Raw genomic sequence first — 52613 nt, 5'->3', positions numbered from 1 at the left:
CGCGACTTCATCGGCCAGCGCAAGGATGACCGCATCGGCTTGATCGTCTTCGGCACCGGCGCTTTCGCGCAATCGCCGCCGACCCAGGACCACGTCAGCCTGCTGATGCTGCTGGACGAAGTGGGCATAGGCATGGCCGGGCCCAACACCGCCCTGGGCGATGCCATCGGGCTGACCCTGAAGCTGCTGGAAAAGGCGCCGGAGCAGCAGAAGGTGCTGATCCTGCTCACCGACGGCAACGACACCGGTAGTGCCATCACGCCGAGCCACGCCGCGGCCATGGCTCACGAGCGCGGTGTGGTGGTGCACACCATCGGCATCGGCGACCCCGAGGCCAGCGGCGAGTCGAAGGTGGACCTGCAGACCCTGCGCGATATCGCCCATACCACCGGCGGACGGTTCTTCCGCGCGGGCGACCGCGAGGCGTTGCAGGAAGTCTACGCGACGCTGGACCAGATCACCCCGCACCAGGTGAAAACCCTCAGCCACCAACCCAAGCGCGACCTGTTCTGGCTGCCGCTGGGCGCTGCCTTGCTGTTGCTGCTGGTGGCGCATGTGCTGGCGGCCATTGCCGGGCGGCTGGCCGTTCCGCGTGCGGCGCAGGTCGGCCAGGAAACGGAGGGCTGATGGATATCGATCTCAGCGCTTTCCATTTCCTCCGCCCGGTATGGCTGCTGCTTCTGCTGCCGGGCATCCTCCTGCCGCTGCTCTGGAGTCGCCGCCACGACCTGGCGCGTCGCCTCGACGGGATCATCGCGCCCCACCTGCTGCAGCACCTGGTGATCACGCCGGTCGACCAGCACCGCGTGCGACCGGTGCAGCTGCTGGGTGCGCTGCTGGTGGTTGGCGGCGTGGCCGCTTCCGGTCCGACCTGGGAGCAGGATCGCCCGGCCTTCATGGCGAACCGCGCGCCGCTGATCCTGGCGCTGGACCTGTCGCCCTCGATGGCCGCCAATGATGTCCCGCCTTCACGCATCGAGGCGGCCAAGCATAAGTTGCACGACCTCATCGCTCGCCGGCCGGGCAGTTCCACGGCGCTGATCGCCTATGCCGGCAGCGCGCACTTGGTGCTGCCCGCGACCCAGGACGCGGCGCTGCTCGATAGTTTCCTGCAGGCGCTTTCGCCCGGCCTGATCCAGAGCGAAGGCAAGGATGCGCTGGGCGCCATCGAGAAGGCCGTGCAACTGCTGGCCGCCGAGCAGTCGCCGGGCACGCTGGTGTTGCTGACCGATGGCGCCGACAAGCAACAGTTCGACGCCATCGACAAGGCGCTGCGCGGGAGCGATCTGCAGGTGTTGGTGCTGGCAGTCGGCAGCCAGGATGGCGGCCTGCTCGCCGGTGGCCAGCAGGACTCCGCGGGCCGTCCCTTGCTCGCCACTTTCGACGCTGAAGGACTGAAGGGCCTGGCGGACGCCGCGGACGCACCGCTGGGCAGCCTGACCCTCAACGACGACGACCTGGACTGGATCGAACTGCACGCCCAGCAGCATTTCCAGGCTGCCCAGGGTGATGAGCGGCAACTACACTGGAAGGACGCCGGCTACTGGTTGTGCTGGCCCTTGCTGCTGCTCGTGCTGTTGAGTGTACGCAAGGGCTGGAAGGTGCACTGGCTGAGCGCGCTGCTGCTCGCCGCCAGCCTGGGCGGACTGCCGCAGCCGGCGCGCGCCGGCGTGCTCGCCGATGCCTTCTTCACTGCCGATCAGCAGGGGCGCTGGGCGTTCGAGCACGGGCACTACCCGCAGGCGGCGGCGCGGTTCCGTGATCCTTTCTGGAAAGGCCTGGCCGCTTACCATGCGGCGGACTACCCGCTGGCGCTGGCCAGCTTCGCCCGGCTGGACACGGCGCAGGCGTACTTCTACCTGGGCAACACCTACGTGCGCCTGTCGAAGTTCGACCAGGCCATCGGCGCTTATCGCCAGGCGCTGGCGCGTCAGGCGGTGTTCCCGCAGGCCACGGCGAACCTGGCATTGGCGCTTGCCTTGCAGAAGGATCGTGAGGACCAGCAGGAGGCCGGGCCACCCGACGAGAAGCCCGACCAGGAGGTTTTCGACAATACGGCTGACAAGGGCAAGAACGTGGTGCTCAAGAAAGGCGCGGCCGAGTCGGACGAGCAGTGGCTGAACAACCTGAGCACCTCGCCGGCACAGTTCCTGCGCCGCAAGTTCATGCTGCAGGACGCGGCGGCGGGGGCGGGCTCATGACGCGCGTGTTGGCAACCCTGCTGCTGTGCCTGCCGTTGCTCGGCTTCGCCGCAGAACCCGAGGTAAAGGTCCGCGCCCAACTGTTGCCGGGGGATTCGGTGATGGTGGGCGGCACGCTCAACCTACAGGTCGACCTGCTGGTGGACACCTGGTTCAGCCAGCCACCGAAGTTGCCGCCGCTCAAGCTGGCCGGCACGGTGGTCTCCGAGCCGGCCAGCGAAGCCACGCACCTCACCGAGAAGATCGGCGGCAAGACCTTCTTTGGTCTGCGCTTCCATTACCAGATCACTCCACAGTCGGCGCGCGCTTTCGCTATCCCGCCGCTGGATATTCAGGTGCAGCCGGGGCAGGGCAGTGGTCCGGTGCAGGTGCACAGCCAGGCGCTGCACTTCACGGCACGCCAGCCCGCCGGCGCAGGTAGCGAATCGGCGCAGCGCCTGGTGGCGAGCCGGGTGACCATCAGCCAGGAACTCACGAAGTCCCATGAACCGCTGCGCGTGGGCGACAGCGTGACGCGCAAGGTGCATGTCCGCGCCGAGGGCGCACAGGCGATGCTGATTCCCGCACCGGCATTCACCGAGGTCGACGGCCTGCGCCGCTATCTGCAAGCGCCGACCGTGCAGCCCCTGAGCGATGGGCGTGGCGGAGTGCTGGGCGGCGAACGAATGGACGCGGTGACCTATGTGGTCACCCGCGCCAGCGACTTCCAGCTTCCTGCGATCGAGTTGCCCTGGTGGTCGGCGGACAGCGGCGAAGAACATTCGGCCTCCGCCCCCGCATTGAAGCTGTCGGCCAACGGGTCGGCTGTCTATGAAGCGCCTTTCTCGATCAGTGACGATCTGCGCGAACTGGGCCGCCGGGCGCAGGTACGTATCGCCAGCCATTGGCTGGCACTGGCCGTCGCGCTGGTGCTACTGGCGGCGTTTGCCTATGTGCTGCGCACCTGGGGTGGGCCGTTGCGGGTAGCCGTGCTGGGCGCTGTCGAACGCCGCCGCCAGGCCTGGTGGGAGTCGCCTGCATACGCTTGGCGACAGGTCCGCCAGCAGCTCGATGGCGACCCGCCACAGGTGGGGGCGCTGTATCTGTGGCTTCGTCGGACGAACGGTTGTCGTGAAATGAGTGCAGCGATTCCTGAACGCTCCGTCAAATCCGTCAATCCTTTGCTAGCGTTTCTCAGGGGCCGTTATGGGCGCCCGGGCGCGCAGCCCGGCGCGGAGCCGGGGCAACTGATCCAGGCCTTGCCGGACATCCGCCGGGAGCTGGGCACGAGCGAGCCGACGAGCTTGCCGGCCCATGCCCTCAAACCTTTGAATCCGTGATCCAAGGATGTGACATGCATTCGACACTCGCTCAACCGCTGGCCCGCTGGATGCTCCTGCTGCTCCTGGGCATGCCGCTCCTGGTCCGCGCGGCAGACGCATTGCCGGCATGGAACGACGGCCCCTCGCGAGAGGCCATCGTCGCCTTTGTCGAAGCGGTGACCCAGCAGGGCGGCAAGGACTTCGTGCCGCCGGCCGAGCGCATCGCCGTGTTCGACAATGACGGCACGCTGTGGAGCGAGCAGCCGATGTATTTCCAGGTGCTCTTCGCCCTGGACGAAGTGAAACGGCAGGCGCCGCAACACCCGGAATGGAAAGAGAAACAGCCGTTCAAGGCAGTGATCGAGGGGGACCACAAGGCCCTGGCCGACAGCGGCATGCAGGGCATCCTGGAGATAGTCGCCGCCACCCATGCAGGCGTCAGCACCGAGGAGTTCATTGCCAATGCCCGCCGCTGGCTGGCCAGCGCCCGGCATCCGCGCAGCCACAAGCCCTACACCGAGATGGTGTTCCAGCCGATGCTGGAGCTGCTGGGTTACCTGCGTGCCAATGGCTTCAAGACCTACATCGTTTCCGGCGGCGAGGTGGCATTCATGCGCGCCTTCGCCGAAGAGGTCTACGGCATTCCGCCCGAACAGGTGATCGGCACCACGCTGGGCAGTCGCTTCGAGGATCGAGACGGTCAGCTTTCCATCCAGCGCCTGCCCAAGCTGGTGCACAACGACGACGGCCCCGGCAAGCCGGAGAGCATCGACAGCATCGTTGGCCGTCGGCCGATCCTGGCCTTCGGCAACTCCGACGGCGACCTGCAGATGCTGCAATGGACCACCGCGGGCAAAGGGCTGCGCTTTGCCGGCCTGGTGCACCATACCGATGAAAAACGCGAGTGGGCCTACGATCGGCAGAGCAAGGTCGGGCGCCTGGACAAGGCGCTCGACATGGCCAAGAGCAAGGACTGGGTAGTAGTGGACATGGCAAGGGAGTGGAAGCGGATCTATCCGTTCGACCAATAGCAAGCCAGCAAGCTAAACCGCAGGGACACGGGGATTTCCAGCCAGGTAGTCGGCATCTCCAGTGAACGCAGTCGTGGCAAACGACCAGTAACTGGAATGGAGAAACACCAATGAAGCGCACGGGAAGATGGATATCGCGGTTCGCCCTGGCGGCGACGGCGATAATGGGATGCTCGGTTGCCAGTGCGGCGGACAAGCCGAACATCCTGGTGATATTCGGCGACGATATCGGCCAGACCAACATCAGTGCCTACGCCTTCGGCGTGGTCGGCTACCAGACGCCGAACATCGACCGCATCGCCAAGGAAGGCATGATGTTCACCGACTACTACGCGGAGAACAGTTGCACCGCCGGCCGCTCCACCTTCATCACCGGCCAGTCGATCCTCCGCACCGGCTTGTCGAAGGTAGGCATGCCGGGCGTTCCGGTTGGCCTGCAGGACCGCGACGTCACCATCGCGCAGGCGCTCAAGGCTCACGGTTATGCCACCGGGCAGTTCGGCAAGAACCACCTGGGCGACAAGGACGAGTACTTGCCGACCAAGCATGGCTTCGACGAGTTCTTCGGCAACCTGTATCACCTCAACGCCGAGGAAGAGCCCGAGCGCCCGTACTGGCCCAAGGATGACCCGGACTTCGTCAAGGCTGCCTCACCGCGCGGGGTTATCCACTCCACCGCCGATGGCAAGATCGAGGACACCGGCGCCCTGACCAGCAAGCGCATGGAAACCATTGACGACGACACCACCCAGGCCGCGATCAACTTCATGGACAAGCAGGTGAAGGCGGACAAGCCGTTCTTCGTCTGGATGAACACCACTCGCATGCACGCCTTCACCCACGTCCGCGAGTCCATGCAGGGGCAGAGCGGCATGCCGGGCAACGACTACGCCGACGGCATGCTCGAGCACGACGGCGACGTCGGCAAGCTGCTCAAGGCGGTGGATGACCTGAAGATCGCCGACAACACCATCGTCGTCTACACCACCGATAACGGGCCGAACCAGTGGTCCTGGCCGGATGCGGCAACCACCCCGTTCCGTAACGAGAAGAACTCCAACTGGGAGGGCGCCTACCGGGTGCCGGCGATGATCCGCTGGCCGAACCACATCAAGCCGGGCAGCGTCTCCACGCAGATGTTCTCCGGGCTGGACTGGTTCCCCACCCTGCTGGCTGCGATTGGCGACACCGACATCAAGGAGCGTCTGCTCAAGGGTGCCGACGTAGGTGGCAAGAGCTACAAGGTGCACCTGGACGGCTACAACCAGCTCGATTACCTGACCGGCAAGACCGACAAGAGCGCGCGCAAGGAGTTCTACTACTTCAACGACGAGGCCGAGCTGGTGGGCATGCGCTTCGACAACTGGAAGATCGTCTGGTGCGAGCAGCGCGCCCCTGGCGGCCTGCAGGTCTGGAGCGAGCCCTTCACCTGCCTGCGCGTACCCAAGCTGTTCAACCTGCGCATGGACCCCTACGAGCGGGCGGACGTGGTCTCCGATCAGTACTACGACTGGCTGACCAAGAACGACTACCTGCTGTTCCAGGGCACACGCAAGGCGGCGGCCTTCCTGCAGACCTTTGTCGATTATCCGCCGAGCCAACGCCCGGCCAGCTTCAGCATCGACCAGATCCGCAAGGATGTGGATGCGAAGATCGACGCGAAGATGAAGCAGGGCGCCAAGTAGTGAGTGGTAGCCGGGGCGCCTGTAGCGAGGCGCCTCTCCCGTCCCCCGCGACAGCCTGGCTGTCGCGGGGGCTTTACTGTCAGACAAGGTTGTTTCGATGCCCTCAGCGGTCAGCTCGTCCCCGATGAACACCCGTCGCGTCAAACCGACGCAGTTGCGTTCGCAGCCAGGACTCGCAGCCTGGGTGCCGGCACTGCTGCTGTTCGCTTCGGGCGGGTCGGCGTTGATCTTTCAGGTGTTGTGGGTCAAGCAGCTCTCCCTGGTGGTGGGGGTGGAGGTGTATGCCGTCACCACCGCAATCAGTGCCTTCTTCGCCGGGATGGCCCTGGGCGGGTTGGCTTTCGGCCGTCTCGCGGATCACCTGGAGCGACCACTGCGGCTGTACGCCGGTCTCGAGTTCCTGGTGGCGCTGCTGGCCGTAGCCGCCACCGTCGCGCTGGCCAATGCCGCCAGCGCCTTTGCTTTCCTGGAAGACGCCTTCGGCGCCCTGGCCTGGGCGTTGCCGTTCGTTCTGGTCGGCGTGCCGGCGTTCTTCATGGGCGGCACGCTACCGGTGCTGGTGCGCGCGCTGGAACCCGCCGAAGGCCAGATGGGCCGCACCGGCGGTGGCCTGTATGCGGCCAACACCGCGGGCGCGATCGCCGGCACACTGCTGGCTGCCTTCGTGCTGTTGCCCTGGCTGGGTGTGCTGGGCAGCGCCTGTGCGGCGGGTGTGTTCAACCTGTTCGCCGCCACCGGTGCGCTGCTCATCCGCCAGCCTGCGGCGCGGACCACTGAGCATGACGCGCCGGCCACCGGTCCGCGTAGCCGCGCCGCACGCCTGGCCATAGCGCTTTACTGCGTCGCTGGTGGCGTGGCGCTGGGATACGAGGTGATCTGGACACAGTCCATCGTCCAGTTCATGAGCACCCGCACTTTTGCCTTCGCCGTGGTCCTGGCCACCTACCTCTGCGGGCTGGTACTGGGCAGCGCCCTGTATGCCCGGCGCGCCGACCGCATCCGTGACCCCTGGGGCCTGTTCGGTCTGCTCATCGCCGCGGCGGGGCTGCTGGCCATTGCGCAGATCGCTGGTCTCGGAACCTGGCTGATCGGCCTGCAGACCCGAGTCGAATGGCTGGTGATGCAAGTCGGCGGCAGCGAGCTGGCGGGGATGTGCGCGCGCTTCGCGGTAGCGGCGTTGTGTGTGGTGTTCCTGCCGACGACCCTGCTGGGCGCCGCTTTCCCCATCGCCCTCCGGCTGTCGGTTGATCGAAACCATGTGGGCCGCGATGTTGGCGTCGTGGTGGCGCTCAACACCCTGGGCGGCATCGTTGGGGTCATCCTGACCGGCTTCGTTCTCGTCCCTGGGCTGGGGCTGGTGCGCACGCTGGCGGTGCTCGGGACGCTGGCCGCCGCCATCGGCCTGCTGGCCGTCTGGCGCGGCGAAGGTGTGAGCAGGAGGCTGCGCATTGGCGTCGTCGCCGTGGCGGTGCTTGCCGTGGCAATCGGGGCCCTGACGCCGCCGCGGCACCTGGCCGAGCTGATGCCGGGGGCACGCAATGGGCGGATCGGCTTCTATGCCGAAGGCCGCGGCGGCACTGTGGCGGTCATCGAGCAGGGCAGGGGCGACAACCGCTTCAATCGCCTCTACATCCAGGGCGTCTCCAACACAGGCGATGCCATGCCATCTCTGCGCTACATGCGCCTGCAGGCGCTGTTGCCGCTGCTGATTCACAATGGCGAGCCGCGCTCGGCGCTGGTGATCGGCTTCGGCACCGGCATCACTGCCGGCGCCATGCTGCGCTACCGCGACCTTCAGCATCCGGTGGTGGCCGAGTTGCTGCCCGAAGTGCTGGCCGCGGCGCCGAGCTTCAAGGGTAACTTCGACGCCATCCACGATCCGCGCCTGGACATCCGACTGCGCGATGGTCGCCGTGAGCTGCTGCGCAGCGCCGAGCGTTACGACATGGTCACCCTGGAGCCGCCGCCGCCTTCGGCTGCGGGAGTGGTCAACCTGTATTCCCGTGATTTCTACCAGCTCGCCGCCTCGCGGCTGGAGGAGGGCGGCGTGGTCGCCCAATGGCTGCCGTTGCCGACGCAGAACGATGAAGAAAGCCGTTCGCTGGTGCGCAGCTTCATCGATGTCTTCCCCTACGCGACGCTGTGGACTACCGAGTTCCACGAGATGCTGCTGGTGGGCTCGCCGCAGCCGCTGCACCTGGACGTGACGACCATCCGCCAGCGCTTTGAACAGCCGGAAGTTGCCGCTGCACTGGGGGAGGTCGGGGTCGACTCGGTCGAAGGGCTGCTGGCCACCTGGGTCACCGACCGGGCGGGACTGGAGCGCTACGCGGGCGATGCGCTGCCGGTGACGGACGATCACCCGCGCATCGAATACGCGCCCTGGGTTCGTCCGAAGGAGATTGCCCGCGTGCTGCCGACCCTGCTCGCCCTGCGCACGGCGCCCCCGCTTGAGAACGCCCTGCCATCGGTCCGGGCATCGGTCAACGATGGCTGGCGGAGGCTGCGACAGTTCTACGACCTCAGTCTGCACGCCTACCGAGGCGACCGTGAGGCCTGGGCGCGCGATGCTCGGCAGGTGGCTCTGGAGGATGGCGACAACCCCTACTATCGGTGGTTCCTGGGCGCTCCCTGAGTGCCTGAAACCTGCGGGTCACAACCCCGCCGCCGCAGGGGCGCGAGCGGGCCATCGGACATGCCCTGGGCGAAATCCGGTTACCCTAGGCGACACCTGCGCCCGTCACTGGCGCCGGTCGATGCGTTACAGGAGATAACATTCGATGGAGACTTCTTCCCGCCCCCGCAGCACCCTCAATCCACCGGTTTTCTATACCAGTGCCGTCCTGATCTTCATTCTGGTGCTCTACGCCGTGGCCTTCCAGGAGCAGGCCCAGGCGCAGTTCGAGAGGGTCCAGCAATGGATAGTTGTCAACGCCAGCTGGTTCTACATCCTCGCCGTGGCGCTGATCCTGATCAGCGTGGTGTTCCTCGCGATCAGCCGCTATGGCGATATCAAGCTCGGCCCCGACCACAGCGAGCCGGAGTACCGCAGCAGTAGCTGGTTCGCCATGCTGTTTTCCGCCGGCATGGGCATCGGCCTGATGTTCTTCGGTGTCGCCGAGCCGGTCATGCACTTCACCAGCCCGCCGGTGGGTGAGGCGGGTACCGTTGCTGCCGCGCGCGAGGCGATGAAGATCACGTTCTTTCACTGGGGGCTGCACGCCTGGGCGATATACGCCATCGTCGGCCTGATCCTGGCGTACTTCAGCTTCCGCAAGGGGTTGCCGCTGACCCTGCGTTCGGCGCTCTACCCGTTGATTGGTGAGCGCATCTATGGGCCTATCGGCCACGCCGTGGACGTCTTCGCCATCATTGGCACCGTGTTCGGTGTCGCCACGTCGCTAGGCTACGGGGTGTTGCAGATCAACAGTGGTTTCCACCACCTGTTCGGCCTGCCGGTGAACTCCACCGTGCAAATCATCCTCATCACGGTTACCTGTGGCCTGGCCACGCTCTCGGTCGCCAGCGGCCTGGACAAGGGCATCCGCATCCTCTCCGAGCTGAACCTGGCGCTGGCCGTGATCCTCATGCTCTTCGTGCTGCTGCTCGGGCCGACCGTCTTCCTGCTGCAGACCTACGTGCAGAACACTGGCGCCTACCTGTCGGACATCGTCAACAAGACCTTCAACCTCTACGCCTATCAGCCGACCGACTGGATTGGTGGCTGGACCTTGCTCTACTGGGGCTGGTGGCTCTCCTGGTCGCCTTTCGTGGGCCTGTTCATCGCGCGCATCTCGCGCGGCAGGACAATCCGCGAATTCGTCTGCGGCGTGCTCTTCGTTCCGGCCGGCTTCACCCTGCTGTGGATGACGGTGTTCGGCGATTCCGCCATCCACATGATCCTCAATGAAGGCGTGCGCGACCTAGCGACCGTCGTCGACCAGGATAGCTCGCTGGCTCTCTTCGCCTTCCTGGAGCACTTCCCGCTGTCGGGGGTGATTTCCCTGGTGGCGGTGCTGATGGTGATAGTGTTCTTCGTGACATCCGCCGACTCCGGCGCACTGGTGGTGGATATGCTGGCCTCCTCGGGCCATTCGCATTCACCGCTGTGGCAACGTATTTTCTGGTCGGTGAGCATCGGTGTGGTCGCCGTGGCGCTGCTGCTGGCCAACGGCCTCAAAGCTTTGCAGACGGCGACCATCGCCAGCGCGCTCCCGTTCTCTGTCATCCTGCTGGCATCGATCTGGGGATTGTTCCGCGCGCTGAATCTGGACGCCACGCGACGCGGCCTGCGCAACCAGGCTTTGCCTGCACCGCGCCATGCACCCCATCACGAAGGCGGCTGGCAGCGCCGTCTGCGCAGCATCGCCATGAAGCCACGTCGCTCCCATGTCACCCGCTTCATCAGCGAAGTGGTCCGCCCGGCCTGCGAGGAAGTGGCGGCAGAACTGCGCAAGCAGGGTCAAGATGTCACCGTAGTGGAGTTGGATGATGGCCGTGTCAGCCTCGATCTCTCACCTTCAGGTGAGGCGCACTTCCGCTATGAGGTTCGCCCGCGAGCCTTTACCAGCCCGAGCTTCGTGATGCTCGACGACAGCGATGGCGGCGAGGCCCGCAAGTACTTCCGCGCCGAGGTGCACCTGCGCGAGGGTGGCCAGGATTACGACATCATGGGCTGGAGCCGGGACGACGTGATTGCCGACATCCTGGATCAGTACGAGCGGCATTTGCATTATCTGCATGTTGTGCGTTGACTCTTGTTTCCAGCCAGTGGCTACCGCAATGATTATTGCGCCGCAGACCGCCCTTATGTCTGTGCCCACTCAGTACGGGCCAGACCATAAGGCGCTGCTTTCCTCTTACGCATCGAACCCATGGAAATTGCGTTGCGCAAGTTGAACGGTGTCAGAAAAGACGGTAATCCCGATAGATGATTCTGTAGGACGTTGATCCGCTCGGTTAAACTTCAAGTCCCTCTATCCGGAAAACCCTGAATGAACCAAGTCGAAGATCTCGAGCGGCAGATGCGCGAAGCGCTGGGCGTGGCTCCGAAGAAAGTGAAAACCACTCGAGAAGCCAGTAACCCCATGCGGGGCTATCTGATTGTCCTCAGCGTGCGCGCAGAAAGTGGGCCCGCGTTTCGTTTCGAGCATCGTTCGCGTTCGCTGAGCCGCACCGAGGCGATCCTCGAAGCAGAGAAGGCAGCGCGCGGCGCAGGCTACAAGCCGTGGGCCCTGCTGGATGCAGTCGAAGCGTGAATTCCACCTGTATTAGTCGATCCTCCCTGGCAGAGAACTCCCCGGTACGGCCGTCCTAGACGGCCCGGCAGGCATCTGTCAGCATCTATCCCGCCTGCGCTGCATTTCTCTGGCGCTTGCATTTTGGCGAACCGCTTCCAAGCTAGGTCGTAGAGCCGCTTTCTGTTAAGGTTCGACAATTGTTCGGAGTCTCTTTTCGGGGGCTCGCCATTCCATTCTGCTCAAGGGGTGCTGCGTGATTAAGGTGCTGGTGGTCGATGATCACGATCTGGTGCGCACCGGAATTACCCGCATGCTGGCTGATATCGACGGCCTGCAGGTCGTCGGGCAGGCCGACTCCGGTGAGCGTGGATTGCAGTTGGCGCGCGAGCTCAAGCCCGATGTTGTGCTGATGGACGTGAAGATGCCCGGCATCGGCGGCCTGGAAGCCACCCGAAAACTGCTGCGCAGCCAGCCCGACGTGCGCGTCGTGGTGGTGACGGTGTGCGAAGAAGATCCGTTCCCGACTCGCCTGATGCAGGCTGGCGCGGCCGGCTATCTCACCAAGGGAGCGGCCTTGGACGAGATGGTCCAGGCGATTCGCCAGGTGTTCGCCGGCCAGCGTTATATCAGCCCGCAGATCGCCCAGAACCTTGCGCTGAAATCCTTCGAACCGGAAAGAAACGCATCACCGTTCGACATGCTATCCGAGCGCGAGATCCAGATCGCGCTGATGATTGCCAACTGCCACAAGGTGCAGAGCATCTCGGACAAGCTGTGCCTCTCGCCCAAGACCGTGAATACCTACCGCTACCGCATCTTCGAGAAGCTCTCGATCACCAGTGACGTCGAACTGGCGTTGCTGGCTGTCCGGCACGGCATGGTCGACGCCAGCAACTGATCATGGCGCAATTGTTCGATTCGGCGGCTTTCCTGGCCACCTGCAGTGGGCGGCCGGGCGTTTATCGCATGTTCGACGCCGAGGCCAAGTTGCTGTACGTCGGCAAGGCGAAGGATCTCAAGAAGCGCCTCTCCAGTTATTTCCGCAAGTCCGGCCTGGCCCCGAAGACGGCTGCCCTGGTGGCGAAGATCGCCCAGGTCGAAACGACCATCACCGCCAACGAGACCGAGGCGCTGCTGCTCGAGCAGACGTTAATCAAGGAATGGCGGCCGCCCTACAACATCCTGCTGCGCGACGATAAGTCGTATCCCTACGTCTTCCTGTCAAGCGAGGACCCTTTCCCGCGCCTGACCATCCATCGTGGTGCAAAGAAGGCCAAGGGGCGTTACTTCGGTCCGTACCCGAGCGCTGGCGCCATTCGCGAAAGCCTTGCGCTGCTGCAGAAGGCCTTCTTCGTGCGTCAGTGCGAGGACAGCTACTACCGCAATCGCACGCGTCCTTGTCTGCAGTACCAGATCAAACGCTGCAAGGCGCCTTGTGTCGGGCTGGTGAGCGAGGAGGAATACGCCGAAGACGTGCGCCACTCGATCATGTTCCTCGACGGGCGCAGCAATGTACTGGCGAAAGAGTTGTCCACCAGTATGGAGCAGGCGGCGATGCGCCTGGACTTCGAGAAGGCCGCGGAGCTGCGTGACCAGGTTCAGATCCTGCGCCGCGTGCAGGATCAGCAGAGCATGGAGTTCGGCACGGGCAACGTCGATGTTGTAGCAGCCATCGTCACTCCAGGTGGCGCCTGCGTGCACCTGATCAGCGTGCGCGGCGGGCGGGTCCTGGGCAGCAAGAACTTCTTCCCGCAGGTGGCGATCGAGGAGGAGGTAGGCGACGTTCTGCTGGCCTTCCTCGGGCAGTACTACCTCAGCCATCACGAGCGCGATCTCCCGAACGAGTTGATCGTCAACGCTGTGCACGAAGACTTCCCGATCCTGGCTTCGGCCATCGAGGAGTCCCGTGGCCGTCTGCTGGAAATCACCCCACGGGTCCGTGGCACTCGTGCGCGCTGGCAACAGCTGGCAGTGACCAACGCCGAGCAGGCGCTGGCCGCCCGCCTCGCGAACCGCCAGCACATGGCCGCGCGCTTCGAGGCGCTGGGAGAGGCACTGGATCTTCCCGAGCCGCCGCAGCGGCTCGAATGCTTCGACATCAGTCACTCCAGTGGCGAAGCGACTGTGGCCTCCTGCGTGGTCTTCGGCCCGGAAGGTGCGCTGAAGTCGGACTATCGCCGCTTTAATATCGAAGGCATCACCGGTGGTGACGATTACGCCGCGATGCACCAGGCGCTGACCCGCCGCTTCAGCCGCTTGAAGGAAGGCGAGGGCAAGATGCCTGACATTCTTCTGGTGGATGGCGGCAAAGGACAGCTGGCGATGGCCCAGGAAGTGCTTCAGGAACTGGCAGTGGTCGGGTTGACTTTGCTTGGCGTCGCCAAGGGTGTCACTCGCAAGCCTGGTCTGGAGACGCTGTACCTGAATGACGCCGAACATGAATTCACCTTGCCCGCTGACTCGCCCGCGCTGCACCTGATCCAGCAGATCCGCGACGAGGCACACCGTTTTGCGATCACTGGCCACCGTGCTCGGCGCGGCAAGGCTCGTCGCACCTCGACATTAGAAGACGTCGCTGGCGTCGGTCCCAAGCGCCGCCGTGACCTGCTCAAGCATTTCGGCGGGTTGCAGGAGCTGGGCAGAGCCAGTATCGATGAAATTGCCAAAGCCCCCGGTATCAGCAAAAAGCTGGCAGAGCAGATTTATGCTGCACTGCACAGCGAGTAGAATGCCGGCTCAACTCGCAGACCCTCCGACCCGATGAATATCCCGAACCTGCTCACACTGCTCCGCGTTCTGCTCATTCCGATCTTCATCCTGCTGTTCTATCTCCCGTTCCCGGCCAGCCACCTGGCTGCGAGCGCCGTGTTCGCCCTTGCCGCCGCCACTGACTGGCTGGATGGCTACCTGGCGCGTCGGCTGGGGCAGAGCACGCCCTTCGGCGCCTTCCTCGACCCGGTGGCTGACAAGCTGATGGTCGCCACTGCGCTGGTGCTGCTGGTGGAAGAGCACGCGAACCTCTGGCTGACGCTGCCGGCCGCCATCATCATTGGTCGCGAGATCGTGGTCTCGGCGCTGCGTGAGTGGATGGCGGAGATTGGGGCGAGGGCACATGTCGCCGTGTCCAGCCTGGGCAAGTGGAAGACCGCGGCCCAGATGGTGGCGCTGGTGATTCTCCTGGCCAACCCGCCGCTGATGACTTTCTGGGTACTGGTTGGCTATGCACTGCTGATTGTTGCCGCCATCCTCACCCTGTGGTCGATGCTGCACTATCTGGTAGCGGCCTGGCCTCACCTGAACACGACCCCAAAAGAGAAATAAGTATTTTTGAATCAAGGAGTTGACAGGCATTTCCAAATCGTTAGAATGGCGCCCGTCAATACGACAACGCGGGAATAGCTCAGTTGGTAGAGCACGACCTTGCCAAGGTCGGGGTCGCGAGTTCGAGTCTCGTTTCCCGCTCCAGATTTTGATGATTCGCTTTGAGTCATCCGTGTCATGGCTGAGTAGCAGAGTGGTTATGCACCGGATTGCAAATCCGTGAACGCCGGTTCGATTCCGACCTCAGCCTCCAAACAGAAAGCCCCGTAGATCATGCATCTACGGGGCTTTTTGCTTTTCGTCCCTCCCGAATCATTTCCGTTATTTCGGGATCGTTTCCGAAACTCCTCCTTCTGCCGCCGGGTCACCGAGTCGGTTTGACTACTTCGCCGACGCGGCGGTACACCTTCTTCGTGATCTCTTCTTTGGTGTGCCCCAGCAGCTTGCTGGCGTCGCCGATGTCCTCGATCTCGCTCGCAGCTTTCGGCCGTATGTCGCTGAACACGAACGCCTTGATCCTCGCTGCCAGCGGCTGGTCGCCGGCTTCTTTAGCGGCTTTTATCGCTGCGTCACGGGCATCGTTCCAGCGGTTGTTCAGCATGCGATAGCTCAAGCGCAGGCCTCCGGGGTTGGTGATTAGCGTCGAGCTGGAGATGCCGGCGAGCTTGCGGCGCTCCAGCAGGTCATCAACGAATCGGCCGAGGCCGGTGCGCTCGCCGTCGATGTGAAGGCGTATCCGCAGTTTCTTTGTGGTCTTGCCCTGGGCAACGAGCAGGTAGTCGTCGGTCAGGTCGCCTTTCGACACTTTCAGTGTGTCGGCAGGCCGTTGGCCCGCCAAATAGGCCATATCCATGCTGTCACGCAGTTCCTGGCAGGCGTACGCGTATACGGCTGACCAAACATCGTTGCCCGCATAAAAGCTCCGCGGGCGCTCTTTATTACGACGTACCCCGGCGCAGGGGTTGGCGCCGTCGTAGTAGCCCCATTCCCGAGCCATGGTGAAGATGTGGGAAAGGAGGGCAATCTCGCGATTGCCGCGTGTTTTTGCCGTCCGTGCGTCTCGATACTGGGCGATCACCTGGGGGGTGATGGCGTCGATCGGTGCATTGTCGAAGGATTTGCGCAGCTGCTTCAGCTCGGCCCAGTTGTCGCTCTGCGTGCGCGGCGCCTTGGTGGGGATGATTTCCCGTTCGTACCGGTCGAACAGCTCCGACATGTATCTGATGACCTTCGGCGCGGTCGAGCGGGAAAGGCGGGCCCACTCCTGCAGGGCCTCGCCGTAGTCGGTGCCGAGGGGAATTTCCTTGCGCTTCCCCTCGTCGTTGCGCCCGAGGAAGTAATAACCGATCCATTCCTTACCTGATTTCAACGTGCGGACACGCTTGAGCATACGGTAGGGGAGTTCGCGGTTCTCCGGCTTGCGTGGGCGGCCCATCAGCTGACCTTACTCAGGTCGAGCTGCCACGGCTCCTGTACAGCGGCCGAGCTGGTGGGCTTTACGCCGGCCAGCTTCATTCGGGCATAGATCCGGCCGACGACGGGTCGGCCGGCAGCGTTGATCTCGTAGATCCAGTGGTGATCCTTCAGCCACTTGATCTGCAGGCCTTTGAGTTCCCGGCCGACCAAAGCTTTCAGCTCTGCCTCTGTCAGGAACTCCGAAACGGGCTCGCGGGTGGATTGGGTGTTCATGGCGCGTCCTGCCGCTTGTGCTTAATCCTGGGGTTGGCTCGGTCCGGTACGTTTGTCATGGCTCGCTCCCTGGAATGCCGAGGCGAGCTGATGCGGCTGCAAAGATGTCCTGCAGCAGGTCGCGCGGTAGCGCTCCTGCTGCTATGGCGGCGGGGATGTCGGCGGGGTGATAGAGCGGGCCGGCGGGCAGTTGGGTCAGGGTGATTCGGTCCGAGCTGTCGAAGGTGCAGATGAAGCGCTGGGCTATGAGCAGTTCCCGTGCGGTGGCATGCGCCAATTCCTGGTCGGTGCATTGGCGGGCGGATGCGCTGGGTGGTTCCACGATAGTTACGAGCGTTGTCATGACTTGTTCCGTTGTTGTCATTGTCTGGATGCCGTCGAGGGGCTCAGCAATGCAACTGCCACGCGAATTGCGCGAGGTTGGGGAGGTCGCGACAGAGAAATTCAATACGACGCGCATCAGTAGCAGGCATTGCAGATGTCCGACTCTGAGCGCGACAGCAAGTACAAGCTCGCCCGATTTCTCGGAAATCGCGGTCATAGTTATCTGTTTCTGCACCAAGCAGAATGCGAGGAGGATCATGTCAGTTCGTTCTCCAAATCCTGGGCCAGCAGCTGGTCGCGGGTTTCGCGTTTGAGCTGGTGAAGGGTGGGTGCGTCGATGTGTTGGAGTAACCGCGCCTCCATGGCGCGGTCGAAGCGTTGCAAGTCGGCTAGCTGGCGGGTTGCTGCCTGGTAGTGGTGTTGCAGCAGGCCGGCATCCTCGGGGCTGAGTCGCACGGGCCGGACGCGGGTCACGCGGCCTGCCTTGGCGAGGGCTCCTCGCTCTGCTGCTGGATTGGTTGTAGGCGGGCGATCAGGTCCAGCAGGTAGGTGGCGGCAAGGTCGGCGTGGTTGGTTTTCTGCGAACCGGTGCGGCGGAACTGTGCAGCCTGCTGGCCGAGCTGGCGGGCGGCGTGTTGCAGTTGGGGGAGGTCGGCGACCCTTAGCGAGCGAGCTTCGGCGATGTTGAGCAGGGCGGCAGTCTCTTCGAGTGCGGCTGCGGCTGAAGCGTTGTCGCGGCTGAAATCGGCGAGTTGTTCGGCCTGGCAGTTCAGCGCCTGTTCCATGTCATCGACCTGGCCGCGCTCGGCTGCGAGAGATGCCTGAAGGCGCTCATTCTCGTCGTCCAGTTCCCGGCGCCGCCGCTCTGATTCCGCCAGCTGGTCGGCAGCTGTGCCGGCGTCTACGGCTAGGCGCTGTAGTTGCGCGCGGTGTTGCTCGGCTGTGAGCTCCAACTGCTCGCAGGCGTTCTGTTCGCGCTCCAGTTCAGCCTCCAGTGCCAATAGCTTGTCAGCGAAAATGGCTGCCTTGACGTTGCCGCGGCGTTCGCCTTCGTGGCAGCCGTTGAAGTAGGCGATCAGGCCGACGATGACGACGCCGGCAATGATCACGAGCAGGGCGACTATCTGGTGGTGTGCCATGGGGTGTGTTACTCCTTTTTGGTGGGCTCGGTGGTGGCGAGCCGGCGGGCCAGTTCGTCGTCTGCTACGTGCGTGCGTAGGTCGATGAAGACGGCCAGTTGGTGAATTTCGATGTACTGCAGGCCCTTGCGGGAAGGGTCCAGCGTGGTGATCGGTAGGGCTATCCGGCCGCTGGCCAGCGCCTTCTCGAAGCTCTCGCCGTTGAGGTTGCGGAAGTAGTGGACCCGCACCTGCTCCGCCGGTACGAGCACGTCGCCGAACACACGGAACAGCAGTTCCACGAGGTTGGGGCGTGGTGTTGGCAGGAGGCGCAGGTTCGGCTGTTGTCCGCCGGGCTTGGCCGGCGGGGCGGATGGTGGAAATTCCGGGCGCTGGCGGGCGGTAGTCATGGGTCACCTGCCAGTCGCCGGTCGGGTTGTGCCTCAGGCATGGGCAGCTGGCGGCCGATCTTCTCGGCGAGCCAGCGCAGGGAGCTGGCTTTCACACGGGTGCTGTAGCTGGATCGAGTGCCGGTGTAAGGCGTGCTGTAGGTGCCCTGGTGCGTATAGAGGTGGGCGCCGTCGCGTTCGGGGCGTAGCGGGTAGTCGTGGTGATCGAGCAGGCCAGCGCGACGCATCGCGCTGACCAGCTCGCCGCGGCGCATGCCGAGGCGGTGGGCTGCCATCTGCAGAGTCAGGCCGGCCATGGTCAGAATCCTGCAGCGGTTGCCAGCTCGACATCGCCCGCAAGGCGCACGCCCTGGACGAACTGAGAGGCCGTCTCGAACAGTCGCGAATAGGCCCGGCGGCGGTCCAGCTGCAGGCGGAAATGCACGGTCGCGCCGTGGCCGTCCAGCTTGCAGTCGAAGCCGAGCCGGCTGCGGCGCAGCGACAGGGCAATATCAAGGTCATCGACGGGCAGGTAGTGCGTGCCGCGTCCGAGCTGCAGGGCGTGGCGCAGGGTGCTTTCCATGCTGCTGACCAGTTCGTCTTCGCCGATTTCCGGTACGCCGGATGGCGTGAAGCCGTTGGCTTCGGCAGTAATGAAACGCTCGATCCGGTGGTGGTTGTCGCGGGTCCGGTTGTCGAGCGTGACGCTGCAGTTGCGGTCGCCGATGGTGATGTTGACCTCTGCGGCGCGCTCGCATTGTTCGATCGTGACCACGGCTTGGATCGCCAGGCCGGCGCCGTTTGACAGGAGGTGATGGAAAACACCGGAAAGCCCGGCCTGTTGCTGCAGCCGCTCGCGAGACAGGCGGGTAAGGGCGAGATAGGGGGTCATGCTGCGGCCTCCTCGGGGGTAACGGTGAGGAATCCGCGCAGCCAATCGGCTAGTGCTTGAAGTCTTTCAGAGGATTTTCCGTCGTCTGTCGCAGCAAGTACCACGCCGCGATGATTCGGTGAGGGCCACTGCCTGACGGGAAGCTCAAAGTCCGTGTGTGCCGGATACAGCGACACGTGAACGCTCTGGTCGTTGAATGCGACGAAATCGACACTTGCGCGCCATGTTCCTTGGAGGTTGATCTGCAGCGCGGTGCTGACGATTTGTAGGGCGAGTGCCAGGGTTTCGGGGTTCATGCTGCACCCCCGGTGAACGGGCTGGGCGCGGTGGTGGGCGCGCTGGGTGCGGTCTTGCGATTAGGGATGAATTGACAGCCGGCGGCTTGGGCGAGGCGGCGGATCTCGAAAATCCGGTTGGTGTTCCGCGCCGTGGGCAGCAGGTGGATGGTGGCGATAGACATTGTGGTGCTCCTGTTCGTGGTGTGAACAGGAATTAAGATACATCCACAATAATTTTATGCAATACAAATCATATTATGAAGAGGCTTCCCCATTTCCGGTAGGAGAATTCACACAGCTAGAGGCGCCCGCTCTGCCAGACGACACGGCCGAGAATGTCGAGATTCTCAAGGGCAGCCGCAGAGATTAGTTCGTCCGGAAACATCAGTTTTTCAGTGCTGTCGCAACGAATCATCCACCCTTGAGTCAAGGTGCGTACGAGTCGCCGACAAACGATTCTGTCGTCATGGCGAAACGCGTAAACACCGTTGGATTCGACCGATGTTTGCGACGTGTCGATTAGGAATCTGTTTCCCTGCGGCAGAGTCGCTCCCATGCCTCCATCGTCGCAGATATGCCCACGTAGAGCAGTTTCCACGAGGCCCATCTCGGCTAACTCGTCGCGGCTGATGTAGACCGTTGCGCCGTTTGGTTGAAGCGGCGGGATGCGCGCGCCATCGTCCGCTTCGGCTTCAGGGTCGTCTCCGATGAGTTGCGCCCTGGTTGTGCGAAGTGCAGCAGCAAGGGTTTCAAGATCACTGAGACTCGGTCGAGTGCGGTTGCGCTCGTAGCTGCTAATCCGCACCTGGCCGTTATTGTTCCAGCCGCATAGTGCCGCGAGCTGCTTCTGATCCAGATCGAGCTGTTTGCGGAGGATTCGAATGCGGTCGCCGAGTGTATTCATTGGAAAATATTCAAATCCCATATTTGAACGTTATGTAATTTGTTGTATGGTTGCCTCGAAGCGCCCGCCACGGCGCTACAGATCAACCTGAGGATTGTTTCCCCATGAACCGGATTACCGAATTCCGAGCTAGGCGGCGAATCATGCAGAAGACGCTGACGCTGGATTTGGGCTGGGAAGCTACGCGGCTCTGTCGCATCGAGACGGGTCGTACACCGCCAACTCTTGCCGATTGCCGGGCGATCGTTGCTGCCCTTAACGCTCGCGGTGTTGCGTGTTCGCTCGATGATGTGTTCCCCCCGGACGCCGCGCAGCAGGACAACGCCGCCGCTTGACGGTGAAGCAACACCGTCAGCCACCACCACGGGCTGACGGAACTGGGAAGGGCGACCGCCACCACGCGTGTCGCCCCTCCCTCCGACCGACGCCACGGATGGCGCCGGGTCGCCGGGTTCTCACCACAAGAACCTCGGCTGTCATGGCTGGGGAGGCCTGGAGGCTCCCCCAGTCACAACAATCGTCAGCGGGTAATTCACCACGAACAGGCCGCTGACGGTGACTAGGGTCAGCCAGTCACGGGCGCACTTTATCCCATAAATTGCGCGTGTGGCGGCAATATATGGGTTAAGTTGCCATGTCAAAATGCCACGATACTATAGCTCTATACCGTGCATTACATGCGGTTGCGAGAAATCCGGCGCACTGTCGGAATGGGATTTCCGGGTTCGCCCGAGCTACGGGGCGCAATGCCTCGACGCTGGCCCACAAGTTCAACCCTCACGACTCTCCCGCGCTGAATCTCCCTGAACTGCTCGACTTCCTGGACTACGTGTCGCCGGAGGGGCGGCGCATTGTGCTGGACGCGCTGCACGGGACATTGGGCGATTCGTTTGCTGTGTATGTGGGCGATGCTAAGGCGCCGCCATTGTTGGCGAGTTTGGCTGAGCTGCTGCACGGTGCGGCTGCGCTGGCGGCCTATGCGGGAATGCCGATGCGGCGCATTGGGCGGCAGTTGCCTGAGCAGACGCCGCAGGCGGTGGCGGCGCGGTTGATCCGTGCGGCGCTGGATGTGTGGCGTGCGGTGTGCGGTGGGCGCCAGGCTCTGCCGGGCGATCTGCAGGGAGGCCTGATCCATGGTTGACGCTGCTGACCGTGCGCTGGCGGATGAGCTGGTCTATCAGGAGATTGCGCAGAACAACCGACTGCAACGTATAGAGGAAATTGCGGTGTCAATTTCCTACGAATGTTGTGGTGACTGTGGGGTACCGATTCCCGAGGCCCGCCGGGAAGCTGTGCGGGGTTGTACACGGTGCATCGACTGTCAGTCCATTAAGGAGCTGGTGGAGGTGCGGAAGTGCGCCTGACGCCAATCGCTGAGGCGGCATGCCGGTATATACGTGACTTCGGGCTGGCCCCGGTGATGATTCCACCGGGCAACAAGGGGCCGACCGGGTACGGCTGGAACAAGCCGGGCGGGTATTTCACCGATGCAGAGGCGGCGGGGCAGTTCTGGACCGAGCACCCGACGCATAACCTAGGTGTGGTGTTGGCGCCGTCTGGGGTGTGCTCCCTGGACGTGGACGACGTGCCGGCAGCGCGACAGGTGCTGTGGGAGGTGCTGGGCGTTGACCTCGATGCGCTGCAGTTGCATTTCCCGACTGTGGTTGGCAACCCGGCGCGCTGCCGGCTGATGTTCCGTGTACCTGAGGGCGTGGAGCTGGGGGCGCATAAGCTGACCTGGCCGAACCGCGAGGATCCGGACGGCTCGAAGTTCAGGGCGGCGAATCAGCGGAAGGCGTCGGCGAAGAAGCGCGCGGAGGTGGCGCGGAAGACGAGCGACGGGCCAGCGGAATCCGAGGCGCTGGCTGAGATGGAGGCGGCGCAGGCCGAGGTGAAGGCGGTCGCGCCGTTTACGGTGCTGGAGCTGCGCGCGGGGGATGTGCAGGACGTGTTGCCGCCTTCGATCCACCCGGATACGGGCCAGCCGTATACCTGGCGCACGCCGCTGCCGGAGGTTGGGCCGATCCCGGAGCTGCCGGTGGATCTGCTGCGGGGGTGGCAGAACTGGGACATCGTGAAGCGCGACGGGTTGGCGTGCTGCGAGTGGGCGGTGAAGCCGTCGGCGCCGATGAAGGCGAAGCCGGTGAAGCGGCCGAAGCCAGCAGCAGGCGAGGGCGAGTCCCCGGTTGATGCGTTCAATCGTGCGCACGACGTGGAGCAGCTGCTGGAGGCACGCGGGTACGAACGTAAGGGGATGAAGTGGCTTTGCCCTGGTAGTACGTCGGGGATTGCCGGCATCACGATTGTGGAGGGCACTGTGTTTTCGCACCACGGCAGTGACCCTCTGTGCAACGGTCACCGTAATGACGCCTTCGATGTGTTCCGGATCCTCGATCACGGCGGTGACCACAATGCGGCGGTGAGGGCGGCGGCGCGGTTGTTGGGGATAGCTCGGCCTGGTCGGGAGCGACCGCCGCCGGAGCCGGGGACGAATGCGTCCCGACCTGGTGCGCCGCCGGCTCCTCCTCCCGATGCCCCTCCGCCTGTGAGCGCGCCGCCTGACGATGATGGCGGCTCTGCACACCCACTCGGGGGCGTGGGGGGCTTTCGCATCACTGAGCAGGAGCTGATTGAGGACTTCGTGGTCATCTACGGCTCGGATGTGGCGTGGGACGCGAAGCGTTCGAAGATGATCAAGTTGACGGCGATCCGCGAGGCGGTAGGGCGTACGCGCTACAAGTGGTGGCAGGAGAACGAGCTTCGACGCATGGCGCAGGATGTGGTGTTTGATCCGACGCGACGCTGTGGGGAGCTGGTGCTGAACCTGTTCGATGGCTTCCAGATGGAGCCAGACGCGCGTGGGGAGGAGGGCTGTAAGTTGATCCGCAGTCACCTTTACATGCTCTGCGGTGAGCGGGCCGAGGAGTATTGGTTTTTGCTCAAGTGGATTGCGTACCCGCTGCAGTTTCCTGGCGCGAAGATGGATACGGCGGTGGTGATGTTCGGCGAGGAGGGGCCGGGTAAGAGTGTGATTTGGGAGAAGGTGGTTCGGCGGATCTATGGGAAGTACGCGACGGTTATCGGGCAGGCGCAGCTTGAGAGCCAGTTCACGGGGTGGCAGAGCCAGAAGCTTTTCGCGCTGGCCGAGGAGGTGGTGAGCCGTGAGGAGATGCGCCACTACAAGGGGGTTTTGAAGCACCTGGTGACGGGCGAGACGTTGCAGGTGAACGAGAAGAACATGCCGGTTCGGGAGGAGAGCAATCACCTGAATTTCGTGTTCCTGTCGAACTCGACGGTGCCGCTGGCCTTGGACAACGGGGATCGGCGTTATCTGGTGCTGTATGTGGACCGTGTGCTGCCGCCGGACTACTTCCGCGAACTGTTCGTGGAGATCGGGAGCGGTGGGGTCGAGGCGTTCTATCAGTACCTGATGGACCTGGATCTGACTGGGTTTGATCCGCACGTGAAGCCTCCTCTGAACGAGGAGAAGCAGGGCCTCATCGATGGGAGCTTGGCCGCGCCTCGGTACTTCGTGCGGCGCTGGTTGGCTGGTGAAACCGACTTCCCGCTGACGGGTGCGGTGACGCAGGCGGATCTGTGGCAAGCCTTCACGCGATGGTGTGAGGGGGCGAATGAGTTCAAGCGACGAGAACGGGACTTCCATCAGGAGGTGGCGCGCGATCTTGCGCGCGACCGGCACGATATCCGCTATCCCTCGGACAAGGATGAGTGCCGTACGACGCGGATGTATGTGACGAAGGAGTTCGCTGCCCGCAGGAAGGAGCTGGGGAAGAGGTTTGCGTCGCATGCGGGGCTTGAGTGCCGCAAGTTCGGGGCGCACTTCGAGCGGCGTACTTTGCCGCCCGCGGGAGCCTTCGCCTGATGTTCCGACAGTCCGACAGACTTCCGACGCTCGTCCGACAGCCTGCACGCCTAGTGCGGTGTGTGTTCCGTCGTTCCGACAGACTTTCCGACTAGTTCCCACGTGCGGGCGTGCATATACACGCAAGATTTTATGATTTTACCTGTCGGATAGTCGGAAATAGGTATTAACCATCTGTTTTATAAAGAAAAAGCTGTTCCGACAGCTTTCCGACTGAAGTCCGACAGTATTGATTTTGAGCAGGAGTGAAACGAAATGGCAGTTTACGAAGTGAAACAGGCCGAGCTGGTTCGCGTTGCTGAGCAGATCGATGAGGTTTTTCACGCTGATTGGGATAAGTGCGGGTCGGTTGAGAACGCGCTGCTGAAGGCGGGGTTCATTCCGCATGATGAAGTCTCTAGCGCATACATTGTTTTCCGGCGCCTTGGCCCGGGCTTGCGCGAGCGCAAGGATCTCCCAGGCACTGCATACGTTTGGGTTCTGGATGAGCTTTGCTCGATGGACATCGTGCTGGCGGGTGACAGCCTTCCGGACTATCTGATGATGATGCGATTGCTGGAGCCGGTAGTTCGCAGGGCCAAGGCTCTGGAGAAGGAGCTGGAGGCTGTGCGCCGTAACCGGGAGTACGCGTAATGATCCGAGCCATGGACGAATTGCTGCAGGTCTGGGCGTATGAGTTCCATGGTCCTGGGCTGTATCGCCCGGAATCTGCGGGCGGTGGGAATGTGATTGCGCTGCTGATGGATACGGGCGGGGAGCTGATCCGTGGTGCTGGTCGCGGGAGTAGCGTGCTGGTGGGGCAGGCGGCGGAAATCGAGATGATCATGAACCGCCATCTGTTGCCGCATAAGCTGGAGCGGGTGGTGCGGGAGCATTACCTGAACCGGCAGAGCATGGAGTACCAGAAGTGGGCGCACTGTCGGTGCTCCAGGGCGACGTTCTACCGCCGTCTCCATGAGGCGCAGGGGCAGCTGCAGGGGATGATGATGCGCCGCGCTGCGTGAGCGTTCAGGGATGAAGAAATGCGAAACCCTTGCGGATCAAGGGGCTGGGAAATGGATTCAGGGATATTCGGGGATGAACCTTGGTGTTTTGAGAATCGGGGGGTACAAAGCAGGCACGGTGTGAGCGGTGTGCCCGAGTGTTGAATTCCTTTCGCGACCCTATGAAACAGCCCAGCTATTGCTGGGCTGTTTCGTTTTCTGTTTTGCGTAGCAGTGGATTCTGCTTCTTTCGATGCAGCGAGACCCACAGAACAAGAAAAATTATGGATACAGCGAGGTAGTAGGCCGAGATGACGACATTAACTGCCAGCCTGGTTATTTCGAGCCGCGTTATGGGGGCTGTGCTAATGGTGAAGCTCCAAACATCTTTGGCCGCGAAGTAGAGCAGCGTCATCGGGAATGCTGTGGCAACAATCCGTAAAGCGGTCCAGCCGACGTGGCCGTATAGCGTCAAGAAGAAGGCCTTTGCCTCGTTTCGGCTTTCCCTGCTTTGTCCGAAGAAGTTGATGGTCCCTAAAACGACACTGACCAAGATCCCCGCCAAACCGATCCATTCCCCAAAACCCATCGCATATATCTCCCATTAATCGCGTGATGTTAGCGTGACATCGCGCTCCGCTGGTTAGTTTTTTGTTCTAGGAGCTCCTTGTGACAGATCAGCAGCAAACGCTATCAGAAATGCCCCTTTGGGCGGTCGTCATCATGTCAATCGTTGCCGGTTTTGCGGGGGAGATGTGGCGTGCAGACAAGGCCGGCCTCAGCGGGTGGAACATGGTGCATCGCATCGTATTACGGGCCGGAGCATCGATGATCTTTGGACTCTCGACAATGCTCCTGGTGTGGGTTGCTGGCGCTCATGTCCTTGCTGCCGCCGCGGTTGGGTTCGTTGTCGCCACAATGGGGGCGGATGTGGCGAGTGGGTTGTATGAGCGCTGGGCCGCAAAACGGCTGGACGTCTGCGACTCACAGGCACGCGATAAATCGACTGATACCTAGGGCGGTTTCGATCCGTCGGGGACCCTGTGGCGTTCGCTGGATACGGGCGTTCAGACCCGCGATTTCGTGCTAGTGGCTGGGTTTGAGAGTTAGTGAACTGCGGTTAACTGGTTCACCCGGCCAGTTCATTCCGGTTAACAGGTGCCCTCGATGACACTAATGCGCAAGTCCGAGTACGCGGACAGCCGCGGGTGGTCCCGCTCCTACGTTTCCAAGCTGGCGCGCGAGCACCGACTTGTTCTGGCCCCCGACGGCAAACACGTCGACGCCGTGGCCACCGACGCGCTGCTGAAGCAGACCGCCGACCCCAGCAAGGCCGGCGTGACCGCCCGGCACGAATCCAACCGCGTGCAGAACGGCGTGACAGACCACCTGGCGCCCGACGCGCCACCGTTGCCGGCAGCGGAGCCAGCCCCCCCCGGCGTCCACGACTTTCAAAAGGCCCGCGCGCACCGCGAGTTCTACCTGGGCCAGCTGGCCGAGGACGAATTCCGAAAGCAACGCGGCCAGCTGGTCGAGAAGGATGCCGTCGACGCCGGCGCCTTTACCTCTGCCCGCACCACCCGCGACCTGGTCCTGGGCCTGCCCAAGCAGATCGCCCCCGAGCTGGCAGCCCTGGCCGACCCCTGGGAGGTCGAGCGCGTGCTCACCGAGAGCCTGCGCCGCACCCTGACCGACGCTGCCCGCATGATCGCCGCCGACGGCGGCGCCCCCATCGACACGAGTTGAACCCATGCAGCACTACGCCGACGGTGCCGCAGCGTACCGCCAGGCGTACGCCCGCGGCCTCGAGCCCGACCCCGCCCTCTGGATTGACCAGTGGGCCGACGAATACATGCGCATCCCGCGCGACACCGGCGCTGCCGAGCCCGGCCCGTACCGAACCGATCGCACGCCCTACGCCCGCGAGCCCATGCAATGCCTCTCGCCGGCGCACCCGTGCCGCCGTGTCGTGACCATGGTCGCTTCGCAGCTGATGAAGACGCAGATCGCCCTCAACTGGATCGGCGGCTGCATCCACATGGCGCCGGCCAACATCCTCATGCTGCTGCCCAGCCTCAACCTGGCCAAGCGCGTCTCCGCCCGCCTGGACAAGACCATCAAGGCCACACCGGTCCTGCGGGAGAGGGTGGCGGCCCCGCGTTCGCGCGACTCGCGCAATACGATGGACACCAAGGAATTCGAAGGCGGCGCCCTGTTCGCCACCACCGCCGGATCTGCCGCCAACCTCGCCGAGCTGGCCGCGCGCTTCATCTACGGCGACGAGGTGGACCGATGGGACGTCGACGTCGACAACGAAGGCGACCCCATTGAACTGGCTGAAACGCGCGCATCCACCTTCGGTCGCAACGCCAAGGTGTATTTCTCCAGCTCGCCCACCATCAAGGGCGCGAGCCGCATCGCCGACCTTTTCGAGACCAGCGACCAACGTCACTACTACGTGCCGTGCTCGCACTGCGGCTTCATGCAGATCCTGGAGTGGGCCAACCTCAAATGGGATGACGGCTACCAGCTCGTCCAGTATCAATGCAGCAACCCCGATTGCGGTTGCATGATCGAGGAGCACCACAAGGCCGCCATGCTCGCCGCCGGGGAATGGCGCGCCCACGCCAAGGGCGACGGCGAGACCGTCGGCTTCCACCTCAACGCCTTGTACGCGCCCCTCGGCTGGGTCAGCTGGACGGCTCTGGCCAAGCAGTACGACAAGGCATTGCTGGCGCAGAGCAGGGGAGACCTGGAGCCCATGCAGGTGTTCTTCAACACCCGTCTGGCCGAAGTCTGGGACAGCGCCCAGGAGCAAACCAAGGCCGCCGTACTGATGGCCCGGGCGAGGGCGGAAACCTATGTCCTCGGCACGCTGCCCGTTGGCGCGCTGATGCTCACCGCCGCTGTGGACGTCCAGGGCAACCGCCTGGAACTCATGGTGATCGCCTGGGGCATCGGCATGGAACGTTGGGTGGTCGATCATCAAGTCATCATGGGCGACCCCGCCGACGCCCGCACCTGGGCCGCCCTCGATGAGCGCCTGCAGGCTCGATACCTGCACCCCGCCGGGCCATCGCTGCCCATCCTGGCCACCGCGGTGGACTCCGGCGGCCACCACACCGACGAGGTCTACCAGTTCTGCCGCGTCCGCCGCTGGCGCAATGTCTTCGCCGTCAAGGGCGCGAGCAAGCCGGGGCGCCCCGTCATCGCCCAGCGCCCCTCGCGGGTGGATGTCACATGGCGCGGCCAGGTCGAACGCAACGGCGCCGAGCTCTGGATCGTCGGCACCGACACCGCCAAGGACTGGATTTACAACCGCTACAGCCTCGACAGCGGCCCCGGCGCGCTGCACTTCGCCCGCGACTTGCCCGACGATTTCTTCCCCCAGTGCGTGGCTGAACGCAAGGTCGCCCGCTACATCAAGGGCCACAAGCGTGTCGAGTGGGTCAAGGGCAAGGCCGAGCGTAACGAAGCGCTCGACCTGCAGGTTTACAACCTGGCCATGGCCCATTACCTGGGCATCCACCGTTACCAGCAACACCAATGGGAACAGGTCGCCAACGCTTTCAGGCAAAGCGACCTGCTCGAGCAGGCACCGCCCGCGCCGGTCCCCGAACCCGTTGAGCAAGAGCCTCCCAGCCCGGCCCCAGCCCGCCCGGCCACACCACAACCCCAGCCCCTGCACCAAGTCGCGCCCACCCGGCGCAGCTCCCGCAGTGGCTACCTTAAGAGACGCTGACCCATGGCCTACACCCAGAGCGACCTCGACGCAGTTGACCGCGCGATAGCCACCGGCGAGCGCACCGTCCGGTTCAGCTCGCCAACCGGCGATCGAACCGTGGAGTACCGCTCCATCAACGAACTGAAGACCGCGCGGGACCTGATCAAGGCCGAACTGGCCGCCGCCGATACGCCGCCACGCCGAGTCGTCCGCCTCTACCACGGCGGCAAGGGGTTGTAAGCCATGCGCTACCGCCCCAACCCCGCCAGGCTGGCCAAGCTCACCAAGATTCAGGCCAGCTACGAAGGCGCGGCAGAGGGGCGTCGCTCGCAGAACTGGGACGCACCTGACCAAGCCATTAACGCCCTGGTCATGCCCGCACTCAGCTCCCTGCGCAGCCGCTCCCGTGCCGCCATCCGCAATGATCCCTACGCCGGCGGCGCCATCACCAAGCGCGTCAGTAACCTGATCGGCACCGGCATCACTCCGCGGCCCAACATCACCGACGCAGAGTTACGGCAACAGCAACAGCAGCTGTGGGATGACTGGGTAGACGAATCGGACGCCGACGAGCGCACCGACTTCTACGGCCTGCAGGCCCTGATCTGCCGCACGGTTGAAAGCGTCGGTGAGTGCTTCGTACGGCTCCGCCCTCGCAAGGCGGAAGACGGCTACGCGGTTCCGCTGCAACTCCAGGTCCTCGCGCCCGAGTTCATACCGACCGAGAAAAACGAACTTACCGCTCGCGGCAACATCATCCGCGCCGGCATCGAATTCGATGCGCAGGGCAAACGCGTGGCTTATCACTGCTACCGCGTCCACCCTCGCGACCCAACCGCACCGGGTACCGGCTACAACAACCTCATACGCATCCAGGCCGAGCAGATACTCCACATCTACGAGCCCCTGGAACCAGGGCAACTCCGCGGCGTCCCGCGGCTCGCCCCGGTGCTCAAGCGCTTGCGCAGCCTCGACAACTTCGACGACGCCGTGTTGTTCAGGCAGGAAGTGGCCAACCTGTTCGCCGCCTTCATCCGTCGTGACGCACCGGACAACGGTCCGCCGATGCTCGACCCGGTCAGTGGTAGGCCAGTGGAGCAGAGCCACGACGGTGTCGCCATGGCCGGCCTCGAACCCGGCACCGTGCAGGAGCTGATGCCCGGCGAGAACATCGAATTCTCCGACCCGCCCGATGCCGGAAATAGCTACTCCGACTTCATGCGTCAGCAACTCATGGCCGCCGCCAACGGCTTGGAATTGCCTTATGAGCTTTTCTCCGGCGACCTGCGCGACGTCAACGACCGCGGCTTGCGCGTCGTCCTCACCGAGTTCCGCCGACGCCTGGAACAGATCCAGTACGGCGTCTACGTCCACCAACTCTGCCGGCCAGTCCGCGCAGCCTGGCTGGATATGGCTGTCCTCAGCGGAGCGATCAGCCTGGCCGACTACGCCACCCGTCGCCGCGAATACCTGCGCACGCGCTGGGTTCCTCAGGGCTGGGCCTACATCCACCCTGTCCAGGACGTCCAGTCGCAGCAGATGGAGGTGAACGCGGGCTTCGCCTCACGCAGTGAGAAGGCCCTACAGCGCGGCTACGACGCCGAAACCATCGACAAGGAAAATTCAGAGGACGCCAAGCGCGCTGAATCGCTTGGCCTCAACTACCAGACCCTCAACGCCCTGGTCCCCGACCCGGCCGAAAAGGAGACACCATGACCACACAGCACCGGCTGCGGATCCTCAACAAGGTCCCCGGCGCCCCCGTCGAGAACGCCCAACACTGGTACAACATTAAGGCCCGTGCCGAAGGCAGCACCGACCCCATCGAAGTCTTCGTCTACGGCGAAATCGGCTTCTGGGGCATCACCGCCAACGACTTCATCCGCGACCTGGCCGCAGCGGACGACAAGAAAAGCCAGATCATCGTTGCCTTCAACACCATCGGCGGTGACCTGTTCGATGGCCTCGCCATCCACAACGCCCTGCGTCGCCTGGGTGAGCGCGGTACCGCCCGCGTCGATTCGCTGGCCGCCAGTGCCGGCAGCGTCGCGGCTTGCGGCGCCCATCGCGTCATCATGGCCACCAACGCCCTGATGATGATTCACAACCCCTGGACCTACGCCGCAGGCGATGCCGAAGACCTGCGCAAGACCGCCAGCGCGCTGGACCAAGCCCTTGAGGCCATCATCGCCGCCTACAAATCCAAGGCCACCGGCATCGATGACGCCGAGCTTCGCCGGATGATCAACGAGGAAACCTGGCTCACCGCCGCCGAGGCCAAGGACCTGGGCCTCGCCGACCAGATAGGCGAGGGTGTCGAAGTCAAGGCCTGCCTTGGCCCTGGTAACGCTCTGCGTCGCTATCACCACGCCCCCAAGGCGTTGCTGGACCAGTTGGAGACGCCAACAGACCCGGCGCCGGAGCTTGACCCGCCGGCCCCAAGCGAACCACCAGCACCCGACAACCCGCCGCCAGGTATCGACTCAGTCGAAGCATCCGCGCGCGCCTTGCGGATCCACAGCGAGTGCGACAAGGCCAGGCTGCCCCAGCTGGCCGCCATCATCATCAAGGCCACTGAGCTGCGCAGCGACGAGGCCGTAGACGAGGCGCTGACCCGAGCCCGTGCGGTCAACGACCTATGCGTTGCTGCACGCATGCCCAGCCTCACGGCCGATTTCGTGGCGAAGGGGCTGAACACAGACGCCGTGCGCGCCGAGCTGTTCAACAAGGTCGTCGGCACAGGCGGCTTCGAAATCAACAACACCATCCCGCCGGGGGATGACCCGACACCGCCGGCCACGATCAACCCCACCAACATCTGGAAGAACCGCCAGGCCGCCATCGCCGCAGCCCAAACTGGAGCCAAGCCATGACCATCAAGAAAGAACCCTTCCATCCCGGCGAATACCTGATCAGCGAAGGCCCCGGCAGCATCTCCCGCGAGACTGTGACTCTCGCCGCTGGCCCCACACTGTACAGCGGTCAACTACTCGGGCAGATCACCAGCAGCAAGCAGTACGCCCCCTACAACCCGGCCGCCACCGATGGCACCAAGAAGGCCGTGGCCATCCTGCACAACACCGCGCCGGCTTCCGCCAAAGCCCGGCCCGCCCTGGTGATCATCCGCTTGGCCGAGGCCTCACGAGCCCGCCTGACCGGGCTAGATGCTGCCGCTGAAACTGCCTTGGCCTCGCAATACATCATCGTGCGCTGACCACGCCACACCCTTCATAGAGCCCCGCACCTGCGGGGTTTGTCATTTCTGGAGTATCCACCCATGGCAGACCTTGGGATTTTTGACGACGAGGCGTTCAGCCTCTCCAGCCTCACCACCGCCATCAACGAACAACCCTATCTCCCCGGTCGGGTCAGCCGCCTCGGCCTGTTCGAGGAGGAGGGCGTACAAACCACCACCGTGCAGATCGAAAAGGATGGTGATTCGCTGGTGCTGGTCAAAGCAGCTGAACGCGGCGCCCCCGGCCAACGCGTGCACGGCAGCAAACGCAACACCATCCCGTTCAATACGGTTCACCTTCCGCAGACCTGGACGATCACAGCGGACGAAGTTCAAGGCATCCGTGCATTCGGAACTACCACCGAGTTGCAGGCCGTGCAGGAGGTCGTCAACAAGCGCTTGGCCAAATGCCGCCGCCAGCTCGACGCAACCCACGAATACCAGCGCCTGGGCGCGCTGGCTGGCCTGGTGATCGATGCCGACGGGGAAACCGTTCTCTGCGACCTGTTCAACCGCTTCGGCGTGGAGCAGATCGCCCTGAGCCTTGGCCTCGATGATGCTGGCGGTGATTTCCGTGAGCGCTGCACCGAGGCCCTGGAGCAACAGGAGGATGTACTAGGCAACGACACGCCCACCAGTGTCATCGCCCTGTGTGGCCGCCTGTACTGGCGCAAACTGCTGAAGAACAAGAGCGTCAAAGAGACCTACCTCAACAGCCAGCAAGCCTCCGAGCTGCGCGGCGATGGTCGCGCGGACTTCGAATTCGGCGGCATCAACTGGGAGCGCTACCGCGGCAAGGTCAACGGCATCAACTTCATTCGCGACGATGAAGCCCTGCTGATCCCCGTGGGCGTGCCCGACCTGTGCAAGACAGCCTTCGCACCGGCTGACTACATGGACACGGTCAACTCCAACGGCCTGCCTTATTACAGCAAGCAGGAGCGCATGAAGTTCGACAAGGGCATCGAAGGCGAAGCCCAGTCCAACCCTCTGCACATCGTCACTCGGCCGCGTTCCATCCTGCGCCTGCAGATGTAGCCCATGGCCTTCCACGACCTCGCCCAGCGCCTGGACAACGCCGTGTATGCCCATTTGGGCGACTCGGCCGTCCTCGAGGGCCGTCCAGTCTCCGGCCTTTTCGCCGCGCCCTGGCTGGAGCCCAGATACGGTCGACATCCCACAGGACTGCGCGAGCCGATTCTGCAGGTCCGCCAGGCTGACGCCGCCGGCCTGGAACCGGGCGCCCTGGTTACCATCCATCTGCCGGCACCAGACGGCGGCGACTATGACTTCGTGCGGCCTGAGCCGGACGGGACTGGCCTCGTCGTCCTGGTGCTGAGGAAACGCCTATGAGCGTGGGCAGCTTCTACAAACAGTCCGCCAGCGGCGGACTGATTACCCTGCAACCGGCCGCGGCGGATATTCGGGCGTTCGAGTCCTTCGCCGCCGCATGCCCGAAAGCGGCGGCGGTCGCGCAGAGGAGGGCAATCAACAAGACCATCGGCTGGCTGCGCACGCACATCGCTCGCACCGTCAGCAAGGAACAACGCATCGCCCAGCGGGCAGTCCGCCAGCGCCTGCGCAGCTACCTCGCCAAGGGCTCGGCCGTCAGCGGCAAACTCTGGTTCGGTCTCAATCCGATCGAGGCCAGCCGCATCGGCCGTCCCCGCGAGACTAAAAACGGTGTCAGTGTGGCCGGCCGTCGCTATGTCGGTGCCTTTTACAAGCGCGTGCATGGCGGGAATCCAGACATCTGGATCCGCACCGCGAGCAAGCACTTCCGCGCCGCAGACTATCCCGACTCCGACCTGACCTCGCCGCTGCACCGTGGCGGTCAGCGGCGCGGCAGCATGGACGCAGACCAGTACGGCCGCTTTCCCGTCGCCAAGGCCAAGGTGAACCTCGACACCGTCCGCCCAGCCTTCGACCAATGGACCCGCCGCGCCCATCAGCGCCTGCTGGAAATACTGCGTCAGGAACTCAACTACGAGCTTCACAAGTACCTGAGGAAATCGCCTCGTGCCTGAAGACGCCCCCCTGACCCTCGACGCCTTCTACGGCGCCGTAGAGCAGCACATCGCCCGGCATCTGCCGGGCATACAGCAGGTGCGCTTCTGGCCCCAGGTCGGTGACGCCCTGGCGCTGCCGGCCATTCTGCTGGAAATCGCCGAGTTCGAACCCGGTACCGACCTGGGTACCGGCCAGACCACCCTCGAGTGCCGCTGCGAGGCCCGCATCGTCGTCGCCCCTGAGCAGCCAGACGCCACCCGCCAGGCCGCCCAGCTGTCCACCCAGCTGGCGGTCCTGCTGCGCACCCAGACCTGGAACCTGGAGGAGGTAGAACCGGCTCAGTTCCAGAGCGCCGAACAGGATTACAGCCGCCCCGAACTGGACAACTATCTGACCTGGCGTGTCGAGTGGTCTCAGGTCCTGCACCTGGGCGCGGAGGAGTGGCCCTGGACCGACGAGGCGCCCGATGGCACCCGCCGGATCCTGCTGATCGGCCTTGACCCCGACACCGGCCCCGGCAATGAAGGAAAATACGTCCCGGCTGGGGGCCTGCCATGAGTTACGCCACCGCCGAGCACGACCGCATGCTCGCCGCCCTGATCATGCCCTGCGTCGTCGCCGCGGTGGATCTGGCCAACGCCCGCGTGCGCGTCACCGATGGCGAGTGGACCAGCGCCTGGGTCCGCTGGCATGCCCAGGCCGCCGGCGCTGCCCGTCACTGGCGCGCGCCAACCCTGGGCGAGCAGGGCGTACTGATCAGCCCCTCCGGCGTGGCCGAGGCGGGCACCTTCGTCCCCGGCCTGTTCGGCGATGCCGGCGCCCCGGCCGATAACCGCGCCCACGTCGAAGTCTGGCGCTTCCAGGATGGCGGCGCCCTGGTCTACGACTGGCAGGCACGCAGCTACACCATCAGCCTGCCCACCGGCACCGTTGCTGTGCAGGTCGGCAGCTCGGCCGCCACGGTCACCGACGCCGCCGTGGACGTGCAGGCCAGCGCCATCACCATCACCGCCGGCCAGATCACCCTGAAGGGAGCCGTCACCATCGACGGCACGCTGCACGCCACCGGCAACATCACCAGCGCCGGCAGCATTCTCGACACCGGCGGCAACAGCAACCACCACAAACACTGACCGAGGCCCGCAAATGCGGGCCTTTTCTTGAGAGGTCCCTATGAGCAAGCAACGCGCCGACACGCCCGCCGAACCACTGGCAGAGCAATCCGAAGCACCGGCAGCAATCCCAGGCATACCCGCCAGGCGCTTCCGCGATACCCGCTACCTGTCCCGCACCCTCGTCCTCGAGGACGGCCGCATCGCCCAGGTGGAGAACAGCGAAATCGCCGCCATCGACGCGGACTGGATCGCCCACCTGCAGCAGAACCCCGAGTTCGAACCCATCGAGTAATCCAGCATGATCGGCGCCAATCGTCACACCGGGCAGCCGCTGGGTGGCGTCGGCCACCTGCGGCAATCCATTCAGGACATCCTCACCACCCCGCTGGGCAGCCGGCGCATGCGCCCCGAATACGGCAGCCAGTTGCGCCGCATGGTGGACCTGCCTGTGACCGAAGGCTGGAAGAGCGCCGTACAGGCCGAGGTCGCCCGCGCCCTCGGCCGCTGGGAACCCCGTCTGGTCCTGTCCAGTGTGCGCGTGGTGTCCGTGATCGGCGGGCAGGTGACCTTCCACCTCAGCGGCGTCTACCTCGGCGACCACCTGACCTTGGAGGTCAGCACATGAGCAGCATCGATCTTTCCAACCTGCCCGCGCCGCCGCTGATCGAATCCCTGGATTACGAAACCATCTACCAGCAGCAGCTCGCCGACTTTCGCCGCGCCATGGGGGAGGGCTGGAGCGCCCCGCTGGAGTCGGACCCCATCGTCAAACTCCTCGAGGTTGTCGCCTACCGCGAGCTGCTGCTGCGCGCCCGCGTCAACGATGCAGCCCGCGGCGTCATGCTCGCCTACGCGGTGGACGGCGACCTGGACCAGATCGGCGCTGGCTACGACGTGGCGCGCCTGCTGATCGATCCGGGCGACCCGCAGGCCATCCCGCCACGGCAGCCGGTCTACGAGTCCAACGTCGATTTCCGCCGGCGCATCCAGCTTTCTTTCGAGGGCTACACCACCGCCGGCAGCATGGCCTCCTATGTTTTCCACGGCCTGGGCGCCTCGGCGGATGTCGCGGACATCAGTGCCGTCAGTCCCATCCCCGGCAGCGTGACCGTCTACGTCCTGGGCCGGGAGGGCACCGGCAAAGCCAGCGACACGCTACTGGCCGTCGTCGCGGCTGGCCTCAATGCAGAGCACATCCGGCCGCTGACTGACCGCGTCACGGTGCAGTCAGCCAGCATCGTCAATTACCGCATCGTGGCCGAGCTGGTCATGCTGCCCGGGCCGGACTCCGCCGTCGTGCTCGCCGCGGCTCAATCAGCGATCGCCAACTACACCCGCGAGCAGCACGCCCTGAGCCGGGACATCACCCTCTCTGGCGTCTACCACGCCCTGCATCAACCCGGCGTGCAGCGGGTCAACCTCACCAGCCCGAACAAGAACCTGGTGATCGGGCCGGGGGAGGCCAGCTACTGCACCGAGGTCGTGCTGACCGTGGCGGGTGAAACCGATGTCTAGCCTGCTGCCGCACAACTCCACGGTGCTCGAGCGTGCCCTCGACCTGGTCGGCGCCAAGGCGATGGACCTGCCCGTCATGCTGCGCTGCCTCTGGAATCCGGAAACCTGCCCGCTCAACCTGCTGCCCTGGCTCGCCTGGGCCTGGTCGGTGGACGACTGGGACGACAGCTGGACCGAACGGCAGAAGCGCGACACGGTCAAGGCCGCGCTCTCTGTCCAGCGCATCAAGGGCACGCTCGGCGCCGTCAAACGCGCCCTGGGTGCGCTGGGCGTACCGGCGCGCATTCAAGAGTGGTTCAACCAGACCCCGGCCGCCGCTCCCTACACCTTCCGCCTGCTGCTGGACATCAACCAGACGCCCATGACCAAAGCCGACCTGGCCCGCGTACTGGCCGTGGTCGAGAACACCAAAAACCTGCGCTCCCACCTGGAAACGGTGCTGCTCACGGTCACCAGCTCGGCCCAACTCCACGTCGCCGCGGCCGCCTGCCTGGGCAGTGAAATCAGCCTTTCTGGCTATCAAGCCCCGCGCCTGGTGCTGAACGAATTCGCCCTGCCGCTGGACAGCCCCGTTACCGTTTGAGGTCCCCATGGAACTGAAAAACTACTTCGCCCAGAACGCGGCGGGCGACCTGCTGCCCGGCGCTGTGGCAACGCTTTATCTTGCTGGTACCACTACGCTCGCAAGCGGCCTGAAAAACACCGCCGGCGCTGCACTAGGCAACCCCGTCACCGCCGATGCCGACGGCCTGATCCAGTTCGCCGCGCCCAACGGCGCCTATGACATGAAGGTCACCGCCCCAGGGCGCAGCTACACCGTGCGGATCCAGTGCAACGACGTCGGCGAGTCCGTCGCCGCCGCCGAGGCCTCCGCGCTCGCCGCCCTCACCAGCCGGCGGGCCGCCGAAACAGCGGCAGACGTCGCCGCCGTGGGCCAGATCGTGGACAGCTACACCCAGGCCCACGGCGCCGCCTGGGGCCATCCCGACGGCAGCATCCTGCGCGTGCTCGCCGACGAAACCCACGGCAACCGCTCCAGCTGGTACCGCACCCGTACCGCCGCATCCGGTACCGGCCCGACCTTGTCGCTGGACTTCATCGGCGACACACCCACGCTGCTCACCGAAACCCTGTCGCTCGACTTCATCGCTGGCAGATACAGCGTCGACACCGACCCATCGCCGCGCGTGATAGGCAAATACACGGTTGTCCGGGAAACCCTCGAATACGTCGCAGGGGAGGGCACCCGCCTGGTGGCAGTACCCGCCAAGGCCGGCGCCGCCGGCAGCCTCGGTGACGTCGCCGTGGATCCCGCTTTCCTCTACGTGGCCGTAGCCGCCAACACCTGGCGCCGTGTCCCGCTTTCGGAGTTCTGAGCCATGCCTGTGCTGCTCAACATCGCCAACAAACAGGACTCCAGTGACATCGTCAGCGTGCCCGCCACCGGCGATGTCCAGCTGTTCATCCGCGGGAGCCTGGGCAGCGGGAAGGTCGTCGTCAGCCTGAAAGGGCCGGACGGCCAGTTCCACACCTATGACGGCCTGACCTTCAGCCAGGGCAACGTCGCCCAGCAGATCAGCCTCCTGGCGGGCGACCAGCTGCGTATCGAGTGCATCGCCTGCAAGGCCGCCGCTGTCGAGGTCCGCCAGTGATCACCCGCGCGCTCTGCCGGCCGCTGGTGCGGCCCCTGATCGGCGAGCTGCGCGGCCATCCACGAGGCCAAGTCCAGGCAGGCGAGGGCGCCTGGATGCGCGACGGCGCCTCGCTGCTGCTGGATTTCATCGCCGACTACTACGCCACCCAACCCATTGCCGAGGTGCCAACTCTGCGGCCTCTCTTGCTTAACGAATTCGCATTGCCGCTGCGCGCGGCGTGACCCAACGGAGCTCCGTTATGGCCCTGACACAGAAGACCTTCGCCGACCTCATCAACTTCAGCCGCTCCAGCGTAGCCACCCGCTTCAACGCCTTTGGCCAGCTCGAATCCGTGGCCGCCAACGAGCCTCGGTTCGATTACGACCCCATCACCAAGCAGCTGCGCGGCCTGCTGATCGAGGAGCAACGCACCAACATGCTGCGGTACTCGTCCGGCCTGGACAGCGGAGCTTGGATCAAGGGTAGTGGCGTCAGCATCTCCACCGACGGCACCTTAGGTCCCGACGGAGTGCCCATGCAGCTTGTGACCTTGAGCGGGACAGACAGCCACCAAATCTGTCAGGTCCTCCCCAGCACGCTTGTAGTGGGCCGCACCTACACATTGTCCGCATACGTGATGCCCAAAGGCGCCCCGTTTTCCTTGCAGTTGGCCTATTACGACTCCAGCAATTCGCTTGATAGCCGTGGAGTTACGCCAGAAGCCGGCAAGCTTCAGCGCATCAAGTTCACCTTCACCCCCACGGCCGCGGCCGCCTCACCACAAATTCGTTTGATAGGGTTTTCCGGGGGAAGCGACGGTGCCCAGGTGTACCTGGGGGGCCTTCAGCTGGAAGTGGGCGCTTTTGAAACCAGCCTGATCCCCACTGCGACAGCACAAGCGACTCGCGCGGCCGATATCGCCACCGTCAACGGACTCTCTCCCTGGTTCAACCCGTTGGAAAGCACGCTCTACGTCGAAGTAATGCCCTGTGAACCAGACTCATCCTCAAGGGGCTTCGCCAGCCTTTACGTCATGGGCACATCCATTAACAGGCTGGGGCTGTTCCGTCAGTCGGGCGTCGTTGGCAATTTCCTTTGGTACAACAATCCCGGCACCCCTGATCGGGGCGGCAACACCAAAGCCATTCCGCGTCAGGTCAACAAGGGCGCACTGGCATTCAGCAGCAGCGGTGCCCGCTCCTTCTCGGTCAATGGTGGGGCCGTGGTGTCAGCCAATGCCGTTGGCGGTCCCTCCTTCGCGGATATCAACACCCTCGGCTTGATGCGCGCCTACGGTACGACCAATGAAATCGCAAACGGCCACCTCCGTGCCCTTCGCTACTGGCCCCGCCTCCTCTCTGACGCCGAACTGCAGGCCCTCACCGCATGAGTACAACAAAAATGGACCACTTCATCAGCGCCACCGACGCGGCCACTTTGCACACCGTCCTGACCGAGCTTGGTCTCGCCACGGTGGGTGAAGACAGCGGCCTGATTCCAGCTGAAGGCGTCGCCCTCGACGTGCTCGGCACCTGGTGCGAACAACCGGAAGACCCCGAAGCGCCCCCCGTCGTGCTGCCTGGCTACCACGCCAACCTCCGCACCGAGCAGCCCATCGACTGGCCGCCGTCCATAACCGTTCACCAGCCCGAGACCCCCTGGCGCGTCTGGGCCTGAGGGCTGACCCATGGCGTATAAATCCCTCCATACACTAAAAGGCCTTAGCGCGCTCGCCCGCGCCGAGGCCATGCGTGTTCCCATCAACCTAACCCACATGGCTGTCGGTGACGGGAACGGCATCTCCACCACGCCGAGTGAATCTGCATCAGCGTTAGTGCGCGAACGGTACCGCGCCCCGATCAACCGCGTTTTCCAGTCGCCCACTGACGCCCGTCGATTCACTGCCGAACTGGTCGTTCCTGCTGGCGTTGGCGGTTTTACGTTGCGCGAAGTCGGTGTGTTTGACAGCAACGGCACACTGTTCGCAGTCGGCAATCTGCCCGAGACGTACAAACCCACGGCAGAGGAGGGGGCCTTCGCTGACGTCACGGTAAAACTTGACTTCGCCGTATCCAACGCCGAAGTCGTCAACCTTCAGGTGGATCCGAACACCGCTGTCGCAACGCAGATGTGGATCACCACCAACATCACCGCTGCGCAGATCATCCCTGGAGGCACCGTTACTCAGGTACTCGGCAAGGCCAGCAACGCCGACGGTGACTACGAATGGAAAGACTTAGGCGAAATCAACGTCACCGTCGACACCATCGCCGAGAAGCAGTTATTGGCTGCAGGGCAAACCACAGTCGATCTCGCCGTTACTACCACTTATGGGCTCGCGGTTTACATCGAGGGATTGCGCAAAGATCGTGGTTTCGGTGCAGACGAGTGGGAGGCTGACCCGCAGAGCTCAACCCGGCTTAAGCTCGGCAAGAGTTGGCCTGCCAACACACGCATTACGCTCGTCAACAACGAGCCAGCGGGCAGTGCCGCCGCCCCTCTGGAAAGGGCCAACAACCTGTCCGACGTGATCGATCCAGCGAAGGCGCGGGCCAACCTCGATGTCTACAGCCGCGCAGAAATCCGCGAACGGCTTGCCCCCGGTGACATCGTCTACCGAGCCACCAACAAGGTACCCGCTGGGTTCCTCAAGGCTAATGGTGCTGCCGTCAGCCGCACCGCGTATGCCGACCTCTTCGCCGAGATCGGCACCCTATTTGGAGACGGCGACGGCTTTAGCACCTTTAACGTGCCCGATCTGCGCGGAGAATTCGTTCGTGGTTGGGATGATGCCCGTGGTGTCGATGGCGGCCGAGCTCTCGGCACTGGTCAGTCTGCGTCCATTCAGAGCCACGCTCACAGCGGTAGCGTCGCCGACGCTGGTAGCCACAATCACAGTGGCACAGCTAACGCCGGTGGCGCGCACAACCACGCCGCCAGCTCCGCCGCGAGTGGATACCACGCGCACGCAGCCTGGACCGATGTGCAAGGCCACCACGGACACGGTGCTTGGACTGATGCGCAAGGAACCCATGATCACGGTTTCCGCTATGCCGACAACGGAGCAGGTGCAGTCATCGGCTCTGATAACAGTGGTACCGAGTATGTTCACCAAGAGATCCAAGTAGGAAAGAACAAGGATAACCGCTCCATACGAACCGACTTTCAAGGAGCGCACAGCCACAACGTCGGAATCGCAGGGGCCGGCGAGCACGCGCACAACGTTGGTATTGGCGCCGCTGGTGAACATGCGCATGGCATCGCGGTAGGCAACTCCGGCGAGCACGGTCACCCGTTGAGCATTCAGAACAACGGTACCCACTCGCATGCCATCACCATCAACGCCACTGGCATCGACGAGACCCGCCCGCGCAACATTGCCCTGCTGGCCTGCATCCGCTATTGAGGTGCCTCATGATTGCCTTTCAGTACGACACTGCCGGTCTCTACACCGGTCAGACCGAAGCCGACGAGTCCCCGCTCGAGCCCGGCGTTTGGCTAGTCCCTGCACGTAGCACCCTCGCGCCCATCCCTGAAACTTGGCCCGATGACCGTTGGCCACGCTTTAACGGAATCGAGTGGGACCTGGTCAACAAGCCAGAGCCCGAAGCGGTACCGGACCCAATTGCAAAACTCACCGCATTCCTACAGGAAAACCCCGACGTCGCAGCGCTGATCGAGCGTCAGCGCTAAGTCTGCTGCACCCATCTACCAACCGCCTACGGGCGGTTTTTTTACGTCTGGAGAACCCCATGAGCTTCTTTCACGGCGTCACCGTGACCAGCATCGACACCGGCGCGCGCACCATCGCGCTACCGTCTTCGTCCATCATCGGCCTGGTGGACACTTTCACCCCGGGCGCCGGCGCCACCGCCAAGGTGGACGAACCGGTATTGATCACCAACGAACGCGAGGCCGCTGCCGCCTTCGGCAACAGCTCGGCCATCTACAAATCTTGCCAAGCCATCTACAAGCGTGCGGCCGCCGTCATCGTCGCCGTCGGCGTAGCGAAGAACGCCACCCCAGCGACCCAGACCTCCGCCGTCATCGGCGGCGTGGATATCGCCGGCAAGCGCACCGGCCTGCAGGCGCTGCTCGATGGCAAACCACGCTTCAACGCCCAGCCGCGGCTGATCGTGGCGCCCGGGCATTCGTCCACCGCCGCGGTGGCCACCGCCATGGATGGATTGGCCGGCAAGCTGCGCGCGATCGCTATCGTGGACGGCCCCGGCTCAACCGACGAAGCCGCCACAACCTATGCGAAGTCGTTCGGCAGTAAGCGCGTCTACCTGGTGGACCCCGGTGTGCAGTATTGGGACACCACCACCAGCGCCACCGTGGATGGCCCCGCATCGGCCTGGGTCGCCGGCCTGTTCGCCTGGACCGACAGCCAATACGGCTTCTGGGCTTCGCCCTCGAACAAGGAATTCGTCGGTATCACCGGCACCACCCGCGCGGTCGAGTTCCTGGACGGCGACGACACCTGCCGCGCCAACCTTCTGAACAACGCCAACATCACCACCATCATCCGCGACGGCGGCTACCGCCTCTGGGGCAACCGCACGCTGTCCAGCGACAGCAAGTGGGCCTTCGTCACCCGCGTGCGCACCCTCGACATGGTCATGGACGCAATCCTCGCCGGGCACAAGTGGGCGGTAGACCGGGGCATCACCAAGACCTACGTCGCCGACGTCACTGCCGGCCTCGAAGCCTTCATGCGCGACCTGAAGAACATGGGCGCGGTAATCAACTTCGAGGTCTACGCGGATCCGCAACTCAACACCGCCAGCCAGCTGGCCCAGGGCAAGGTCTACTGGAACATCCGGTTCACCGACGTCCCCCCCGCCGAAAACCCCAACTTCCGCGTCGAAGTCACCGACCAGTGGCTGACCGAAGTCCTCGCCGCCTAAGGAGCGCCGCCCATGGTTCCGCAAACACTGTTCAACACCAACCTGTTCATCGACGGCGTGAACTTCTCCGGCGACGTCCCCAGCCTGACCCTGCCCAAGCTCACCGTGAAAACAGAGGAGTACCGTGGCGGCGGCATGGACGCCGCCATCGAAATGGACCAGGGCCTGGAAAAGCTCGAAGCGTCGTTCTCCACCAAAGGCGCTCGCCGCGACGCCATGAAGTTCTTCGGCCTGGCTGACCAGACTGCGTTCAACGGCGTGTTCCGTGGCGCCTACAAGGCGCAGAAAGGGCAGTTCACCCCGGCGGTGGCGACCCTGCGCGGGCAGCTCAAGGAACTGGATCCCGGCGAATGGAAGCCAGGCGGGGAGGCGGAGTTCAAATTCGCCCTGGCCGTCAGCTACTACAAGTTGGAGCTGGAAGGCCGCGTGATGTTTGAAATCGACCCGGTGAACGGCGTGCGCGTCATCGATGGTGTGGACCAACTGGCCGGCATGCGCGCCGCCCTCGGCATGTAAGGAATCATCATGAGCGAACTCAAACCCCTGCCAATCTGGCTGACCCTCACCGCCGATGGCGCCACCGTCCAACTGTCGCGCCCCACCGAGTTCAACGGCGTCCGCACCGACACCATCGCATTGCGCTCGCCCACCGTCCGCGACATCCGCGCCGCCAGCAAGCTGGCCAGCGATGACGACGAACGCGAGCTGCAGCTGTTCGCCTCACTCGCCCAGGTGGGCAGGGCAGAACTGGAAGCGCTGAAGCTCACCGACTACCAGCGCCTGCAGGCCGCCTACTTTCGCCTGGTGCAAGACGACGGGCTACCACCCCGCAATCCATAAACGCGCCGCCAAACGCGCGGCGGCGGAGCTGCGATTCTCCGCCGCGGAGTTGGAGGGAATGCCGTTCAGTGACCTAGTGTGGTGGTTGAGTGAGTGAGGTAAGCGAGCACACTAGGTTGGTGATTCGTGGGAAGCGGTAGCCAGCTTCTTCAGCTCGGCCGCTATCTCCTCTGGGGGTAGGCCCTGCTGGTCCAGCCGGAGCCTGAGCGCTTCGATCGGATCCAGCGGCCCGATGGGGTAATGCTCGTCCTCGTAGCGCTCGATGGCGAGCACCCAGCGCATCAGCTCCTCACCCTCCGGCGTGCCCGGGTCTGAGTTCCACAGGTCATCCAGGCGCGCCATCGCGATGCGGTAGTCGGCCTCGGTAACGATGAACATCACGGGCGCAGTGCGCGCGGCGGCCTGGTCGGCCTTCATCTGATTCACCGAAGCGAGCAAATTGGCATGGAACTGTTCAGTCTCTTTATCCATTGCAGGCCTAGCCTCCTTCAGCTCACGCCGCGCGTGGCTTTACTTCCGCGTTTATCTGGTCACCCAGTTCCAACTCGGCCGTCCGCAGATCGAACGCGCATTGCAGGTTGATCCACAACTGCGCATCGCCGCCGAATCACGCGTCGGGTAATACGCAACGCGTAATGTTTCCGTGAATGTCGGCCGTCCTGACTCGCAGCCTGCGTGGCGTGTAGCGGGCGTACAAGTCATCGAACCCATTTCCCCTATCTGGAATGCAGACATGAGCAGCAAGTTGTCTTTGGGCCTCGTCATCGGCGGCGCCGTCAGCTCCACCTTGGGGGGCGCATTCAATAAGGTCGGTTCTCACATCAAGGGTTTGCACGCCACTGCCGGCAAGATGCGGATTCTTCAGAGCACCATTGGCGACACCATTCGTTTGCGTGCTGAGTGGCAGAAGGCGCACGCCGCTGGTGAGAAGGGCGCCGGCAAGCTCTTGGGCAAGTTGGAGTCCAATCTGGCGGCCCTAAGGGAGCAGGGCGTTGAGGTGCGGAACTTGTCCCGCGCCTACCAGACGCTCGGCAGCCAGGCCCGTCGAGTGGATCTCCGCGAAAGCGGCCTGCAGAAGGTCAACACCGGTATCGCTCAAGGTAAATCCGCAGTCGGTGATGCGCTGAAGTTGACCGCCGCGGTGGCCGTGCCGGCAACAATCTCCGCCAACTACAACGCGATCATTCGTGACATCGCCATCAAGGCAGGCGTGGCCGGGACCGATCAGGAGCGTGAAATGTCCCGCGCGGTGATCGATACCTCCAGGGGCACTGGCATGCAGCGCAACGATGCGGCTGACATGCTCAACCAGCTTGTCGCCGCTGGCATGGATCTGCGCGAAGCCACCCAGTACCTGCCTACCGCTGCCAAATTCGCTATAGGCCAGGGTGCGGAGTCTACCGACACCGCCAAGATGCTTTACGCCATGCGCCAGAACGCAGGCATCACCGACGCTGCTGAAATCCAGAAGGCGCTCGAAGCCATCGCCTACCAAGGCCAGGCCGGATCTTTTGAAGCCAACGACATGGCGCGCTGGATGCCCGAGCTGTTGGCGGAAATGGGCAACAAAGGCATCCGGGGGCTTGATGCGGTCAACCAGATCGGCTCCATGCTGCAGGTACAGATGAAGACTGCCGGCTCCGCCGATCAGGCAGCGAACAACCTGAAAAACTGGTTCAGCAAGATCGGCTCTGGCGAAACCGTGAAGAACTACGGCAAGGCCGGGTTTGACTATCAAAAGAGCATGGACGAAGCCATCGGCAAAGGAATGTCGACCCTTGAAGCAAGCTTCGAGCTAGCCCGGGCCTATATCCAGAAAACTGATCCCGCCAAGGCGCAGGCGATGTCCTCCGCCCTGGAGGCCATCAACAAGGAAGCCGACCCCGCCAAGGTCAAGGCCATGACGGCCGCCCTTGAGGAAAACCTGAAGACCGGCGACCTCTTCAATGACATGCAGGTTAAGTCGGCACTCACGGCCTACATGCAAGGGCGTGGGCTATACCAACAGCTCAAAGCGGAGTCGGCCAACGCCAATGGCATTCTGGAAAAGAACCTGGCGGAGCGGCGGGAGGCTTCCGCCCAGCTCTGGAGCGAAGTTGGACAGGCATGGAACGACAGCCTTCGCAGCATGGGTGATGCCCTTGCGCCGTTTACCGATGGAGTAGGGGAAAAGGCAAAGCAGCTCGGCCAGGGGCTGACCGCGCTGGTGGATGAGTTTCCGAAAGTCATCGGTGGAGTGATCGCCCTGGCCGGCGGGTTGGTCGTACTGAAATCTGCCGTTTCCGCCTGGACCATTGCGCGAGGTGCACTGGACCTTGCTCGCAGTATTGGTCCGATTCGTTCCCGACGTGGCAGGTCGGGTTCGGTGGGGGGCGACCGTCTCGGCAGTCCGATTGGTGGTGCCATCGGGGCACAGCCCGTGTTTGTCACCAACTGGCCGGGTGGTGGACTAGGCGGATCATTGGGCGATGTACCTGGAGGCCGGGACCGTGCCTCCGGAAGCCGCCGAGCAGGGCGTGGCGGTTGGGCGGCGCGTGCTGGTCGCGGTAGCGTTACCGGCCTCAAGGCCGGCGCACCGATGGCGGTCATCGCTGCCGGAGCCCAAGCGTGGGACACCTATCAATATGCCGAAACCACCAACGAGAAGGCAGCAGGCTATGGTGAGGCCGCCGGCAATCTTGCCGGCACTCTGGCGGGGGCTGCTGCGGGGGCTGCGGTCGGATCCATGGTTCCGGTTATCGGTACCGTAATTGGCGGACTGATTGGCGGTGCCTTAGGGGCTTGGGGCGGTGGCGAACTAGGCCAACGGGTTGGTGTAGGGCTATTTGGAGAAGACGAGGCCGCCGCGCCTTTAGCGCCGGTGTCTCTCCTCGCCAGCCGTTCGCCGCCACAGCCGTCACTGGGAGAAGTAGTTCGCGCCATGTCGGCCGCTCCGCCTCCGCCTGTCTCGTTGCTCGTCCAGCCGGCGCCGGCGGAGCAATCCCAGCCCAGGGAGCAACACCAGACCAACACCTTCGCCCCGCAGGTCGCCATCACTGTGCAAGGCGACGTAAAGGACCCGCGCGCCATGGCCAACGACCTCATGCCTCACCTGCAACGAATGTTCGCCGACTATCAGGCCCAGCAACAAGCTAACAGTCTGTTCGACGCCCCCAACCTGTAACCGAGGAACCCCATGGCCTACCTGGATTTACTACAGAGCGGCCTCACCCAGGTCGCGGGAGCCAGTGAAACTGGCCGCCGCAACCTGGACGGCATGCTCGGCCCCCTCAACGGCGCCATCAGCGACATCACCGGAGCCGCCAGCGAGCTGGAAGCTCTCCCCGGTGTGCCAGATCGCGTTGGCGACAAACTCCGACGTGTCATGGGCGGCCTCACCGCCGCCCAGCAGCGCGCGAACGATGTGGCCTCCACATACAACCGGGCCAGCCGCATCCTGGTCGGCATCGATGAGCGCCTGGGCACCCTGGGCGAGCAGGCTGGGCGCGCTGCGGCTGCCATCAACCGTGTCGCTGGCGGCATCAGCCCGGCCCTGGCCAGTGTGCTGCCGAGCGCTGCATTCGCGGCAGACCTCACCCCGGCGCCGGAAGCCATCACGCCGTTCCCGCATCTGCTGATCTTGCAGCCCCTGACAGCCGGATCCGCGCCGTTCTACTTCAACCTGGATACCGCCGCGTTCGACCAGCTCACCCGCCAGACCGAGTTCCGTTGGGCCGCGCAGGAACGCCTCACCCGGCGACCCGCCCAGCAGTCTCCGGGGCTGGGCGATGAACGCATCACCCTGCGTGGCGCCATTCACCCCCACTGGCGCGGTGGCCTCGCCCAACTCGACACCCTGCGCGCCATTGGCGCCCGCCTGGAGCCGCTGAACCTCACCACCGGCTACGGCCAGGTCCTGGGCCTCTGGTGCCTCGCGCGCCTCGAGGAAGAACAGGGCGCGTTGCTGCGCGGCGGCATTCCCCGCAAACAGTCATTCACACTGGAGTTCATCCGCTATGGCGAGGACATGCCGAACATCTGACGGCGACCTGCTTGATACCCTCTGTTACCACGCCTACGGCCACCTGACCGGTACTGTCGAAGCGGTGCTCGAAGCGAACCCGGGTTTGGCTCTGGAGTCGCAACCGTTCCGCGCTGGGCTTCTGGTAGAGCTGCCGGACCTTCCGGCAGCCACGAGCGAGGAAGTGCGGCTATGGGATTGATCGGAGCCGCGCTATGAAACCTACCTTCCAAATCCTCGCCGACGGCGCCGATATCACCGCCCTGATCAATGACCGCCTCCTGCTGCTGCGCACCCTGGACAAGGTCGGCATGGAGTCCGACGAGTTCGAACTGCGCATCGATGACCGCGACGGCGCCGTAAGCCTGCCGCGCAAGGGCGCGCGCCTCGAGGTGCTGCTCGGCTACGAGGGCCAGGCGCTGGCGAGACTTAGCGCGTACACCGTCGATACGATCGAGTTCGCCGGGCCGCCCGATGCCATCGTGGTGCGGGGCAGGGCGAGCGACATGCGCGGTACCGGCAAGGCCGCGCGCAGTGGCAGCTGGGAAGGCGTCAGTCTGGCCCGCATCGTCGGCGACATCGCTGCCCGCAACGGCTGGCAGCCGCAGTGCCCGGTGACTGCTACCGTAGCCCGGGCGGACCAGCTCAAGGAATCGGACTTCCATTTCATCACCCGCCTGGCCCGGCAGTACGACTGCACCGCCAAGGTCGCCGACGGCAAGCTCCTGGTGCTGCCTCGTCAGTCCGGCCAGACGGCCAGCGGCAAGGCGCTCGCGGGCGTCGTCCTGCAACGCGCCGACGTCTCCCGCTTCCAGTTCCGCTTCGATGATCGCGGCGCCCAGAAGGCTGTCCGCACGCGCTATCAGAACAAGGCCAAAGGCGAGCTGCAGGTCCTGGAAATCCCCAACGAAGACGCGCCCCCGGGACTGCCGCCGGTGCATACCGACCGCCACATCCACCCCAGCAAGTCCGCCGCCGAACAGGCCGCCCGGGCGCGCTTGGCCGCCTTCAACCGCTCCACCGCCAACGTGCGCCTGGAAATGCCCGGCCGCACCGACCTGTTCGCCGAGCGCTCCATCACCGTCTCCGGCTTCAAGGCCGGCGTCGATGGTAGCTACCTGGTGGATTCGGTGGAGCAGACCTTCACCGCCGCCGGCTGGTCCACCACTGTTGAATGCAACGCCGGCAAGCACGGCAAGTCGAAGGGTGGTGGCAAGCGCTCTACCGGTAAGAAATCCACCGTCCTCAAGGTTTTATCGGTCTGACCGTGTCAGACGTTGCTCCAGTTTCTGTCGGCAAAGGCCTAAGTGCGAATTACCACCTGTTTGAGTCCTGATCGCTCGTCCATGCTGGCTTCAACAATTGCCGCACAGGACTAAAAGATCATGGGCAACCTAGCATTTCATCGCTGCTTCCGAGACGAAATCATTCTATCCGTCGACCCCGGTGTCAGCGATGAAGAGCTAATCCGCCAACTTCGTTCAGACGGCATCATCGTCTACGTTGGCAAAACGGACGGGCTTACGACAGATGTCCGCATTAGCGCTCCGCGCTCCATCCATATTCTGCGAGTGGGGCTTCTTCCTAATTAACTGCTCAGCCACTCGTACTTAGCCCGCTCACAGCGGGCTTTTTTTCGTCTGGAGAAAAAATGGCTTACATTACTGCAGCGCAGCTGTTGCGCATCCTTCCCAACGCCGGCAAGCAAGCCGGCGTTTTTGTTTCTCCACTTAACCAAGCAATGGCCCGGTTTGGCATCTCCACACCGGCCCGCATAGCGGCCTACCTCGCCCAGGTCGGCCATGAAAGCGCCCACCTGGCCCGCCTGGTCGAAAGCCTCAACTACAGCGCCCAGCGCCTCGCCGAGGTCTGGCCCACTCGCTACGCCGCCAAAGATAGCCGCGGCAACTACCTGCGCCTGGCCGGCAAGCTGGTTCCCACACCCTTGGCCGACCAGATCGCCCGCAACCCGAAGCTGATCGCCAGCACCACCTACGCCGGCCGCAACGGCAACGGCAACGTCGCCAGCGGCGATGGCTGGACCTATCGCGGCCGAGGCCTGCTGCAGGTCACCGGCCGCGGCAACTACCGCGCCGCCGGCGTCGGTATCGGCCAGCCCCTCGAGGCGCAACCCGAGCTGCTGGAGCTGCCGGAGTTCGCGGCGCTTTCCGCCGCCTGGTGGTGGGCCGACAAGAAATTGAACGCCCTGGCCGACGTCGGCCGCTTCGACGACATCGGCAGCATCATCAACACCGGCCAGCCCGGCCGCGTACCGGTCGGCGCCGATGATCGCCGGGCGCTGTGGAAGCGGGCTCAGGAGGTGCTGCGATGAATTTCACCGCCTTACTGTTCGGCGCGCTCCTGCTTTTCGCCATGGGCACGGGTGCCGGTGCATGGTGGACAGGGCGCGACCTACGCCCCGCGCTCGCTCAGTCGGGCCAGAACCTGGCCGTCTGTCGGGCCGGCCGTGGCAACCTCGAGGCGCTGGCAGCAGAGCAGGGCGCCGCCCTGGGCGAATTGGTGAAGCGCGCCCAGGCGCGCACCGAGGAGGCAGCCCGGGCCGTTGCGCAGGCGGAACAGGAATCCGCCGCCGACTTCTCCCGCGCCCAGCGAATCCAGCAGGAACACACCGGCGGCACCGACCAGTGCGCCGCGGCGGCGGCTGTCATCGATCAGGAGCTAGGGCTATGAAAGGATGCGCTGCCGCGCTGCTGTTCATGCTGCTAACCGCCTGCGCAAGCCAACCAGCCCCGGAGCCGCGAACCGTCCGCGTCGAAGTCCCCGTCCCTGTACCCTGCAAAGTCGGCCCGGTGGCTGTTCCGATCTGGGCGACCGCGTCCCTTCGACAGACTGATAGCCTACAGACCAAGGTCCGCGCACTACTCGCCGAGCGTCTGCAGCGGCAGGGGTACGAGCGGCAGTTGGTAGCCGCAGTACAGGCTTGCCAGTAGGGTATGATGCCGGCCGCGATCAACCGGAGGTCGGCATGCTCAGAATCCGCGTCAACGGCAGTACCCGTCTGCATCTGGAACGCCTGGTTACCAAAGCAGGCCAATACGGCGTCTGGGAACTCCACGTCTCCGCTAATTCTGAGATGTTCCCAGGGCTTCAGGCTGGCCGCCGTGCGGCGCTATTGCCGCCGGAGCCAAAGGAAGGGCAGGAAGTCGAGCTGTTCGCTCTGTTGTCACCGCATTCGCCGCAGGAGGAGTGGAAGCCCCTCGGAAAGGGCGTCGCTCATCACATTTAACGCTCGATCGATGTGATTAGCTGAGCGCCTTTATGGGCTGAACTGTTCACCTCGGTACTCACCCGGTACCACTCGAACGTCTCAGGCGGCTCGCTCTGCTGGAGCAGCAACTGCTCAGCGCGTTCCGTGCGCGTTGCCGGATCCAGCCATTCCGCCACCAGCTCGGCCGGCAGGATCACCGGCCGCCGGTCATGGACGTCCACCAGCCCGCCGGCTGCCTCGTCCGTGATGATCGCGCAGCCGTCGTGCTCACGTTGTTCCTGGTCACCGGTTGGAAACTGCCCGATTGCAGCCGCCAGGCAAGGCAGGCCGTCTGCCCGCCGGATGAAGAAGGGGAGTTTCTTCTTCGGATCATCCTGGTCCTTCACCCACTCGAACCATCCCTCGATAGGCGCCACCGCTCGATGCGGCCAGATCGCCCGCCAGTACGAGCTGTGCGCCACCTTCTCGACTCGCGCGTTCGACGGCAAGCGGTTGTCAGTCGCCCAGTGCGGTCGCCATCCCCAGCGCACGAGGTCCTGAATCAGCGTGTCGCCCTCTGCATGTAGCAGCTTCACAAGCGTCGACGGCGGTATGTTGTACCGCGCGTCCGCCTGCTGCCTTTCCTCGGCCGGTCCTGGCCACCTCAACAACTCCACGATTTCCCTGAACGTCCCGAACTGCGCTACCCGTCCACACATCGTCGTGCCCTCCGTTCGTCCCCGTCCTAGTTGTAGGAAAGCGGGCTAGTCTATTACTGTATTTATATACAGCATTTCGGACGTGTCCTATGGTTCCCGATGTAATTGCACGCCTTGCGGCTGAAGGCCATTGTCTTCCCCTGTTCGCCTGGCGAGTGCCGGCTGGTTTCCCGTCGCCTGCCCAAGATCACCTCGAGCGCGAAATCTCGCTGGATGAAATCCTGGACATCCGCGCCCCGCACACCTACCTGGTTCGAGCCGGCGGGGACAGTATGGTTCGGGCGGGCATCCATGATGGTGACCTCATGGTGGTCGACCGCTCCTGCGAAGCGGAGCCGGGTGACATCGTCATTGCGGCAGTGAACGGCGAGCCGACCGTAAAGCGCCTGGCGAAGGAGGGCAGCCAGATCGTCCTGCGCGCCGAGAATCCCGCCTACCCACCGCGCTACATCCTGGAAGGCGAT

Annotated in this window: 66 protein-coding genes and 2 tRNA genes (2 of these 68 running past the window's edge); 54 read left to right on the top strand and 14 right to left on the bottom strand. The window is 63.9% G+C overall.

Annotation, left to right across the window (positions count from 1 at the left end; translation table 11 throughout):
• The 13 genes from ACIPK7_RS06500 to ACIPK7_RS06440 all read left to right on the top strand — a co-directional run.
• A protein-coding gene (locus ACIPK7_RS06500) for a VWA domain-containing protein (RefSeq protein ID WP_401086579.1) crosses the window boundary here: on the top strand, positions 1-627 show its 3' portion. 381 nt of this gene lie to the left of the window's left edge; 627 of the gene's 1008 nt are visible here — the last part of the coding sequence; its start codon lies beyond the left edge, outside the window; it ends in the stop codon at positions 625-627.
• Positions 627-2201: a VWA domain-containing protein gene (locus ACIPK7_RS06495; protein WP_401086576.1), complete on the top strand. Its 1575-nt coding sequence runs from the start codon at positions 627-629 to the stop codon at positions 2199-2201. Before ACIPK7_RS06500 ends, ACIPK7_RS06495 begins: the two co-directional genes overlap by 1 nt.
• Positions 2198-3520 carry a hypothetical protein gene (locus ACIPK7_RS06490; RefSeq protein WP_401086569.1) on the top strand — a complete coding sequence of 441 codons (1323 nt, stop codon included), beginning with the start codon at positions 2198-2200 and terminating at the stop codon, positions 3518-3520. Before ACIPK7_RS06495 ends, ACIPK7_RS06490 begins: the two co-directional genes overlap by 4 nt.
• Positions 3521-3534: 14 nt before the next feature.
• A complete protein-coding gene (locus tag ACIPK7_RS06485; protein ID WP_401086566.1) occupies positions 3535-4533 on the top strand; it encodes an HAD family hydrolase in 999 nt (332 codons plus the stop codon).
• 110 nt (positions 4534-4643) lie between these two features.
• The gene (locus ACIPK7_RS06480; protein ID WP_401086563.1) at positions 4644-6218 is read left to right on the top strand and encodes an arylsulfatase; all 1575 of its coding nucleotides are present in this window, start codon (positions 4644-4646) and stop codon (positions 6216-6218) included.
• Positions 6219-6342: 124 nt separating this feature from the next.
• A complete protein-coding gene (locus ACIPK7_RS06475; protein ID WP_401086560.1) occupies positions 6343-8853 on the top strand; it encodes a fused MFS/spermidine synthase in 2511 nt (836 codons plus the stop codon).
• A gap of 145 nt (positions 8854-8998) precedes the next feature.
• Entirely contained in the window at positions 8999-10972 is a 1974-nt protein-coding gene (locus tag ACIPK7_RS06470; RefSeq protein ID WP_192431170.1) for a choline BCCT transporter BetT, read from the top strand.
• A 240-nt stretch (positions 10973-11212) separates the two neighbouring features.
• Positions 11213-11476: a hypothetical protein gene (locus ACIPK7_RS06465; RefSeq protein WP_401086555.1), complete on the top strand. Its 264-nt coding sequence runs from the start codon at positions 11213-11215 to the stop codon at positions 11474-11476.
• Positions 11477-11711: 235 nt separating this feature from the next.
• On the top strand, positions 11712-12356 hold the full coding sequence (uvrY, locus tag ACIPK7_RS06460) for a UvrY/SirA/GacA family response regulator transcription factor (RefSeq protein WP_192431171.1): 645 nt from the start codon (positions 11712-11714) through the stop codon (positions 12354-12356).
• A 2-nt stretch (positions 12357-12358) separates the two neighbouring features.
• On the top strand, positions 12359-14185 hold the full coding sequence (uvrC, locus tag ACIPK7_RS06455; RefSeq protein ID WP_401086552.1) for an excinuclease ABC subunit UvrC: 1827 nt from the start codon (positions 12359-12361) through the stop codon (positions 14183-14185).
• A 33-nt stretch (positions 14186-14218) separates the two neighbouring features.
• Positions 14219-14779 carry a CDP-diacylglycerol--glycerol-3-phosphate 3-phosphatidyltransferase gene (pgsA, locus tag ACIPK7_RS06450; RefSeq protein ID WP_192431173.1) on the top strand — a complete coding sequence of 187 codons (561 nt, stop codon included), beginning with the start codon at positions 14219-14221 and terminating at the stop codon, positions 14777-14779.
• A gap of 68 nt (positions 14780-14847) precedes the next feature.
• A tRNA-Gly gene (locus tag ACIPK7_RS06445) sits at positions 14848-14923 on the top strand.
• 35 nt (positions 14924-14958) lie between these two features.
• A tRNA-Cys gene (locus tag ACIPK7_RS06440) sits at positions 14959-15032 on the top strand.
• Between the two features lie 111 nt (positions 15033-15143).
• Here ACIPK7_RS06440 and ACIPK7_RS06435 read toward each other — a convergent pair.
• The 11 genes from ACIPK7_RS06435 to ACIPK7_RS06385 all read right to left on the bottom strand — a co-directional run bounded on the left by ACIPK7_RS06435 (position 15144) and on the right by ACIPK7_RS06385 (position 20373).
• On the bottom strand, positions 15144-16214 hold the full coding sequence (locus tag ACIPK7_RS06435) for an integrase (protein ID WP_401086548.1): 1071 nt from the start codon (positions 16212-16214) through the stop codon (positions 15144-15146).
• A complete protein-coding gene (locus tag ACIPK7_RS06430) occupies positions 16214-16468 on the bottom strand; it encodes a DUF4224 domain-containing protein (RefSeq protein ID WP_401086545.1) in 255 nt (84 codons plus the stop codon). The genes ACIPK7_RS06435 and ACIPK7_RS06430 overlap by 1 nt, the downstream gene beginning before the upstream one ends.
• Positions 16469-16523: 55 nt before the next feature.
• Complete coding sequence (locus ACIPK7_RS06425) at positions 16524-17051, bottom strand: hypothetical protein (RefSeq protein WP_401086542.1); 528 nt, start codon at positions 17049-17051, stop codon at positions 16524-16526.
• On the bottom strand, positions 17048-17266 hold the full coding sequence (locus ACIPK7_RS06420) for a hypothetical protein (protein WP_401086539.1): 219 nt from the start codon (positions 17264-17266) through the stop codon (positions 17048-17050). Before ACIPK7_RS06420 ends, ACIPK7_RS06425 begins: the two co-directional genes overlap by 4 nt.
• Entirely contained in the window at positions 17263-17931 is a 669-nt protein-coding gene (locus tag ACIPK7_RS06415) for a hypothetical protein (protein ID WP_401086537.1), read from the bottom strand. The genes ACIPK7_RS06420 and ACIPK7_RS06415 overlap by 4 nt, the downstream gene beginning before the upstream one ends.
• 8 nt (positions 17932-17939) lie before the next feature.
• Positions 17940-18320 carry a pyocin activator PrtN family protein gene (locus ACIPK7_RS06410; protein WP_401086534.1) on the bottom strand — a complete coding sequence of 127 codons (381 nt, stop codon included), beginning with the start codon at positions 18318-18320 and terminating at the stop codon, positions 17940-17942.
• Positions 18317-18616, bottom strand: coding sequence for a DNA-binding protein (locus tag ACIPK7_RS06405; RefSeq protein WP_401086532.1), 300 nt, complete (start codon positions 18614-18616; stop codon positions 18317-18319). The genes ACIPK7_RS06410 and ACIPK7_RS06405 overlap by 4 nt, the downstream gene beginning before the upstream one ends.
• 2 nt (positions 18617-18618) lie before the next feature.
• Positions 18619-19191, bottom strand: a complete 573-nt coding sequence (locus ACIPK7_RS06400) for a hypothetical protein (RefSeq protein WP_401086529.1) — start codon at positions 19189-19191, stop codon at positions 18619-18621.
• Positions 19188-19487: a hypothetical protein gene (locus ACIPK7_RS06395; protein ID WP_401086527.1), complete on the bottom strand. Its 300-nt coding sequence runs from the start codon at positions 19485-19487 to the stop codon at positions 19188-19190. The genes ACIPK7_RS06400 and ACIPK7_RS06395 overlap by 4 nt, the downstream gene beginning before the upstream one ends.
• Positions 19484-19651, bottom strand: a complete 168-nt coding sequence (locus tag ACIPK7_RS06390; protein ID WP_401086524.1) for a hypothetical protein — start codon at positions 19649-19651, stop codon at positions 19484-19486. Before ACIPK7_RS06390 ends, ACIPK7_RS06395 begins: the two co-directional genes overlap by 4 nt.
• 116 nt (positions 19652-19767) lie before the next feature.
• Complete coding sequence (locus ACIPK7_RS06385) at positions 19768-20373, bottom strand: XRE family transcriptional regulator (protein WP_401086521.1); 606 nt, start codon at positions 20371-20373, stop codon at positions 19768-19770.
• 143 nt (positions 20374-20516) lie between these two features.
• On the opposite strand from ACIPK7_RS06385, the gene ACIPK7_RS06380 reads away from it, so the two are divergent.
• The 6 genes from ACIPK7_RS06380 (at position 20517) to ACIPK7_RS06355 (ending at position 25260) form a co-directional block, all read left to right on the top strand.
• A complete protein-coding gene (locus tag ACIPK7_RS06380) occupies positions 20517-20708 on the top strand; it encodes a transcriptional regulator (protein ID WP_401086518.1) in 192 nt (63 codons plus the stop codon).
• 299 nt (positions 20709-21007) lie between these two features.
• A complete protein-coding gene (locus ACIPK7_RS06375) occupies positions 21008-21514 on the top strand; it encodes a phage regulatory CII family protein (RefSeq protein WP_401086515.1) in 507 nt (168 codons plus the stop codon).
• Positions 21507-21737 carry a TraR/DksA C4-type zinc finger protein gene (locus ACIPK7_RS06370; RefSeq protein WP_401086512.1) on the top strand — a complete coding sequence of 77 codons (231 nt, stop codon included), beginning with the start codon at positions 21507-21509 and terminating at the stop codon, positions 21735-21737. The genes ACIPK7_RS06375 and ACIPK7_RS06370 overlap by 8 nt, the downstream gene beginning before the upstream one ends.
• Positions 21728-24256 carry a bifunctional DNA primase/polymerase gene (locus tag ACIPK7_RS06365; protein ID WP_401086509.1) on the top strand — a complete coding sequence of 843 codons (2529 nt, stop codon included), beginning with the start codon at positions 21728-21730 and terminating at the stop codon, positions 24254-24256. The genes ACIPK7_RS06370 and ACIPK7_RS06365 overlap by 10 nt, the downstream gene beginning before the upstream one ends.
• Before the next feature lie 255 nt (positions 24257-24511).
• A complete protein-coding gene (locus ACIPK7_RS06360; protein WP_401086506.1) occupies positions 24512-24889 on the top strand; it encodes a hypothetical protein in 378 nt (125 codons plus the stop codon).
• Positions 24890-24900: 11 nt separating this feature from the next.
• Positions 24901-25260, top strand: a complete 360-nt coding sequence (locus ACIPK7_RS06355; protein ID WP_401086504.1) for a hypothetical protein — start codon at positions 24901-24903, stop codon at positions 25258-25260.
• Positions 25261-25435: 175 nt separating this feature from the next.
• Here ACIPK7_RS06355 and ACIPK7_RS06350 read toward each other — a convergent pair whose 3' ends face one another.
• Entirely contained in the window at positions 25436-25828 is a 393-nt protein-coding gene (locus ACIPK7_RS06350; RefSeq protein ID WP_401086501.1) for a hypothetical protein, read from the bottom strand.
• A gap of 80 nt (positions 25829-25908) precedes the next feature.
• On the opposite strand from ACIPK7_RS06350, the gene ACIPK7_RS06345 reads away from it, so the two are divergent.
• The 26 genes from ACIPK7_RS06345 (at position 25909) to ACIPK7_RS06220 (ending at position 44222) form a co-directional block, all read left to right on the top strand.
• The gene (locus tag ACIPK7_RS06345; protein WP_401086498.1) at positions 25909-26256 is read left to right on the top strand and encodes a phage holin family protein; all 348 of its coding nucleotides are present in this window, start codon (positions 25909-25911) and stop codon (positions 26254-26256) included.
• Positions 26257-26406: 150 nt separating this feature from the next.
• Entirely contained in the window at positions 26407-26985 is a 579-nt protein-coding gene (locus ACIPK7_RS06340; protein WP_401086495.1) for a terminase small subunit, read from the top strand.
• Positions 26986-26989: 4 nt separating this feature from the next.
• Positions 26990-28981 carry a phage terminase large subunit family protein gene (locus ACIPK7_RS06335; protein ID WP_401086492.1) on the top strand — a complete coding sequence of 664 codons (1992 nt, stop codon included), beginning with the start codon at positions 26990-26992 and terminating at the stop codon, positions 28979-28981.
• Between the two features lie 3 nt (positions 28982-28984).
• Positions 28985-29203, top strand: coding sequence for a phage head-tail joining protein (locus ACIPK7_RS06330; RefSeq protein WP_401086489.1), 219 nt, complete (start codon positions 28985-28987; stop codon positions 29201-29203).
• Between the two features lie 3 nt (positions 29204-29206).
• Positions 29207-30679, top strand: a complete 1473-nt coding sequence (locus ACIPK7_RS06325) for a phage portal protein (protein ID WP_401086486.1) — start codon at positions 29207-29209, stop codon at positions 30677-30679.
• On the top strand, positions 30676-31836 hold the full coding sequence (locus ACIPK7_RS06320) for a head maturation protease, ClpP-related (protein WP_401086483.1): 1161 nt from the start codon (positions 30676-30678) through the stop codon (positions 31834-31836). Before ACIPK7_RS06325 ends, ACIPK7_RS06320 begins: the two co-directional genes overlap by 4 nt.
• Positions 31833-32177 carry a head decoration protein gene (locus tag ACIPK7_RS06315; protein WP_401086480.1) on the top strand — a complete coding sequence of 115 codons (345 nt, stop codon included), beginning with the start codon at positions 31833-31835 and terminating at the stop codon, positions 32175-32177. The genes ACIPK7_RS06320 and ACIPK7_RS06315 overlap by 4 nt, the downstream gene beginning before the upstream one ends.
• 63 nt (positions 32178-32240) lie before the next feature.
• Complete coding sequence (locus tag ACIPK7_RS06310; RefSeq protein ID WP_401086478.1) at positions 32241-33236, top strand: major capsid protein; 996 nt, start codon at positions 32241-32243, stop codon at positions 33234-33236.
• Positions 33237-33239: 3 nt separating this feature from the next.
• Entirely contained in the window at positions 33240-33551 is a 312-nt protein-coding gene (locus tag ACIPK7_RS06305; protein ID WP_401086475.1) for a hypothetical protein, read from the top strand.
• Complete coding sequence (locus tag ACIPK7_RS06300; RefSeq protein ID WP_401086472.1) at positions 33548-34225, top strand: hypothetical protein; 678 nt, start codon at positions 33548-33550, stop codon at positions 34223-34225. Before ACIPK7_RS06305 ends, ACIPK7_RS06300 begins: the two co-directional genes overlap by 4 nt.
• A complete protein-coding gene (locus ACIPK7_RS06295; RefSeq protein ID WP_401086469.1) occupies positions 34218-34766 on the top strand; it encodes a hypothetical protein in 549 nt (182 codons plus the stop codon). Before ACIPK7_RS06300 ends, ACIPK7_RS06295 begins: the two co-directional genes overlap by 8 nt.
• Entirely contained in the window at positions 34763-35341 is a 579-nt protein-coding gene (locus tag ACIPK7_RS06290; protein WP_401086466.1) for a phage baseplate assembly protein V, read from the top strand. The genes ACIPK7_RS06295 and ACIPK7_RS06290 overlap by 4 nt, the downstream gene beginning before the upstream one ends.
• Positions 35342-35381: 40 nt before the next feature.
• Positions 35382-35615, top strand: coding sequence for a hypothetical protein (locus tag ACIPK7_RS06285; protein WP_401086464.1), 234 nt, complete (start codon positions 35382-35384; stop codon positions 35613-35615).
• A 6-nt stretch (positions 35616-35621) separates the two neighbouring features.
• Entirely contained in the window at positions 35622-35948 is a 327-nt protein-coding gene (locus ACIPK7_RS06280) for a GPW/gp25 family protein (protein WP_401086461.1), read from the top strand.
• Positions 35945-36838: a baseplate J/gp47 family protein gene (locus ACIPK7_RS06275; RefSeq protein WP_401086459.1), complete on the top strand. Its 894-nt coding sequence runs from the start codon at positions 35945-35947 to the stop codon at positions 36836-36838. The genes ACIPK7_RS06280 and ACIPK7_RS06275 overlap by 4 nt, the downstream gene beginning before the upstream one ends.
• A complete protein-coding gene (locus ACIPK7_RS06270) occupies positions 36831-37421 on the top strand; it encodes a phage tail protein I (protein ID WP_401086456.1) in 591 nt (196 codons plus the stop codon). Before ACIPK7_RS06275 ends, ACIPK7_RS06270 begins: the two co-directional genes overlap by 8 nt.
• A gap of 7 nt (positions 37422-37428) precedes the next feature.
• The gene (locus ACIPK7_RS06265; RefSeq protein ID WP_401086453.1) at positions 37429-38214 is read left to right on the top strand and encodes a hypothetical protein; all 786 of its coding nucleotides are present in this window, start codon (positions 37429-37431) and stop codon (positions 38212-38214) included.
• A 3-nt stretch (positions 38215-38217) separates the two neighbouring features.
• The gene (locus ACIPK7_RS06260) at positions 38218-38490 is read left to right on the top strand and encodes a hypothetical protein (protein ID WP_401086451.1); all 273 of its coding nucleotides are present in this window, start codon (positions 38218-38220) and stop codon (positions 38488-38490) included.
• Positions 38487-38714, top strand: coding sequence for a hypothetical protein (locus ACIPK7_RS06255; protein WP_401086448.1), 228 nt, complete (start codon positions 38487-38489; stop codon positions 38712-38714). The genes ACIPK7_RS06260 and ACIPK7_RS06255 overlap by 4 nt, the downstream gene beginning before the upstream one ends.
• Positions 38715-38731: 17 nt before the next feature.
• Entirely contained in the window at positions 38732-39862 is a 1131-nt protein-coding gene (locus tag ACIPK7_RS06250) for a carbohydrate binding domain-containing protein (RefSeq protein ID WP_401086445.1), read from the top strand.
• On the top strand, positions 39859-40149 hold the full coding sequence (locus ACIPK7_RS06245) for a hypothetical protein (protein ID WP_401086442.1): 291 nt from the start codon (positions 39859-39861) through the stop codon (positions 40147-40149). Before ACIPK7_RS06250 ends, ACIPK7_RS06245 begins: the two co-directional genes overlap by 4 nt.
• Positions 40150-40159: 10 nt before the next feature.
• The gene (locus tag ACIPK7_RS06240; protein WP_401086439.1) at positions 40160-41878 is read left to right on the top strand and encodes a phage tail protein; all 1719 of its coding nucleotides are present in this window, start codon (positions 40160-40162) and stop codon (positions 41876-41878) included.
• An 8-nt stretch (positions 41879-41886) separates the two neighbouring features.
• Positions 41887-42165 (top strand): phage tail protein, encoded by a 279-nt coding sequence (locus tag ACIPK7_RS06235; protein WP_401086436.1) that lies wholly within the window; start codon positions 41887-41889, stop codon positions 42163-42165.
• Between the two features lie 59 nt (positions 42166-42224).
• The gene (locus ACIPK7_RS06230; protein ID WP_401086433.1) at positions 42225-43382 is read left to right on the top strand and encodes a phage tail sheath subtilisin-like domain-containing protein; all 1158 of its coding nucleotides are present in this window, start codon (positions 42225-42227) and stop codon (positions 43380-43382) included.
• A gap of 12 nt (positions 43383-43394) precedes the next feature.
• Complete coding sequence (locus ACIPK7_RS06225; protein ID WP_401086431.1) at positions 43395-43898, top strand: phage major tail tube protein; 504 nt, start codon at positions 43395-43397, stop codon at positions 43896-43898.
• Between the two features lie 9 nt (positions 43899-43907).
• Positions 43908-44222, top strand: a complete 315-nt coding sequence (locus tag ACIPK7_RS06220) for a phage tail assembly protein (RefSeq protein ID WP_401086428.1) — start codon at positions 43908-43910, stop codon at positions 44220-44222.
• A gap of 111 nt (positions 44223-44333) precedes the next feature.
• Here the strand turns inward: ACIPK7_RS06220 and ACIPK7_RS06215 are convergent, their stop codons facing one another.
• Positions 44334-44693, bottom strand: coding sequence for a type II toxin-antitoxin system HigA family antitoxin (locus tag ACIPK7_RS06215; protein ID WP_401086425.1), 360 nt, complete (start codon positions 44691-44693; stop codon positions 44334-44336).
• Between the two features lie 262 nt (positions 44694-44955).
• Between ACIPK7_RS06215 and ACIPK7_RS06210 the strand changes: the two genes are divergently transcribed.
• The 8 genes from ACIPK7_RS06210 to ACIPK7_RS06175 all read left to right on the top strand — a co-directional run bounded on the left by ACIPK7_RS06210 (position 44956) and on the right by ACIPK7_RS06175 (position 51469).
• Positions 44956-47385 (top strand): phage tail tape measure protein, encoded by a 2430-nt coding sequence (locus ACIPK7_RS06210; protein ID WP_401086422.1) that lies wholly within the window; start codon positions 44956-44958, stop codon positions 47383-47385.
• 12 nt (positions 47386-47397) lie between these two features.
• On the top strand, positions 47398-48243 hold the full coding sequence (locus ACIPK7_RS06205; protein WP_401086419.1) for a phage tail protein: 846 nt from the start codon (positions 47398-47400) through the stop codon (positions 48241-48243).
• Positions 48218-48424: a tail protein X gene (locus tag ACIPK7_RS06200; protein WP_401086416.1), complete on the top strand. Its 207-nt coding sequence runs from the start codon at positions 48218-48220 to the stop codon at positions 48422-48424. Before ACIPK7_RS06205 ends, ACIPK7_RS06200 begins: the two co-directional genes overlap by 26 nt.
• A gap of 13 nt (positions 48425-48437) precedes the next feature.
• Positions 48438-49487, top strand: a complete 1050-nt coding sequence (locus ACIPK7_RS06195; protein ID WP_401086413.1) for a phage late control D family protein — start codon at positions 48438-48440, stop codon at positions 49485-49487.
• 386 nt (positions 49488-49873) lie between these two features.
• Positions 49874-50554, top strand: coding sequence for a glycoside hydrolase family 19 protein (locus ACIPK7_RS06190; RefSeq protein ID WP_401086410.1), 681 nt, complete (start codon positions 49874-49876; stop codon positions 50552-50554).
• Positions 50551-50913 (top strand): hypothetical protein, encoded by a 363-nt coding sequence (locus tag ACIPK7_RS06185; RefSeq protein WP_401086408.1) that lies wholly within the window; start codon positions 50551-50553, stop codon positions 50911-50913. The genes ACIPK7_RS06190 and ACIPK7_RS06185 overlap by 4 nt, the downstream gene beginning before the upstream one ends.
• A gap of 26 nt (positions 50914-50939) precedes the next feature.
• Positions 50940-51173, top strand: a complete 234-nt coding sequence (locus tag ACIPK7_RS06180; protein ID WP_401086897.1) for a hypothetical protein — start codon at positions 50940-50942, stop codon at positions 51171-51173.
• A gap of 35 nt (positions 51174-51208) precedes the next feature.
• On the top strand, positions 51209-51469 hold the full coding sequence (locus ACIPK7_RS06175; RefSeq protein ID WP_401086406.1) for a hypothetical protein: 261 nt from the start codon (positions 51209-51211) through the stop codon (positions 51467-51469).
• Here ACIPK7_RS06175 and ACIPK7_RS06170 read toward each other — a convergent pair.
• On the bottom strand, positions 51466-52149 hold the full coding sequence (locus ACIPK7_RS06170) for an SOS response-associated peptidase (protein ID WP_401086403.1): 684 nt from the start codon (positions 52147-52149) through the stop codon (positions 51466-51468). The genes ACIPK7_RS06175 and ACIPK7_RS06170 overlap by 4 nt on opposite strands.
• 89 nt (positions 52150-52238) lie before the next feature.
• On the opposite strand from ACIPK7_RS06170, the gene ACIPK7_RS06165 reads away from it, so the two are divergent.
• Positions 52239-52613: the 5' portion of a LexA family protein gene (locus ACIPK7_RS06165; protein WP_401086400.1), read on the top strand. Its footprint extends 57 nt past the window's final position; 375 of the gene's 432 nt are visible here — the first part of the coding sequence; it begins with the start codon at positions 52239-52241; its stop codon lies off the right edge, out of view.

It is taken from the genome of Pseudomonas sp. NPDC086581 (assembly GCF_044746165.1).
Lineage (GTDB): Bacteria > Pseudomonadota > Gammaproteobacteria > Pseudomonadales > Pseudomonadaceae > Pseudomonas.
Note: the sequence above shows the minus strand (reverse complement) of the source record. Positions and strands in the feature narration are given on the sequence as shown.

Coding starts and splice junctions, on each gene's coding strand:
- ACIPK7_RS06205 (WP_401086419.1), top strand. CDS start 47,398: ATGGCCTACCTGGATTTACTACAGAGCGGCCTCACCCAGGTCGCGGGA.
- ACIPK7_RS06475 (WP_401086560.1), top strand. CDS start 6,343: ATGAACACCCGTCGCGTCAAACCGACGCAGTTGCGTTCGCAGCCAGGA.
- ACIPK7_RS06245 (WP_401086442.1), top strand. CDS start 39,859: ATGAGTACAACAAAAATGGACCACTTCATCAGCGCCACCGACGCGGCC.
- ACIPK7_RS06375 (WP_401086515.1), top strand. CDS start 21,008: ATGTCAAAATGCCACGATACTATAGCTCTATACCGTGCATTACATGCG.
- ACIPK7_RS06315 (WP_401086480.1), top strand. CDS start 31,833: ATGACCATCAAGAAAGAACCCTTCCATCCCGGCGAATACCTGATCAGC.
- ACIPK7_RS06225 (WP_401086431.1), top strand. CDS start 43,395: ATGGTTCCGCAAACACTGTTCAACACCAACCTGTTCATCGACGGCGTG.
- ACIPK7_RS06260 (WP_401086451.1), top strand. CDS start 38,218: ATGCCTGTGCTGCTCAACATCGCCAACAAACAGGACTCCAGTGACATC.
- ACIPK7_RS06400 (WP_401086529.1), bottom strand. CDS start 19,191: ATGACCCCCTATCTCGCCCTTACCCGCCTGTCTCGCGAGCGGCTGCAG.
- ACIPK7_RS06410 (WP_401086534.1), bottom strand. CDS start 18,320: ATGACTACCGCCCGCCAGCGCCCGGAATTTCCACCATCCGCCCCGCCG.
- ACIPK7_RS06435 (WP_401086548.1), bottom strand. CDS start 16,214: ATGGGCCGCCCACGCAAGCCGGAGAACCGCGAACTCCCCTACCGTATG.
- ACIPK7_RS06285 (WP_401086464.1), top strand. CDS start 35,382: ATGAGCAAGCAACGCGCCGACACGCCCGCCGAACCACTGGCAGAGCAA.
- ACIPK7_RS06210 (WP_401086422.1), top strand. CDS start 44,956: ATGAGCAGCAAGTTGTCTTTGGGCCTCGTCATCGGCGGCGCCGTCAGC.
- ACIPK7_RS06415 (WP_401086537.1), bottom strand. CDS start 17,931: ATGGCACACCACCAGATAGTCGCCCTGCTCGTGATCATTGCCGGCGTC.
- ACIPK7_RS06340 (WP_401086495.1), top strand. CDS start 26,407: ATGACACTAATGCGCAAGTCCGAGTACGCGGACAGCCGCGGGTGGTCC.
- ACIPK7_RS06175 (WP_401086406.1), top strand. CDS start 51,209: ATGCTCAGAATCCGCGTCAACGGCAGTACCCGTCTGCATCTGGAACGC.
- ACIPK7_RS06200 (WP_401086416.1), top strand. CDS start 48,218: ATGGCGAGGACATGCCGAACATCTGACGGCGACCTGCTTGATACCCTC.
- ACIPK7_RS06170 (WP_401086403.1), bottom strand. CDS start 52,149: ATGTGTGGACGGGTAGCGCAGTTCGGGACGTTCAGGGAAATCGTGGAG.
- ACIPK7_RS06280 (WP_401086461.1), top strand. CDS start 35,622: ATGATCGGCGCCAATCGTCACACCGGGCAGCCGCTGGGTGGCGTCGGC.
- ACIPK7_RS06485 (WP_401086566.1), top strand. CDS start 3,535: ATGCATTCGACACTCGCTCAACCGCTGGCCCGCTGGATGCTCCTGCTG.
- ACIPK7_RS06495 (WP_401086576.1), top strand. CDS start 627: ATGGATATCGATCTCAGCGCTTTCCATTTCCTCCGCCCGGTATGGCTG.
- uvrC (WP_401086552.1), top strand. CDS start 12,359: ATGGCGCAATTGTTCGATTCGGCGGCTTTCCTGGCCACCTGCAGTGGG.
- ACIPK7_RS06470 (WP_192431170.1), top strand. CDS start 8,999: ATGGAGACTTCTTCCCGCCCCCGCAGCACCCTCAATCCACCGGTTTTC.
- ACIPK7_RS06320 (WP_401086483.1), top strand. CDS start 30,676: ATGACCACACAGCACCGGCTGCGGATCCTCAACAAGGTCCCCGGCGCC.
- ACIPK7_RS06310 (WP_401086478.1), top strand. CDS start 32,241: ATGGCAGACCTTGGGATTTTTGACGACGAGGCGTTCAGCCTCTCCAGC.
- ACIPK7_RS06240 (WP_401086439.1), top strand. CDS start 40,160: ATGGCGTATAAATCCCTCCATACACTAAAAGGCCTTAGCGCGCTCGCC.
- ACIPK7_RS06330 (WP_401086489.1), top strand. CDS start 28,985: ATGGCCTACACCCAGAGCGACCTCGACGCAGTTGACCGCGCGATAGCC.
- ACIPK7_RS06220 (WP_401086428.1), top strand. CDS start 43,908: ATGAGCGAACTCAAACCCCTGCCAATCTGGCTGACCCTCACCGCCGAT.
- ACIPK7_RS06300 (WP_401086472.1), top strand. CDS start 33,548: ATGAGCGTGGGCAGCTTCTACAAACAGTCCGCCAGCGGCGGACTGATT.
- ACIPK7_RS06190 (WP_401086410.1), top strand. CDS start 49,874: ATGGCTTACATTACTGCAGCGCAGCTGTTGCGCATCCTTCCCAACGCC.
- ACIPK7_RS06465 (WP_401086555.1), top strand. CDS start 11,213: ATGAACCAAGTCGAAGATCTCGAGCGGCAGATGCGCGAAGCGCTGGGC.
- ACIPK7_RS06250 (WP_401086445.1), top strand. CDS start 38,732: ATGGCCCTGACACAGAAGACCTTCGCCGACCTCATCAACTTCAGCCGC.
- ACIPK7_RS06180 (WP_401086897.1), top strand. CDS start 50,940: ATGCTGCTAACCGCCTGCGCAAGCCAACCAGCCCCGGAGCCGCGAACC.
- ACIPK7_RS06325 (WP_401086486.1), top strand. CDS start 29,207: ATGCGCTACCGCCCCAACCCCGCCAGGCTGGCCAAGCTCACCAAGATT.
- ACIPK7_RS06430 (WP_401086545.1), bottom strand. CDS start 16,468: ATGAACACCCAATCCACCCGCGAGCCCGTTTCGGAGTTCCTGACAGAG.
- ACIPK7_RS06425 (WP_401086542.1), bottom strand. CDS start 17,051: ATGATCCTCCTCGCATTCTGCTTGGTGCAGAAACAGATAACTATGACC.
- ACIPK7_RS06215 (WP_401086425.1), bottom strand. CDS start 44,693: ATGGATAAAGAGACTGAACAGTTCCATGCCAATTTGCTCGCTTCGGTG.
- ACIPK7_RS06195 (WP_401086413.1), top strand. CDS start 48,438: ATGAAACCTACCTTCCAAATCCTCGCCGACGGCGCCGATATCACCGCC.
- ACIPK7_RS06370 (WP_401086512.1), top strand. CDS start 21,507: ATGGTTGACGCTGCTGACCGTGCGCTGGCGGATGAGCTGGTCTATCAG.
- ACIPK7_RS06185 (WP_401086408.1), top strand. CDS start 50,551: ATGAATTTCACCGCCTTACTGTTCGGCGCGCTCCTGCTTTTCGCCATG.
- ACIPK7_RS06290 (WP_401086466.1), top strand. CDS start 34,763: ATGAGTTACGCCACCGCCGAGCACGACCGCATGCTCGCCGCCCTGATC.
- ACIPK7_RS06385 (WP_401086521.1), bottom strand. CDS start 20,373: ATGAATACACTCGGCGACCGCATTCGAATCCTCCGCAAACAGCTCGAT.
- ACIPK7_RS06405 (WP_401086532.1), bottom strand. CDS start 18,616: ATGGCCGGCCTGACTCTGCAGATGGCAGCCCACCGCCTCGGCATGCGC.
- ACIPK7_RS06275 (WP_401086459.1), top strand. CDS start 35,945: ATGAGCAGCATCGATCTTTCCAACCTGCCCGCGCCGCCGCTGATCGAA.
- ACIPK7_RS06355 (WP_401086504.1), top strand. CDS start 24,901: ATGGACGAATTGCTGCAGGTCTGGGCGTATGAGTTCCATGGTCCTGGG.
- ACIPK7_RS06395 (WP_401086527.1), bottom strand. CDS start 19,487: ATGAACCCCGAAACCCTGGCACTCGCCCTACAAATCGTCAGCACCGCG.
- ACIPK7_RS06490 (WP_401086569.1), top strand. CDS start 2,198: ATGACGCGCGTGTTGGCAACCCTGCTGCTGTGCCTGCCGTTGCTCGGC.
- pgsA (WP_192431173.1), top strand. CDS start 14,219: ATGAATATCCCGAACCTGCTCACACTGCTCCGCGTTCTGCTCATTCCG.
- ACIPK7_RS06380 (WP_401086518.1), top strand. CDS start 20,517: ATGCAGAAGACGCTGACGCTGGATTTGGGCTGGGAAGCTACGCGGCTC.
- ACIPK7_RS06480 (WP_401086563.1), top strand. CDS start 4,644: ATGAAGCGCACGGGAAGATGGATATCGCGGTTCGCCCTGGCGGCGACG.
- ACIPK7_RS06270 (WP_401086456.1), top strand. CDS start 36,831: ATGTCTAGCCTGCTGCCGCACAACTCCACGGTGCTCGAGCGTGCCCTC.
- ACIPK7_RS06235 (WP_401086436.1), top strand. CDS start 41,887: ATGATTGCCTTTCAGTACGACACTGCCGGTCTCTACACCGGTCAGACC.
- ACIPK7_RS06230 (WP_401086433.1), top strand. CDS start 42,225: ATGAGCTTCTTTCACGGCGTCACCGTGACCAGCATCGACACCGGCGCG.
- ACIPK7_RS06350 (WP_401086501.1), bottom strand. CDS start 25,828: ATGGGTTTTGGGGAATGGATCGGTTTGGCGGGGATCTTGGTCAGTGTC.
- ACIPK7_RS06360 (WP_401086506.1), top strand. CDS start 24,512: ATGGCAGTTTACGAAGTGAAACAGGCCGAGCTGGTTCGCGTTGCTGAG.
- ACIPK7_RS06265 (WP_401086453.1), top strand. CDS start 37,429: ATGGAACTGAAAAACTACTTCGCCCAGAACGCGGCGGGCGACCTGCTG.
- ACIPK7_RS06390 (WP_401086524.1), bottom strand. CDS start 19,651: ATGTCTATCGCCACCATCCACCTGCTGCCCACGGCGCGGAACACCAAC.
- ACIPK7_RS06305 (WP_401086475.1), top strand. CDS start 33,240: ATGGCCTTCCACGACCTCGCCCAGCGCCTGGACAACGCCGTGTATGCC.
- ACIPK7_RS06335 (WP_401086492.1), top strand. CDS start 26,990: ATGCAGCACTACGCCGACGGTGCCGCAGCGTACCGCCAGGCGTACGCC.